We start from the raw sequence: 57,091 nt of genomic DNA on the forward strand, positions 1-57,091 counted from the left end.
CGATCCTGGCTTGGTTTCCTTTCGCGTAGCCGTTCTATCCGCATTCCCCAGGTGGAAGAGGCCGCCGCCCCGGCCTGACACATTGGCACGCGCGCGCGCCCGCCGCCTCCAGCCGGACTCATAGGCCACGCGCTCCGCTGGAACGCATCAGAGTCAATGCCGTCGACAGACTGACCCCGTTGCCACCTCAAGGGTGTAGGCGCATATCCCTGCCGCCCCCCCTTTTTCGGCTTCCCTCTAGGACCACCGCCTACGACATTTCACCGTAGGTCCTGCGCCTGCACACTCAATGCTCCGTTGGCGCCCGCAGGCGAAGCCGGCGGAGTGAGCCGCCGCCTACTGGCAAGCCGCTACAGCCGCCTCCAACCTGATCTCATACGCCGCGCGCTGGCCTAGCTCCACCAGCGTCGCCCGCCCCTTCGTAAAAAAGTCTGCCGCCGGATCGACCTGGTCCAGCCTCGAGGCTTGGGCCCCATAACTCCCGCGTGTGCGAGAAGCCAAGCGATTCGTGGCCGACCTGCGCGATCCACGCGACACGCGCGGCGGCTGCAGGATGCCGAACTCAATCCCGAGGCAGGGCGCGGGCTCGAAATAGAAGCCGCTATTTCGCGTCATAGGTGGATTGCGCCTGCCTGACCCGTTCCCAGTTGGCCTTGGCCCAATCGACCAGTCCCTGCGTCGGGAGCAGCAGGCTCCGTCCGAGGTCTGTCATCTCGTATTCGACACGGGGCGGCACTTCGGGAAACACCTCGCGAATCACCAGCCCGTCGCGTTCGAGATTCTTCAGGGTCAGGGAAAGCATTCGCTGCGAGATACCAGGAACTGCACGTTCGAGTTGCGAAAAGCGGGCGCGCCCGCCGAGGAGGTCGAGCGACAGCACGACGAAGATCGTCCACTTGTCGCCGATCTTCGTCAGCAACTCCCGGACCGCCATCGGGTCCGAGCTTTTGCAGATGGCGGCGGGGTCCAGTTGGCCTGACTTGATCGGTTTCTTCATCACTTACCTCGGTGTTAGCGGCTGATCTTAAAGTGCCTTCTTCTTCGGAACAAGCTTCCTGTTTATAGTTAACTCTCATTTCGTAAGCAACTACGCAAAGCGCGAAAGGAGTCTGGAATGCCTATGCCGAAATACGCGGTCTACAAGACCGCCGCCCCTTACTTCGACTTGGTTCGAGGAGCACTGGGCGAGCTCGTCGACGGCGAGCACTTCTTCGACACCGTCACTGACAACACCATCTATGAGGTTCTCTATGACGTCGCAGGTTGGCCCCCCATCATTCGGGGCCGCACCGACCTGATGACTGCGTTCAGGGGCTATGTCGACAATATCGTTCTGCAATCCGCCGATCAACTGGTTGTCCACCAGACGGAGGGAGGTCGTGTCGTCATCATCGAATACGAGGTCCACGGAACCATCCTCGCGACGGACGTGAAGTACAACAATCGGTTCTGCTCCATCATCAGGATCGAGAATCGGAAGATCGTGCACTGGAGGGACTACATGGACTCTCTGGCGGCCTGGAACGCATTGACCGCGCCGGCCCGCTCGGCGGCCAGCACCAGGGAGGTGCGGTCATGAACACCATCCCTTCCATCGACGCCAGCCCGAGAGGAAAGGCTTCTGCAAGTCGGTCGGTCTCCGACACGCTGGCCGCGCGGCTTGCAGCCCTCTATCCGTCAGCCAAGGTGATGCAGCGCGATCTGGCCACCAAGCACCTTTCTCACCTGGGCGACATCACGCTGAGGGCCATCTCGACAAAGGATGCGGCCGAGGCGGAACGGCTGAAACAGGCGGCCCGTCAGTCGGATCAGCTGACCGATGAGCTTTTGGAGTCTGATCTCCTGGTGATCGCAGCGCATCCGCACTGCGGCGCCCTCTTGGCCCGGTTGGTCGCGTAGCGTCACCCCAACCGGAAATGCTCCGCCGACTGCCCCGCGTTGACGGCCCGCTGCAACCAGGCTGGCATCTCGCCCTGCCCGTCCCATTTCTGCCCTTCGGCGTTGCGGTAGGTGCGCGCAGGCTCGGGAGCCGGCGGTGGTGGTGCCACGACGGCAAAGCAACCGGCTGCCTGCAGGTCGGTCAAGGTCAGGCCGTGCCTGGCCATCTGCACACGGATCCACACCGTGGCTGCGGCGCGCTCAATCTCAAGAGACATAGGTATAACGTTTTGGGAGTCGGAAAGGTGCAACGATTTAGGGACGGACAATCAATCGGCCTCGCCGCGTCTTGCTGCACCACCTCGAGCGGCGCGCCGGCCGCCAGCGCATAGGTAATATGGGTATGGCGCAGCCAGTGCGTGCTGGCCCCCTCCAGCCGGGCCGCTCCGCGCGGGTCGGCGAGGCGCAGCGTGCCGGCGCAGGCTGCGAAGAATCCCTTGATCTGCTTGGCGAGCGTGACGGTACCGATGCCGGCGGCAACCTCGACGAGGCTAGCGAGCGTGCGCCGGCCCACGGCGCACGCTCGCCCAGGTCAGTGGCATGCCCGAGCAGCGCCACGCCGCCCGAGACCCGGTTGGCGCCCGGATCGGCCGGGTGGCCGCAAGCGGCCAGGTACCCCCCAGCCGCGCGATCACCGCCGGCGCCACCGCGCGCTCGGCCTCGCATTGCTCCTCGATCAACCGGGCTTCGTTAAAAGGGCAAGGCGCGCACCTACGCGCCCATGAGTGCACCCAGCCTAGCCGACTGGGAGCGCTTCGGTTGCAATCATGCGTGATGCCGCCACTGCGGCGGCAAGGAAGGAACTGGCCGGGCCACTCGCCCAACGCCGACCGGGGGGCGGACTGCTTGATGCGGTATGCTTGCTCTCACCCATGACTCAGGGACCGCCAGATGCTGATCCGCGAACAAGGCAATCTCGTCAAGCTGATACGCATCGGACGTGATCTCAGCTCGCGCCGGGCACAGCAAACCGTCGTCGGGACGTTCCGGCACAGCGACGGTCCCACCAAGGCGCTGCTTGCCCTGCTCGACGAGGACGAGCGGTCTGCCTTGACGCGTTGGCTCTCCGCCCAGCACGATCGGCAAGAACAAGCGCAGCACCACCTCGTGCTCGACTCCGCGCATCGCCGTTTGGCCGAGCTCGTCCAGGCCATCGATGCTGCCGCCGAGCGGCTCTCTCCAGACGAGGCGACCGCGATCTGGCACAACCTGAACGAAGTCTCCCGTGCCCTGAACCGGGCAGGCTTTCCTGAACCCAAGCGCAAACGCAAGCCCGCGGCCAACGCTTCCGGGCAAGGCGACCTGCTTGCGCCCCTGTTCTAAACCGGCACGACGACGCCCCCCCTCAGCGGTAGATCTCACGCCGGTTCCTGAGCCACACCACTGTGATCGAAATGCGGGCGGGATCCCCGTACCATCGGCGAGGCACTCAAAGGCAGAGCCTTTCCGTTCAATACTCAACGGAGGACTTGCGCGGGAGCCGAAGCCCGACCTCGCCAACGGTATCTGCCTCGTCAGCAATATGCACGAGCTGCGCCGCCAACCTGCGCAGCGCTTCCGGATGTAGCTCTTGTCCGTTGCCCAATGGGGACTCCAGAACTGCCAACGGCTTTTCGTGGCGGTCCCGGCGAAGGGTGTACGAGAGTATGCGCGTCGTCATCGTAGCTTTTCCTATTCATTAACCTTCAGCTTTGTCTTCGCCTTCGCGAGCGCTTCCTTCAATGTAGGCGCCTTCGCAATCCGGACACGTTTCGAGTATCCCGCCCCTGGCACCTCACACCACTGAAAGACATCGGCTTGCACGACCTGGCGGCCAATCATCTTCAACGACCATTCCAGTCCCAAACGTCGGTGCCATGGTGTGCGAGACATGTGCGCGGTTCCGTTACTTCGGTTGTTCACCAACCAGCTCGCAGCAATGCATAGCTAGTGCCTCCATCTCGCGCTGCAAATCGGTCCGTTGGGCGTCATACGCCTGCTGGCCGTGGTCGATGGCGTTGAGCCGGCCGCGCGCGGCAAGCCACGCGCCATAGATCCGATCCGCCTCGCTAAACAGTTCTTGCTTTCCCATCGCGGCTTTTCCCAGGCCTTCATCGGAAGTGGTAGTCCAAGGCTACGCCGAGCCCATAGTCGGCTCGAAGCACATTGAATCCGCTGAGGTCCTGTTCCACGTCATCATGCGGATGATGTGGAGAGTTGTCCGGCACACAATGCACAAACCAGTCGGGAGCAAAGGCGGACGCGTTGCCTGTTTCCCAGGAGTGTCGAGACCCATGATGTGGAACCTGAACGACAGAGAGCACATCCCAGCGATCCTTCCCGAAGTGCGTCTTCATCGCCGCGATCATGTCACTGTCGACTCGAAGATCCCCCAAGCACAGCAGACCAGCCCGTTGTCCTGGGAACGCTTGCAGGATATCGCACCTATAGAAAATAGAGCAGGGCTTAACGCCGACGGCAGTTGGACGGACCAGCAGGCATAGCGAGATGTTGTTGCGAGCTTGGCTAGAGCGACCGAAGTGTCGTTCGTAAATTCGCCGCAGTGCCTCTCGCCAGCCGCGCCGAGGTAGTTTTGACAAATCTGCAAGACCGTATCGACGCATGACTGTGCTGACTTCCACCCGCAAAGTTTCCTCGGATGCCCCCGATCTCCTGGCAACTCGATCACCAGATTTCGTTTGGTGAAATAGATCAGGCTGCTCCGAGTTGAAGAACATGAGTTCAACGGGAAACTGCGGGGCAACTGAAGGCCACGCATGTTGCCAAGACAGGAGGCGAGGACCAGACTCTCCGCCCTGCTCTAGCCCCGCCAAATAGTCGCGTCGAAGTTCCTCATCCGCCCTGTCCCCAGAGGAACGCTGAAATCCTTCCTCTAGCCGCGACGGGCTAGGAAGGGGCCGCGGATCAACGTCCACAGGAGGATCGCTCTCACCTCTTGGACCGCCTCGGACAAACAAGATGGAGTCGACCTGTTCTGATAGCCCGCGACTACTCAGCCATTGAACTGGATTGAGCTGAAAGAGTGCCGTGGAGACCGAACAAGGGTCACTGCCAACCGAGGCTGCCTGCCCCAACCGCTGGGCGGCATCCATGTACGGTAGCGCAAGGCAGCGTACGGACCGCGTGCGAAGAAACCGCTCTACGCCGTTGACATGGTCATCATCAAAGTGCGAGAGCACGAAGAGATCGATCTTCGCAGGCCAATAAATCCAGCGTTCGATCTCATCAATTACTCTGTTAATTCGTGTCGTTCGTTTGGAGCCGCAGTCATAGACCCAGGTAAACTCCGGAATCTGCTCATCCCTGGCAGTGACGAGGCCAGTGAAGAACGTCCCGTGTCCCACGGGGTGAAAACACTGATGTACATGAATCAAGTCAGCCCCCTCTTTCCGACTAGTGATGAGCGGAAGCACCGTTCCGCAGAATACTCATCTCGACGGGCATGCTGAAGCCAGCCTCAAGGTTCATCCTGGCAAGCTCGATGCAAGCCACCTCGGTCCCGGCCTCCACCTTTGCTACAGCAACCGCTAGTGCTTTCGCCGCTAGCCCAAAGGCTCCCACAGCCTCATCCCACGAAACTCCAAATCGACGGGCGGCCTCAATGGTTTGCTCAACCAAGGCGGGAACCGTCGCGTCAGGTTCATTCATCCTCTCTTCCGAGTTGTTTACGGGTGCGTTCAGGCAGACTTCGCAAACTGTGAGAGGCGTGTCATGCCATTTTGCACGTCCGCCCAACAAGTCTGCACCAATTCGGCCGACGCACCAATCGCCTCTTGCACCGCCGTGTCGGTTGCGTGGCCGAGCAGGGCCACCGGCTCGCGCTGGTCGCGCGGATCGGCCGCGAAGCCCCGCGCGACCAGGTACCGGCCCAGCGCCACCACCACCCCGTCCGGAACCGGCAAGCGCCGCACCTTGCTGCGCTTGCCCAGCACCGTCAGCCACCACCCCTCCTCACGCTCGCGCGTGCCCGGACGCGGCAGGCTCACCCACTCTAGATCCGCCGAGGTCAGCGACACCACCTCGGACAGGCGCAGGCCGGTGCGGTACAGCAGCGGCAGCGCCACCTGCAGGCGCTGGTTGGCGAACGTGGGCGGCTGCTCGGCCAGCCAGCCGACGACGAAGGCCCACCGGGCCTCAGTTAGGCTGAGTCCGACGTCCATCGCGGGCACCTCTCAATGGCGATTCGCTGATCGCCGGTCACCATTAATTCGCGGACACCGCTCCGGCAGGCGCGGCGGCTGGTGTGTTGCCGTTCTTGCCGGCCTTATCCCGTGCATCGGGCTTTGGCAACTCGAACTCCGCCCAGTTCGGATCCTGCTCCGTCGCGGCGGAAATAGCCACGATCTTGCGGTCGAAAATGTTCACGCCCGAAAAGACGACTACGTCGCCGATATGCGGTGTAAACGCGATGTAGTCAGGCTCGTCGACTAGAGGATTGCCCTTGAGCTTCATCGGTTCCTTGACGAATGCATACTGGCCGCCCACATACATCCACTTGGACGAATCGCGCAGCGTCTTGCCGCTGACATCCCGCAGCATGATGTCGACGCTACGCTTCAGCGATTGCTCCAGCGCTAGCTTAAGCGGTCCGGCGTCGTCTCTGAACCAGCCATTGTCGCCGGCAAGTGGCCGGGCGTCCGCTGTGGCAGAAATGTAGCGACTGCTCCATAGCTCCTTTCCATATGCGTCCTGTAACGTGGTCCGCACGACCACATAGGGCCGCACATCGGTATCGTTGACGTAGCTGAGCACCGCGAAAGGTAGGAGCGACAACTGCGGCGTGCCCGCACGCGTGCCGCCGAACTTGAGATTGGTACCCGCATCGGCGGCAATACCATTTTTCACAAGCTGTTCGGTTGCAGAAAGAAGATCATGCTTGCCCAATGCTCTGTCGTTACCAACCAATGATTTTCCACGCTCCGCATTGATGGCACTTCCGACCAGCACCCCGAGCGCCCCGAACAAAATGGACACGCCCTGCCCCGATTGATGGCCGCTGACGAACAGTCGCGTGTTCGGCACGGCATAAACTCCGGGAGGAAATTCGGACCAACTGGAAGGAAGTTCTTTGTTGATGCTGACGGATATGTCTTCTTGCGCCTTTGGAAACGGCTCCGCGTTGCGGTAGGTGGCACAACCCGCAATGGTGGCGATGCATGCGAAGACTGGGATGTATTTGAGAATTGCGACCCTGAGCATCTTTGACCTGAGTGAGAGGATGAATCGCTGCCAACTGAGGGCAAGCTAGCTTAGCATTGCTCTTCCCAGCCATGATTCCGCCTGAAGTGGGGTACGCTGCGCAATGCAAGCGCGGTCGCTTTGCTTCGCGACGGCCGAATTGGATGGCCCCCCGCACGATTGATGGCGGGGATAGCGCCGGCTCGTAGAGCCGGTCCGTTGGCTTGCTGCTGGTTGTCTGTTTGCGCTCGGTCATGACCCTAGTCGAAGCCTTTGCCCTAGTCGAGAAATTGCCTCAAGAAGAGCGGCTCGTGATCGGCATTCTACTGAACGATCCGCCGCGCTGGAGCGCCGGCAGTATCAACGATCCCAGTGTCTGGCTCGGGTTCGAATCATCCGTCGTGAGAGTTATTGAGGAGTATCGCGCCGGGGATAAGGACCCTACAGTCTCCATCACGCGGTTCGGCCGTGGCCACGTCCTCGTGGCGCTCGGGCAGGAGAATGCGCGGAGCGTGGCTGATGCCCTGGACGAAGCTGTGAGGTTGCTTCGCAGGCAAGCCAGCAATACATGAGGCGCGCAAGCAAGGTTGGCCCATCTCGATGGCGCAGCGTCTGTCGAAAATGCGCAGCCCTTTGCCCTGAGCCCCTACAGTCGGCGGCCGGTATGCAGATATGGAGTACAGCCGCAGCCGGATCCCGCTGTTCTGACTGTGGCTTGGGCTCGCCTCGGCGGGCTTCTTTTTTGGCGCAGATGAAGACACAGCGCGTATTGCATGCCCGAAGCTACATCTGGCTAGCGCACATGTTGTCCCATCTGCGCATTCTTTCACATCATTGTCACAATGGCTGGCACTGCATGCGGGCTCGGTAGCCTAGTCTGCAAGTGCTGCGGAGCCATGCGGCATCCTCTATGTCCATCGTAGCGTCTGGGTGAGTCGGTAGCCAGGAGCCATCCGTTGGTGGTACCCGACGCTCCCTTAACGTCTCGTAGCACCACCACGGCCCGCTTCGGCGGGCCGTGTTATTTTGGGCCACTGTGCCAAGCGCTGTTCGTTGACAACCACTTGGCAGGCCTGTAAAAAATCGCCCTTGCAGGATCCTCAGGCACTAACCACGAAGTACTAGGCGCAACACCCCCGCAGCCGATGTCTCCATGTTTCTTGCTGGATCGTCATGCCTCGCCCGCATTTCCGCGCACGGCGAGAACTCGCTTTGGAATCCACACATGGAAACCGGTACTGTTAAGTGGTTCAACGACGCTAAAGGCTTTGGCTTCATCACGCCTGATGCGGGCGGCAATGAGCTGTTCGCACACTTCTCCGAAGTCCAGAGCAGCGGCTTCAAGTCGCTCAAGGAAGGCCAGAAGGTGCGCTACGTCGCCGGCGTAGGCAAGAAGGGACCGGCGGCCACCAAGATCGAGGCGATCTAGGCCGCTGCGGGCTTAGCATCCTTCGTGGCGCCTTGGTTGCGTCGCTCGTTCCGACTTGGCGGTTGGTTGCTTACGACGCAGTGAAGTCCTTTGTCATGTAGGTCCCAGGCCCGCTTCGGCGGGCCTGTTTTCCAGGAGTGCCAGAGCAATGCGTCTTGCGGCCATCAGCTCTCGCTCAACTCTTCGTCCGTGGCAGCGCACGCACAGCATTCAAGATTCTCTTGATGAAGCGTTCGAGGAAATCGAAGATCTGCCTACTAGGGAGCGACTCCTAGTCGCCTACTTCCGCGAGCATGAGATCGAGTGGTCAGCCGGCCATATTGACCAGCCTGAGATCGTTGGCGATGCCGGCAGTCATGTCATCGAGGAGATTGAGCGGTACCGCGGCGGGGACGTGAATAGCTCCCCGATAGTCAGCCAGTCCCGCGATGGTCGATTGTGTTCGTGATCGTGGGGCCGGAGTCCCCGCATGCGGTAGTCGCCCACCTGGGCATGGGCATCAGCGAAATGATCAAGCGGCTCGGACATTGATGGCGCTGCCCGCGCGGCAGCCTTCGTGGCCCATTGGCGAAATGTGCAGCTAGGGGCCTTGCCCAGGGTGCGGGTTTTGTTATCCCTGACGCGCTGCTTCCAATTCGTCCACGCGCTGCTGTGCCCGGGAAAGGCCGTGCGACTGGTCATCGCCGTTTCGGTCGTAGCGGCCCAAATCTTCAGACTCGTCGACCGTGCGATCGCCTATTCGGACCCGCCCCACAGCAGCGTAGGGCCCGTCCCCGACCGGCCTCGCAAAGCCTTCAATGATGTAGGTGCGGTACATGAGGATGGACATGGGTTCGACTCCCGCTATCTATGCCTGCACCTTCCCCGACATCCAACAAAGATATCAAAAAAGCGCGCGATCTGTATATACGGCGCATAGTTTTAATAGAATATGGCTTTTTAGGCATAATGTTATCGTAGTATCTCGTCCGGAGCTGCGGTGGCTGGATCGCGGACGGCGAGGCTGCCGTGGCTTCATTCCTTCCCATGCGATAGGCTCTAATTCCCGCAGCGAATTCTTGGGGATCGATCGAAGCCAAAGGCAAAGGGACGAGCGGCTGCGCGTGCTCGTCAGACTCCACACCCCGGGGGCTAACGGCCCTGCACTACGCCCTGTGCGCGTGGCGACAGCGGTTCGTCCGTGAGGCGCAGGCTGAGCATAGGTCGTGTTCGTCGTTTGATGGCCCGATGGGCCTGCTCGATGATGTTGTTCAGGTACTTGCGCTGACGGACCCTGATGGGCGCCTCGCGCTGCGCATTCACGGCGCGCATTGCGGCCAGGTTGGCACCGCTTTTGTCGATGGTCACGGTATCAGGCGCGCCGTTCTGGCCGATGGCTCGCTCGAAGTAGCGCCGGGCGGCAGCCTTGTCGTGGCGAGCCCGCAACAGAAAGTCGATGGTGTTGCCGGCCTTGTCCACAGCGTGATAGGGGTACGTCCACTTGCCCCGCGCCTTAGGGTAGGTCTCGTCCATCCGCCAACTCTTGCCAACCGGGCGCTTGTGGCGGCGAAACGCCTTCTCGAACAGCGGCAGCAGCTTGAGCGGTGCACGGTCGAGTGATCGACCGCAAGACCACGCTCGGCCATCATTTCCTCGAGATCGCACAGGCTCGGCGAATAGGCTACGTACCACCGTGCGCACGGCAGGATTTCGTCCAGCGGATAGTACAGGCGCTTGAGCGCCTTCGCTACGCCAGCAGGCAGCGCTCTTTTCGCAGATGCCTTCTTCATTACGCACTTCCGTCCAGGCCAATGTCGGCTCCAATCTTACCCCGGCGTCCTTATCGCGACAAAACCCCGGCCAGGGGCTACCGTTGATTCCAAAATATCGCGTTAACGCTGCCTGCTATCTATTAAGCGATCTTCTTGCTCGACTTCAAGCTTTGCTTTAAAAGTCCTTCTTGCGGTTTGAGCCATTTTTGACTACACAGAAACCCTGTCCGATCAGCAAAAATCATGACCTATGGCTTGAGGAGGCGATGATGTTGTAGAACACGCGAGGAACAGCGGCTTCCCGCAAGGCGCCCATCCTGTGCACATGGCCCTTTGTGTTCTTGCCCCACTTGCCCAGGCGCAGCTAGACGCCCTCACTAGCGTCGTGGACCAGCATGCGGGAACTGCGGCCTGTGCGGCACAGGGAAAGCAACACCCAGTCTGGCGCCTTGGGGCCTGCCACCCGTTCGTACAAGCGATCACGAAAAAGAAGAGAGGATGGCATGGCTCCAGTCAGCTTGCGGATTACGGCTGCCACGCTAGCAATGCTTGCCGTTGCTGCGGTCGCGCACGCCGCCGGGCCCCGGTGCGAGCGCACCATCGTCGCAGATGTCGTCGCTCTTGAACAAGCCATCGTCCTTAACCGCTACGGCGCATTCAATCCAGCCGGCATGCTCTACGCCCTGCGGCGCGACGTGGTGTTCTCTGGGCACCCCACGATCGCCGACGGCACTCCGGTCACCGAAGCCAACTTGGCCGAGGCCCCGGGTAAGGTTCGGCTGCGCGGCGACAAGCGTCCGCGCCCCATCATCTTGCGCGCCAACGAAGGGGATTGCCTGGAGGTACGCTTTCACAACCTGCTGATGCGGGCGGCGCCCGACGAGCTCCAGGGCAGCCCTGAGCAGTACCAGGGCCGGGTACCGGCGCACCTGGAGGCGCCGCCGGGCGTGACCTACAACCAAGGCCCCCAATCCGCCACGGGCCGCAACCTGGTCAAGGCCGAAGCTGTGAGCAACGACAGGCCGTGGACGCGTGCGGCCTCATTTCATGTCAATGGCCTGGACGTGCTGCCGATGTCCGGCAAGCAATGTCCCGCGTCCACGCCGCAGCGTGCCTGGCTGTGCGGCACCGACGGCGACAACGTGGGGGTCAACCGCGCCGTGGTGAACCCAGCCACGCCAGAGCCCCTGCGCAGTCAGCTCGAACGCCAGGGGGGCCAGGTGCTGCCCGGCCAAAGTGCCATCTACCGGCTCTACGCCTTCCGGGAGGGCACCTACTTCGCCTACTCCACCGCGGCGAGCGTCGGCGGCGAGGGCGACGGCGGCCAACTGGGTGCCGGGCTCTTCGGCGCCGTCAACGTGCAACCGCGCGACGCCAAGTGGTACCGCTCCCAAGTTGCGCACGCCGATTTGCGCGCGGCCACAGGAGCCTCGCAAGCCGGTGCCAGCCACCCCTGGAGCAATCTCGACTATGACGGTGCCCGCTACACCAGCGGCCCCCAGCGCGGGGTTCCCATCCTGGCCATGTTGAATCCGCGCGGGGCTAATACCTATGAACTGGTGCATACCGACCTCAACGCCATCGTTGCCCTGCGCGGCCCGGCACCGGATCATCACGACACCACCGGCGCGAATCGCCGCTGCCGCGACTACGCCTTCGGCAATAGCTGCGGCCAGGCCTACCGGGAGTTCACGGTCGTAATGCACGACGAAGTCAAAGCCGTGCAGGCGTTCGCCGAGTTGGACGATCCCGGTAATCCGCTGCACGCCATCAAGGACAACATGGGCATCAACTACGGCGTGGGAGGCATGGGGGCGATGGTCGTGGCCCGACAACGCCGCACCGGTCCGGCCAAGGACTGTCCCGAGTGCCGCGCCGAGGAGTTCTTCCTGAGTTCATGGGCCAACGGCGATCCGGCGCTGGTACTCAAGTGGGATGCTGAGGGCAAGAAACCGATCGGCGCCCTGTATCCGGACGATCCTTCCAACGTGCACCACTCCTACCTGAACGACCCGGTGCGCTTTCGGAATCTGCACGCAGGGCCGAAGGAGACTCACGTCTTCCACCTGCATGCCCACCAATGGGTGCAGGACGCCAGCGCGCCCGGCTCCAGCTACCTCGATTCGCAAACCATCTCGCCCGGTGCGACGTTCAGCTACGAAATCGAGTTCGGCGGGTCGGGCAATCAGAACCTCTCACCCGGCGATTCAATCTTTCACTGCCACCTCTATCCCCACTTCGCCCAGGGCATGTGGGAATTGTGGCGCGTGCATGACGTGTTCGAGGATGGTTCGAACGCGCGCAAGCTGCCGGACGCCGAGGTGGCCGGCGGCACCGAAAGCCCGGCAATCGTGCCGCTGCCGGGCAGTGTGCTGCCGCTGATGCCTACCGCACAGTTCGCCGGCTATCCCTTCTACATTCCGGGCGAGGCCGGGCACCGCCCGCCGCAGCCACCCATGGACATGGACCTAGCCGTCAATGGCGAGCCGGTGGACGGCGGTCTGCCGCGCCATGTGCTGACCGGCTGGGAAGGCATGGGGAATCGCACAGAGCGTGCGCTGACCAATCAATCGGTACTGGAAGCGGCGCTGCGCAAAGGCTCGACCACCGCGCAAATCAATGCCCGACGGGTCTACCAACAGAATCCCAATGCCCTGACAGCATTGGCCGAGGAGTGGGTGGAACTGGGCGGCCTCAAGCTGTTGGACCCGGACGGCGTGCCGAGCGAGCGCCAGGCCATGCAGTTCCATGCCGGCACGCTGGAGGGGCCCGGAATCGCACCCACCGCCATGGCTGCGGGCGACCAGCGCCACCCAGAGTGGGAGCAGGAGCGCAAGGGCTACGTCTCCGAGTACGCGCGCACGGTGCCCGGCCAGACAGCCCTCACTGGCCCCGCAGTCTTTCGCGTCAATGGCCGAGCACCGGCACGCGGCGCGCCTTACGCCGACCCCTGCCCGATCACCGCTCCGCGCCGCGAGTACCGCGCCAGCGTGATCCAGACCGAGCTCACGGTGAACAAGCACGGCTGGTTCGACCCGCAGGCGCGCATTCTGTCCCTCGAGAACGACATCGCCGAAATCATCGATCCGAACACCCGCACGAGGCTGCCGGAGCCACTGTTCTTCCGGGCCAATTCGGGCGACTGCATCGATTTCAAGCACAGCAATTTCGTACCCAACGCGCTGGCACTGGATGACTTCCAGATCTACACGCCCACCGACACCATTGGCCAGCACATCCACCTGGTCAAATTCGACGTCACCTCCTCCGACGGTTCGGGCAACGGCTGGAACTATGAAGACGGCACCTTCTCGCCCGATGAGGTCCGCGAGCGCGTGCATGCCTACAACGTCGCGGCAGCACGGCAAGGCAAGCCCCCACTCAAGCTAAAGACGCACCCCTTGTTCCAACAAAACTGCGCGGGCAACACGAACTGTAAGGCCTTGCAAAGCAAAGGGGCCTGCCCTCCCGACGCCGAACGGCTGCCGCTGGCCAAACTGGCAGAGGACTACCCCTTCTGCGGCGCCCAACGCACCGTGCAGCGCTGGTATGCCGACCCGATCTTCGACACGGCCAAGAACGGCAAGGACTACACCTTGCGGACCGTGTTCAGCCATGACCATTTCGGCCCCAGCTCACACCAGCAGCACGGCCTCTATGCGGCCTTGATCGTCGAGCCGACGAACTCGGTTTGGCTCGACTTGAATGCCAACACCCTCAACTGGGAAGGGCTGTGCAGCAGCGTGCCGGCCGAGCGCGATGCCGCACGCGCCAAAGTGCTAGGTGGCGCCAATCTGAGCGACCGCTTCGATGAACGGTGCAGCGCACGCCTGGCCAAGGTGGCACCGGACGAGACCCGCCCGCCGTTGAAACTGCGCGAAGATGGTGGCCCCACAGCTGCACGCGCCAACATTGTTTCGCCCAAGTGTCTGCACGGTACGGGGGACGGCTCACCGGCGCAACGCTTCCGCGGCTCGCGTAAGGACACCAATCCGCTGGACCCACAGAACGCCACGCGGTCGCTGGACTGCGGGAACGAAGAGCTGGAAGCGCGTGATACGCGTCGCGAATACGCCCTGGCCTTCGCCGACTTCTCGGTGCTTTACAACACCGCGCTGGAGCCGATCAATCCCGAGCAGCGCGATCTGTCGCAGTTGCGCCTAGGGCACCGCCAGGTCGGGATCAACCGTCCCGCACCACTGGCCATTTCATCGGAAGACCCCGGAACGCAGCTCATCAACTATCGCAATGAGCCGGTGCCGTTGCGCGTGGTCGAATTCCCGATCAAGCCCAACCCGGAGTTGGGCGGCTTCGACTACCGCCAGCAACCTTGCCAGCCGCGGGAAGCGGATTGCACGGGCGAGATGGCCAACGTCTTCAGCACGCGGGCCCACGCGAAGCGCGATCTGGCACTGGCGCGCACCGACTACGGCGCAGTACTCACGCCGGCCACGCGCAGCCTGTTGACGGGAACGCCGGTGGCCGACAAGCTCGATGGCGCGCTGACGGCTGTCGAGGATTGGCGCAAGCAGTTCAACTGTGCGCTATACGTCGACGCCGGCCTGGGCCCCTGCCGGATCACCGCGCGCGAGCCCTGGCGCCTACCGGGCGACCCGGCCACGCCGATCCTGCCGGCCTACGAAGGCGACCCTCTCTACGTACGGCTGATTCAGGGCGCACAGGAGGCCCAGCACGTGTTTGCCATGACCGGGTACAAATGGCTGCGCGAACCCGACAATCCGCGCTCGGGCTATGTCAATGCCCAGCCCCTGGGCATCTCGGAGCATTTCGAGTTCAATATCAAGGTCAGTCCTCTGGCCGTGCCGCGTGCCGATAGTTTGTACCTCGGCTCCTCCATCGATCAGCTGTGGGACGGGATGTGGGGTCTGGTGCGCAGCTATGGCGTTCACCAGGACCCGCAGACAAATCGCTTCACGCCACACGAACAGCCCGGCCTCGCCAGGCTCGACGGCCTACCCGGCAGCCCGGTCAAGCGGCCGGCTCTACCCATGGCGCTGGACCAAAGCACACGGGTCTGCATGCCCGGTATCGGCGCGGACGAGGCGGCTGGAGCCGCAGGCATGAAGCAGCTGTTCTTCGACATCAGCGTGCTACGGGCCTGCGAGCTCACGGGGCGCTGCAATGTTGCGGGTCAGCGTGGCATTCCGTACAACGAGCGTATGGGGCTTGATGACCCCAACGGCATCGTCTTCGTGCGCAACAACCACCGGCCTGGCGAGCCCGAGCCGGCAGACATGAACCCCCTGGACAACCGCCAGGTGCTGGACGCCCTGCACAAGGAGGTCCGTCGCGGCGAGCGTCGCATCGAACCCATGGTGCTTCGCGCTGCCGCAGGTCAGTGCATGAAAGTGAGGTTGCGCAACCACCTGCCGCCTGTCATGGCCGAAAACCCGGATTCGAGCCAGGCCAATGGCCAGGCCCGCTATAGCGACAACTTCCTGTCGATGATTCTCGACGGCTTCAACTATAACCAACTGCGCATGTCCACGAGCGTTGGACTGTCGGCTGCGAAGGTCGCCACCTTTGGCCCCCTGGCCGACGGTGCCAACTTCGGTATCACGGGGCTGGAACGCGACCGCATCGAGGCCGAAGAACGCGAGGAGGCAGACCGAGCCGCCAACAGCGCGCAAGCAGGCCCCCGGCCACGGCGCCCCACGCCCTTGGGTGCCGACGCACCTCAGGCATCGCCTCGCTCCGCGCCGCCGCTGAATCAGGGCAACCTGGTGCGCGCCTGCGCAGACGGTGAGGCGTTGCATCTGTGCAAGTCGGGCGTCGTGGCCTGGTACGCCGGCGACTACCAGTTGGATGCGGCCGGCGTGCAACAGGCGAAGGCCATCGAGTTTGGCGCGGTGCCGCTCACGAGCTTCGGCGACGTGATCAAGCACCCGGCGCATGGCGCGATCGGCGCCCTGGTCGTCGGCCCGCCCGGCAGCCAGGTGTGCCCGGCCAGGGATGCGCGCGAGCGCGCGTCCGACCGCGGAACCTACACCAGCGCCACGGTGTGCGACGCGCAGGGCAGGCCGCTGTACCGCGACCTGGTGCTGGTTCTGCAGGATGCAGTCGACGCCAAGATCAAAGGCCACGCGGTCGCGAACCTGAAGGGCGCCGAAGAGCCGGACGACTATGGCATCAAGGCCGTCAACTACCGCAGCGAGCCGATCTGGGCGCGGCGCGGCGGCGATCCGTCCGTGCCCTTCGAGGAACGCAACACATTCGACTATGCCGGCGTGCTCAGCTCCAAGAAAACTCCGGACGGCCGCTGTCAGGCCGGCATTGCACCGCTGAAGCATACCGGCTTGCAGGACTGCGACCCCGAAACGCCGGCCTTCGTCGCCAAGGCGGGCTCCGAAGTGCGCCTGCGCATCGTGCATCCCGGCGGACATACGCGTCAGCAAGCCATTGCGCTGCATGGGCACGATTGGAACCCGCACCCCTTCAACCGCGACTCGACGCGCCTGCTGGGCAGTCACGCAAGTGCCACGCGCGACGCCTGGACCGTGCAAGGCGCCTACAACGCCGTGGGCCCGCTGATGGGAGCGGACCTGCTGGTCCGTGCCGGCGGGCGTTGGGCCGTGGATCGAGACTACCTGTGGCGCAGTCAGGCCTCTTTCGTTTTCGACGGAGGAATCTGGGGCCTGCTGCGAGTCGTGCCCTGACCTTGACCGGAAGGATCTGCATCATGGACATCATCCCCGCCCTCGACCCGCAGGACTTTCAGGATGCCTTCCTGCTGGACTGGACCGACCATCCGCAGCAAGGCGCGCTGACCAACTTACCCCAGGCAGTCGGTCGCGCGCTGGCTCAGTTTCGCTTCAACGAAGCTTCAGTGGAGATCGACATCGCCGGTCCGCCCTTGGTTATTTCGCGCTGTTCCCAACTGTTGTTCAATGGCAACTTCGCGACGCGCGACAGCGTGTTGCTCGGCGACAACCTGGCCGGCCGGCTACCGGTGCACCTGCACTTTCCGATCCCGCTGCGCAGCGTCGGCGCCGCCGTCTCCGCCACAGGACCGGCAGGCCGCGACTATCTGGCCCAATGCTCGCTGCAACTCGACGACGGCCAGTGGCATTCGGTGCAGCCTCGCCTGGCTACGTTGAACCGCAAGCGCGGCACGGCGCCGTTTTTGGGCGGCACGGCAGCCCCTGGGCGCAGCATTGTCGGGGTCTGGTTCGACGTGGTCGATCCGCGCAACCGGTCGGATTTCCCGCAGGTCGCAATCAACGACCTGCATTTCCTGCCTGCCTGATGTCCACGGGAAATCCTCGATGAGAACGCTACTGCCGAAGTCACTGCTTCTGGCGTCGCTAGCAACCATCGGCGTACCGCCGGTGCTGGCGCAAATGGCGGCAGGACAGCGCATCGAGCAAGGGGGCATCACGGTCAGCTTCGACTATCAGGCGGTCGGGGACGGCAGCGGCGTGGCGCATCTGGCCCTGAGCGACGCGCATACCGGTCGCGCCATCGAACGCGCGCGCCCGGCCGCCTGGATCGTCGCTCGCCGTTCCGAGCAGGTCGCCGAAGAAGCCAGCTGCGAAGACAAGGCGCGCGCCCTGGTGGCAGGATCCTTGGGCCAGCGAGCCGATGTGGACCTGAACGGCTACCGGCTGCTCACGTTGAACCACGACCGCACGGTGGCCTTCATCAATCCGTTGGTACGGCTGGGCAACACCCAGTTGGAATCCATCGTGGAACTGCCAGCCGAGGGCCACGACTGGCTGTTGGCGCCGCGTGCGCAGAGGCTGGCCGTGAGCCTGCGCGACGCAGGCGTGGTGGCGCTGATTGATACGGTGGCGCGCAAACTGGTGGCCACCGTCCCCACAGGGACCAGTAGTCTGCCGACTCGGCTTGCCTTGGATCCCGACGGCCGGCGGCTGTGGGTCGGATTGGACGGCCGTACCGAGGTGCTGGCAATCGACCTCCAAACCTCGCGCGTTGAAGGCCGCGCGTCCGTCGGCCGCGGGGTGCACACGCTGGTCGCGCCCGAGCAAAGCCCCCAGCTCTTCGTCACCAACGGCGACTCGAACACCGTCTCGCTGGTGGACCGCACCACCCTGCAAACCGTCGCCGAGGTGCCCGTCGGCGCCACCCCAGTGGCGAGCGCCTGGAGCTCGGCGGCGCGGCAACTGGCCGTGCTGTCGCTCAACGGGGGCTCGCTGGCGCTGATCGATGGCGAGGCCAGGACTGTGCAGGCCACGATACCGCTCGCGCGAGGCGCCATGGTGCTGGGACTCTTCGACGAAGGGCGACGCGCCCTGGTCCTCAACCGTCTGGACGACACGCTGTCGCTGCTCGATCTCGCGCGCGCGCGCAAGACCGCCGAGCGCAAGCTACCAGCGCGGCCCGACCAGCTCACCTTTTCCCGCGAGTTCGCCTTCGTGCGCTCGCAAAGCACCAGCGCCATGCAGGTGATCGCGCTCGCGCAGGCTCGCGAAGACCGTCTGGACAGTGTGGCGGTGCCTATGGGCCAGAACGCGCCGCAGGACGCACCCGATGCCCTGAATGAAGCCGCCAGCGTGTTGGTGCCGGCCCCTGAAGGCAACGGAGTGTTGGTGGCCAATGCGGGCGATGGCCGCGTCTACCGCTACGCGCAAGGACTGATGGTGCCCGTCAACAGTCACAGCAACTACCGCCGGCACGCGCGCGGCCTGCTTGTGCTTGACTCGAGCCTCGCCGAGCGCGCACCTGGCCAATTCGAGGCCCCGGCGCACTTCGCCCACAACGGGCGCTACGACGTGGTGGTACGCAATCTGCGGCCCGCGATCACGGCTTGCTTCACCCTCGCGGTGCAAGGCGTGCCCGCGGCGATAACGGCCGCTGTCCCCCCCAAGCCCCGGCTGCTGGCGGCGCGCCGCCTCGATCACAGCACCGTGGAACTCGACTTCGCCCTGAGCGAAGTGGCTGCGGGTACACCGGTTGCGTTGCTGCTGGTGCAACACGCGGGCACCTGGCAAGGGCGCACCTGGGCCGCGCCACTGGAAAGCGGCCGATACCGCGCTCGGTTGCGAGGCCTACCGCATGGCACCTTCGAGGCCATGGTCGAGGCCTTGTCCGGTCAGTTGGCCTTTTTCGACGGCCGTCTCGGACGCGTGAAGTGGCCGCTGCCGCAAGAGACATCACCATGAATGCCAAAGTACCCTCACCGACCCGGCGAACCTTGTGCTTGATCACAGCGGCGCTCGGTTTGGCGGGATGGCGACCCGATGCCATGACCGCGGACATTCCCGTGTGGATGCCCGCCCCAACCCTGCCCGATGTTCCCCTGCTCGACCAGGATGGTTGCAGCGTGCACCTCGAGCGCGACCTGATCGCGGGACGAACCGTTATCGTCAGCTTCATGTTCGCGGGGTGTCAGACGGTCTGTCCGCCGCAGACGGCGTTGCTGCGCGAAGCCAGCCGGCGCCTGCGCGCCCGCGATGCGACACGTGACGTGCGGGTGATCTCCATCACGGTCGACCCGTTGGCCGACGGCCCCACACAGTTGCGTGCCTTCGGTCAACGACACCAACTGCCCATGGGGCCTTCCCGGGAATGGACGCTGCTGACCGGGCGTCCGGCCGATATCGCCCGCCTACTCAAGGCCTTCGACGTTCCCGCTGGAGCGCCAGGCGACCACCCAGGTCTGCTATGGGTCGGCGATGCGAGACGGGGACGCTGGACACGAAGCTCATCATTGAACCCACCCGACGTGGTGATGGCACTGGTAGAGGCCTTGCAGCGATGAGGGCATCGCGCCACCCCACACGCTGGCTCGCCGTCCTCGGGCGCCGAGGCGCTCTGGCCATGACAATCTGGGCCGCGATGCTCGGCATGGCGATGGCCGAGGGCGCAGCGACGTGGATTCGGGAAGGTCGCGCGTTGTATCGCGGGGAGACTCCTTGGCACCAGCCCCCTACCCTGCATGGCGTACCGCTGACGGCAGGCGCCGGCGCCTGCCTCGCTTGCCACGGACCGCGCGGCGAGGGCCGCAGCGAAGCCGGTGTGCTGGTGCCATCGCTCCAATGGCAGCGCCTCATGCAAGCCACTCCCAGGCGCCCGCCCTACACCAACGCCGCGCAGGTCCTGCGTGCGATCGCCGAAGGACGCACCAGCGACGGCCGGGCGCTCGACGCTCCGATGCCGCGCTTCGCGCTCGACACCAACGAGCAGCACGCTCTGCTCGCCTACTTGCAAGTGCTCGGTACTGAGGCCGACCCGGTAGCCGGGGTCAATGGGCAGCACATCGCGCTCGGAACCGTCCTGCCCCTGAGCGGAACACAGGCCGCTATAGGCAATGCGATCCGCCAGGCCATGCAGCATCGCATCGAGCGGATCAACGCCGAGGGTGGCATCTTCGGGCGACGTCTCGAACTGTTTGTGGCGGATTCCGGCAAGGATGCGGCTGCCGCCGCAGCAGCGCTGGTGCGCCAGGGCCGAGTCTTCGCCCTCGTCGCCAGCCTGGTGCCAGCACCCGATAGCGATCTGCTGCGAACCCTCGCCACGCACGAAACCCCGATGGTCGCCACGCTTGGCCTGCCCGTCGCACCACCGCGCGATGTACGCCTGACCTGGCTACTGCCAGGGATCGCGCAGCAGGTGCGCGAGCTGGTTGCGGAGATGCAGCGCGGCTGCCCTCCACACCGTACCGACGTCGTTTCCACGCGGGTGTTGTACCCCAGCGGCAGCGATCTCGCGGTGCTGACGACCGAGATTCCGGAGCTCCGGTGGCAAGCGGTCGCTCCAACAGATGACCTGGCTGCCTTGCTGCAGAGAGACGTGGCCGCACGCACGGTGCTTCTACTGCCACCGCGGCATGCGGACATCGCACGTCTTGCTTTGGTGCGGCAGCGAGACCCGGACGCATGCGTCGGGGTGTTGGCGGCCCTATCGGGTCAGTCTGACCGCCCCATGCCGCTGCGCGAGCTGTTGCTCTTGCCGATGCCGCCAGTCCCCATGGCCAACGACAGTGATGCGCGCGCCGTTCTCTGGCCGTTCTTGGCCGACAGTGCGATCGCGGTCATCGCCGAGGCGCTGGCGCGCGCCGGGCGGCAACTCGACACTGCCCGCTTCATGACCGCACTTCACACACTGCATGGATTCGCGCCTCGTCCCGGCCTTGCGCTCACCTTCAGTGCGCAACAGCGCCATGGCTTCGATGTGTCGTATGTCTGGAAGGAGGGTCCCGATGAAACTCATTCGTCTCGCCGCTAGCGCAGCGGTGCTCATGCTGGCGCCGCTGGCCGCCCTGGCGCAAGCACCCTCTGCGTCCTTCACGTTGCTGGGCCACCTGGAGGCGCTCGACGTCGCGGATCTCGGCGATCCCCTCTCATCGGGCTCCATGGTGGTCAACGGCATCACCGTGGTGCTGCCGCGCCACCTTTACATCACGATGCCCGGTCAGTACCTAACGCAGAACGACCTGTTCCGCGGCAAACACCCCGGCCATGCCACCGCAGGCCTGGCACCCGCGGTACGTCCCAGTGGTCTCGCGCTCCGGGATGCGAACCGCCCGCCAGTTCCCTTCGAGGTCAATGTGATCGGCAACATTGTCGGCGGCCAGTACGTAGCGGGCGTGGTAAGGCTCACCCAGCAGGGGCTCAATGCCGGTGCGGGGTTCATCCGGGCCATCGATTATGCCAAGGGCGAACTCCTGGTCGGCCCCGAGACCGGCCCTGCCACCGCACGTGTGCGCATCAACGACCCGCGGGGCCTCTATGGCAGGGCCAATGCAGCCAAGACCGGCGGCAGCGCATTCGACGATCGTTTCGGGGCCGACCCCGGCAATGCAGCGATCGTGGCCAACACCGGCTTCCCGATGTGCATCCCGCGCGTGACGCCACCCGCGAACGACCCGCTGTGCCCGCTCGCCAACCGCGCGCCGGCGACCGGACCAAGCCTCGGGCGGCGCTTTACCTGCGGGCACGAGGCGGCCGAGCCCACCGCGCCAGCGCTTGCCCCCTGCCAGCCGTCGCGCCCGGCTCCGCTGGTGGTCGGCGATTACATCGTGTTCAACGGGATGTTGACCGAGGACGCCCCAGGAAGCAGCAGCTTCTTCGTAGCCGCGCATGCCATCCAGGCGCTCGCGGGCATCTACACCTCACCGAGGGCGAACCCGGCCTACCTGTTCATCGAGGAGGCGCTCAGCGGCACGCTCGGCGACCCATGGCCCGACATCGACCAGGAGCAGACCTCGCGTTTCCGGATCGTCGCATTCTCGACTGATCCCGCTCGTCGCGTAGACGTCTTCGTGATCGACAGCGATGGCGGGGAGCGGCGCCTCACCACGCTCGAGCCCAGCAGAGTGGCCCAGATCGGTCGCGTGCGCATCACGCTGCCCGCGAAGGCCAACTTCCTGCCCATGACCCGCGACGTCCGCATCCGCATTGAAGGCCAGCCAGAGTTCACTGGCAACGGTCTCGCCCAGGGCCAGTACACGGCGCCCGTGTCCGAGTACATCTACCCCGAGAATACGCGCTTCGGCCACCCCAAGTCGCCCGTCGGCATACCCTTCGAGGCGTTCTGCTTCCTTAAGAATGGAGGCGAGCGGCTCGCCACGCTAGGCCGCGATGCATTGCCTGCGGCCGCCAGACCCATGCTGGGGCCCCTCACCCCATTCCCGCACTCGGGACACGCGAATGCCCAAGTGCGAGCCGACGGCACGTCATCCTGTCCTTGACGTTACCGAAGCGCAAGGTGCCCAAGAGTCGGGAGGGAACTCCCTCGGCCTGGGCGTTGCTTGCATGGAATGAACTGCCATGTCCGCGGATTTCCTACGGCAAGCGTCGAATCAAGCGGCCGCGTGTGTCAAACGAACTAAACATGGGATCCCCAGATGCGCTGGAAACTGGCGTAAATCAAGGATTGACGACGAAGCAGGTAACCAACTTTAAGTGAATCAAATTTGACTTAAAGTTGGTACTTTGCAAGAACTTGAACTAAAGTTGGAACATTTTGGACGCCGCGACTTTCTGTAATGAAAGAGCCTGTTCCCGTGCCTGTTCGGCGTCTTCCCCAGCAGCCCTACATCACGTCTGAGCACCGAAACTACGCCGCCCCGTGATGTTTGCCTCGGTGACGCAAGTTCGTCTGTGGGTCATTCTCGAGGCCAATCCCGAGAGGCGTCCTCCATGTCAGCCGTTGGTCTGACGGAGTGGCTTGCCCATGTCCCCACCGTCGGGCAACGTGCTACCGCCTGGCTGGCGGGACCCGATGCTCGCCTGGCTATCCGAAGACCTCGCGAGATCGGCTTGGGCATGGTTGCGCATGGTGCTATTCATGCGCGCCAGAGGGAAATATCTGCCGCACGGCCCGCTGCACTGGCGGAACGGCACCGGCATTCTGGCCAACGCGCCGGGACGTAGCTGGCGCGGGTTTCCCGTGGCTAGCCGCCATGATGACTGCCTTGCAGAGCAAGCCATTAAGGTAAGTCTCAACTTTACGTCAATTGCCTGTATGTCATTGTTACTAAATGAGAAAATTCTCCACTGACGCTCAAAATCGAGAATGTCTCAACTTTAGTAGCGAATTCGTACCAACTTTAGTTCGTTTGACATCTGCCAGCCGTGAGATTACTGGCCCATCAAAATCCCCTCGCCCAATGACAAGGAGAAACCACCGTGAACTCGGACCTTTGTCCGCGCCTCCCGGCGGCCGCTGTGCTTCGGCAAACGATTGGGATCGAACAAACTAGGCCGAGGTCCGGTCGGTCACGCAACATCACTCCACCCGGAAATGCTCCGCCGACTGCCCCGCGTTGACGGCCCGCTGCAGCCATGCTGGCATCTCGCCCTGCCCGTCCCATTTCTGCCCTTCGGCGTTGCGGTAGGTGCGCGCCGGCTCGGGAACCGGCGGCGGTGGCGCCACGACGGCAAAGCAGCCGGCTGCCTGCAGGTCGGTTAAGGTCAGGCCGTGCCTGGCCATCTGCACACGGATCCACACGTGGCCGCGGCGCGCTCGGTCTCAAGAGACATAGGTATAACGTTTTGGGAGTCGGAAAGGTGCAACGATCTGGGGGTGGGCGATCAGTCGCCCTTGCCGGCATCCAACACCGCCTTCATCGCCTCCATGCGCGGCGGCCCCGGACCGCTGGCGGCCACGCCTCGCTCGACACCACCACGCGCAATGCCTCTTGGGCTTCGCCGGGTATCCAGACCGCTGTCAGCTCGTCGGCCCGATGCAGGCGGGCCAGGCTCAGGCTGTCGCGACGGTCGGTCTTGACGCGTTCGCCAGGCTTCCTCGGAATCAGCGAGGGAGCCACCATCTGACAGTCCTGCTTCAGGTCATGCAGTTGCCGATACAGCACATAGCCACCTGGTCCGGCTTCGTAGCAAAACGACAGCCGAGCCCCGTCTCGTTTGAGCTATGTGACCAGCTTCTTGACGCCCCTCTGGGGTATTCACGATCTCCCCCACGTACCGGACTTCGCCGCCTGCCCGCGCCACCGCAACGCCGATAGTCTCCTGGTGCACATCCAGGCCCACGTACTTGCTAAACTTGTCCATGGCCTGTCCCCTCATTGTGGCTCTGGGCCTCTCGTTTAACCCACCTCAAGCTTAATCCACGCCGCTTGAGGTGCGGCAGGTCAATACACTCTGTCTAGCAGGGCGGCGGGCGCTCGAATCGCCCGCAAGGTCGCCCGTTTAGGCAGGAAGCCATCGGTCAGTTTAGAAGCAAATAGCCGTAGTTCTTCCAACGACATACTTTCCTGCTCGTCGGGCTGCGGCATGTTCAATCCCCTTCTTTGCCGACTGATCGAAATCCGCAATCAGCGGCCCTCCAGCGGTTCGTTATCGCAACCTGGGTTTTCAGGACGGGAGCGATGATATTGCTGGATAAACTCACGCAACTGCGGGTAGATATCCTCGCGCCAGCGCCGACCCGAAAAGATACCATAGTGGCCGCAATCGCTGGCAATGATATGCAGCTTGCGCGGCTTGTCGATTCCCGCGCACAGTTCATGGGCTGCCGCGGTCTGGCCGGCGCCGGAGATGTCATCCAGCTCACCTTCGATGGTCAGCAGCGCGGTGCTCTGGATGTCCTGTGGGCGCACGGGCTTGCCGTCGATTTCCCAAGTTCCGTTGGCCAGACGGAATTCCTGGAAGACCTCGCGGATGGTGTCCAAGTAGTACTCAGCCGCCATGTCGAGCACGGCGTTGTATTCATCGTAGAAGCGCACATGGGATTCTGCGTTCTCGGCATTGCCCTGCACCAAGCTGAGGTAGTAGTCGTAATGCGAGGACAGGTGACGGTCCGGGTTCATCGCAACGAAGCCGACGCGTTGCAGGAAGCCGGGGTAGACGCGCCGGCCGTGGCCGGGATAGTTGGCCGGCACGGTGTAGATCACATTGTTCTCGAACCACTCGATCGGCTTGTCGACGGCAAGGGAAGTGACCGCTGTCGGGCTCTTGCGCGCATCGATGGGGCCGCCCATCATGGTCATCGTCTTCGGCGTGCGCACACCTGCGGAAGCCATCAGCGAGATCGCAGCCAGCACGGGGACAGTGGGCTGGCAGACCGAGATCACGTGCAGATCGGCGACGCCGATATGCCGGATGAATTCCTGGATGTAACGGATGTAGTCGGACAGGTGGAAGGCACCTTCCTCCAGCGGCACCATGCGCGCATCGATCCAGTCGGTGACGTAGACCTTGTGGTCCTGCAAAAGGGTGCGCACGGTGTCGCGCAGCAGGGTGGCGTGGTGGCCCGACAGCGGCGCGCACACCAGCACCACCGGTTCGTCCTTGAGCAGCTTGATGGTCTCGGGGTCATCCGCATAACGCTTGAAGCGGACCAGCTTGCAGAAGGGCTTGTCCAGCACGGTCTGCTCGACGATGGGAATGTCGCGCCCATGGCACCGCACCGATCGGATTCCGAAGGCCGGTTTCTCATAGTCCTTGCCAAAACGATAGAGCAACTCACATCCGGCTGCCAGGCGGCTCACACCAGGCGCCAGCGCAAGTGGATTCGATGGATTCGAGAACGTCCCTGCAGTCGCCCGCGCCAATGCGGTCAGGGGATGAAGCAGCAAACAGCGCAACTCGTGCAGTTGATAGAGCATTCTGGTCTCCAGACAGCGTTATAGGTTCTTTGATGGCAATCAACGGCCTCCGCCACGCTGCTGCACCAAGGCCATGGCAGATAGGCCATGGCCCACAGACCAGTCCGAGTAATCGTTCTCATGCAAAAAGATAAAGACGTCAGCGGGCGCGACTTCGGCCTTCTCCTTGAGGTTCTGCGCGATCCGCTCGTATAGTGCACGTTTCATTGCATCGCTGCGACCGCGTCGCATCGTGATCTCTACAACGACCAGCTTGTCCGATCGCGAGACGCCATTGAAGGTCCGATCGTAGAAGAAATGTTCCGGTGCGTAGGGCGTCAACAGGTTGAAAAGCTCGTCTTGCGGCATGCCGATGCTGCTGACCAACGCTTCATGGATGCCGTCGACGATGGCCTTTCGTTGCTCGGCGGACGTGGTATCGGGAACGGCAGTTTTGACAAATGGCATGGGGATTGGCGTAAATATGAAGTGTTTGCAATGGCCCGTTCGGCAGCAGCGCGCAGGCCCACTCGAAGCCAGGCCTCGCTCTTATGCGCCCAGAAGATCGCGCAGTGACAGTGCGACCACCTCGGTCGCCTTGTACAGATCGTCGAGCTTGAGCTTCTCGTCGGCGCGATGGCCGTTGGCCTCCAGCAAGCTGCGCGGTCCGGCGCCGTAGAGCACAGTCGGAATGCCGGCGGACGAATAGAGCCGGGCATCGGCGTACAGCGGCGTACCGTGCGGCCGGACCTCGTCGCCCATGATGCGCGTCGCATGGCCCGTGATGATCGAAACCAGCTTTTCCTGCCCTGGAATCGGCACGAACGGCATCGCAAGCAGGATGCGCCGCACCGTGCAACTGATGCCCTTGCTCTTCGCCGCTGAAGCCTCGATGTATGCCCTGAGCTCGGCTTCCACCGCCTGCGGGTTCTCCTCCGGAATGATGCGCCGATCGAGCCTCAGGCTCACTTTGTCCGGGACCACGTTGGTGTTGATGCCACCGTGGATCAGGCCAACGGTGAGCTGCGGAGCGCCGATGCCTTCGAGCTTAGAGGTCTGCGTGGCGAGGCCCTTGCGCAGTGCGTACAGATCGGCGAGTACCGTGGCGGCCGCCTCCAAGGCGTCGCAGCCGGTATCCGGCATCGCGGCGTGGGCCGACTTGCCAACAATCTCGACCTCCAGATGCAGGCAGCCATTGTGCGCGGTGGTGACGCCATATGAGAAGCCGGCGCAAATCGCGTAGTCGGGCCTGGACAGCCCCTGATCGAGGATGTAGCCCGGCCCGATCAGGCCACCGGCTTCCTCATCATAGGTGAAATGCAACTCCACCGTGCCATTCAACTTCGCGCCCGCCGCCTTCAGCGCGAGCAGCGCATAGGCGAACGTCGCGAAGTCCGATTTGGACACCGCCACGCCCCGGCCATACATCACCCCATCCTCGATGACCGCGCCAAACGGATCCTTGGTCCAGCCAAGGCCGGGCGGCACCACATCGCCATGCGCGTTCAGCGCGACCGTGGGGCCGGGACCGAACCGTTCGCGGATGATCAGATTGCTGGCGCTGACCATGCCATTGGCCTCGACCAGGTCGGCTGGCACGGCATGCTTTTCGACCTCGAAGCCCAGGCCTTCCAACAGCTCCGCGGCGCGGTCAGCGTTGCGCTGGCAATCGCCGGGGGGATTGTCGGATGGCACCATGACCAGTTCTGCGAGGAAGCGCGTCTGCGCCTCCCGATGCCTAGCCAGGAAGTCGTGGATGGCGAGGGAAGTCGTATCGCTCATGTCAGGTCCTTTTGGGCTGGAAATTTTCGATGAAACGCAGGAACACGCGTGCCGAGATATCGGCATCCTCGACCGTAATCGACTCCAGCGGGTTGTGGCTGATGCCACCTTTGCAGCGCACGAACAGCATGCAGATATCCGTCGGCAGATCGATGATCGCCATGCCGTCATGACCGGCACCCGAGGGCAGATCGCGCACGGGAATACCCTCGGCGGCAATCGCCGCGCGGATCTGCGCCTGCAGCCATTCCGCGCTATGGGCAACGTGGCCCTCATGCACCTTGCTGATGGTGACGCCGACATTGCGCAAGGCGCAAATGCCTTCAATCGCCGACAGGATGTCGGCTACGGCGGTCACGCGCTCATCGTCGCGCGGGCTGCGCACGTCGATCGTGAACTGCACGTCGCCCGGTATCACGTTTGTCGCGCCAGGCTTGCACTCTAGCGCGCCGACCGTCGCCACCAGTTCCGGCGTCGCGCGGCCACGCTGCTCGATCGCCAGCACGCATTCGGCAGCAGCCGTCAGCGCGTCCTGGCGTAGGACCATTGGCACCGTGCCGGCGTGACCGGCCATGCCCTTGAGATCGATCACGAAGCGGTTAGCGCCATTGATCGCGGTCACGTTGCCCACCGGCATTCCCTCGGCTTCGAGCACCGGGCCTTGCTCGATATGCAACTCGGCGTAGGCGAGCACGTCCGCGGGCTTGAACGCGGCCCGGTCGATCTTCTCCGGGTCGAGCCCGAAGTCGATCATCGCCTGGCGCATCGTGATGTGCTGGTGGTCCTGCTTGTCGAGCAAAGCCTTGTTGAAGGTGCCGGCAATCGCGCGCGAGCCGAGCAAGGTCGCGCCGAAGCGCACGCCTTCCTCATCCGAGAAGCCGACGACCACCAGCGCGAACGGCAGCCGCTTGCCGCGCCGATGCAAGGTGCGCACGCATTCGATGGCGGCGATCACGCCCTGCATGCCGTCGTACTTTCCGCCGTTGCGCACGGTATCCAGGTGCGATCCCATCAGCAGGCACGGCAGCTCAGGCGCATTGCCTTCATAACGGCCGATGACGTTGCCGATCGGATCCAGATAACAGGAGTCCATACCGGCCTCGCGCATCCACCCGAGCACCAGTTCGTTGGCCTGCGCCTGCTCCTTGCTCAGGAACACCCGGGTCAGGGCGCCCTCCTCTTCGGACAACCCTCCCAGAATCTGACATTGGTCGTAAATGCGTTGCCCGGAGGGCATGATGTTCTCGTCCACGGTGTCTCCTCAGCTAATCCGTTCTTCCTGCGTCGATTCAGAGCGCAGCGCGGAAAGCCAATCTGCCGGCGTAGGCGGCGGCCGGGCCCACCTCGGCTTCAATCAGCAACAGGCGGTTGTACTTCGCTACACGGTCGGAGCGGCACAACGAACCGGTCTTGATCTGCGTCGCAGCCGTGCACACCGAGAGGTCGGCGATGGTCGTGTCCTCGGTCTCGCCCGAGCGGTGCGACACGACCGAGCTATAGCCCGCTGCGTCCGCCATCGCAATCGCTGCCAGCGTTTCGGTGAGCGTGCCGATCTGATTGAGCTTGATCAGGATTGAATTCGCAACGCCTTTGTCGATCCCTTCCTGCAGAATCGCCGTATTGGTGACAAACAGGTCATCGCCCACCAACTGCACGCGCTGGCCGAGCTTGTCAGTCAACATCTTCCAGCCGGCCCAGTCGTCTTCGGCCATGCCATCCTCGATGGTGATGATCGGATAATCGTCGACCCAGCGCGCCAGGTAGTCGACGAACTGAGCAGAATCAAAGTGTTTCCCTTCCGACTTGAGCTCGTATCGGCCGTTCCTGTAGAACTCGGAACTGGCCGCATCGAGCCCGAGAAAGATGTCCCGTCCCGCTTTGTAGCCTGCCTTCTCGATAGCCAGCAAGATGGTCTCGAGCGCCACCTCATTCGAGGACAGGTCAGGCGCGAAGCCTCCCTCGTCACCAACAGCGGTGGACAGACCACGATCTTTGAGCACGCCTTTGAGCGCGTGGAACACCTCGGTTCCCCAGCGCAAGGCCTCGGCGAACGAGGGTGCGCCTACCGGCAGGATCATGAACTCCTGCATGTCCACGCTGTTGTCGGCGTGCGCGCCGCCGTTGACGATGTTCATCATCGGCACCGGCATGCGGATCGGCCCGGAACCAGCGAGCCGCCTGTACAAGGGCACCGAGGCCGAAGCTGCGGCAGCCTTGGCCACGGCAAGCGAGACCGCCAGTATGGCGTTCGCCCCGAGGCGTGATTTGGTCGGCGTCGCGTCGAGTTCGATCATGCGCCGGTCTAGGCCCTTCTGGTCCCCGGCGTCGCTGCCGAGCAGCGCCTGGCGCAGCTCGCCGTTGACGTTGCCGACCGCTTTCAACACCCCTTTACCGAGATAGCGGCGTGTGTCGCCATCGCGCAGCTCGAGCGCCTCGCGAGCGCCGGTGGAGGCGCCTGACGGCGCAGCAGCGAAGCCACGCGCGCCGTCGGCGAGCAGCACCTCCGCCGCCACGGTCGGATTACCGCGCGAGTCCAGGATTTCGAAGCCGCGCACTTCCACGATCTTTGTCATATGCCCCTCCTCTAATTCGTTCGATACTCAGGCGACCTGCGCAATGCGCAGCAGATTGGTCGTACCGGCGTTACCGAAAGGCATGCCGGCCGAGATGACGATAAACTTGCCAACGTCGGCGAAACCCTCTTTGCGTGCCGTCTGGCATGCCAGCTCGGTCATCTCCGGCACGTCCGCTACGTCGTTGCAGAGCACGGCATGCACGCCCCAGACCAGCGCCAGCTGGCGCGCTGTCGCCAGGCGCGGCGTCATGCCGATGATGGGTGCCTCGGGCCGCTCGCGCGCCATGCGCAACGCGGAATAACCCGAACTGGTGTAGGCAACGGTGGCCGCGACATGCAGCAACCCCGCCACGCGACGCATCGCGCAGCCGATGGCGTCGGCCACCTCGGCGCGCGGCGGGCTGTGCGAGGCGTCGAGTGCTTCGCGATGGTGGGGATCCGCTTCGGTCTGGGTAATGATGCTGTTCATCATGCCCACGGCTTCGACCGGGTACTTGCCCGAGGCCGACTCGGCCGAGAGCATGACCGCATCGGCGCCGTCGTAGATTGCGGTCGCGACGTCGGAGGCCTCGGCGCGGGTGGGCACCGGCGCGGCCACCATCGATTCGAGCATCTGGGTGGCGACGATCACCGGCTTGCCGGCGCTGCGGCAGACGCGCACGATGCGTTTCTGGATAGCGGGCACTTGCTCGGCCGGCATCTCGACGCCAAGGTCGCCGCGCGCGACCATCACTGCATCCGTTTCCGCCACGATGGCCTCCAGGGAGCCGATCGCTGCCGGCTTCTCAAGCTTGGCGCAGATACCCGCGCGGCCCTTGACGATCTCCTTGATCTCACGGATATCCTCCGGCCGCTGCACGAACGAAAGCGCGATCCAGTCGATGCCCAGCGTCAAGCCATAGTCCAGGTCCTTGCGATCCTTCTCGGTCAACGCCGACATCGGCAGCACCACGCCGGGAACATTGACACCTTTGCGTTCCGACAACGGACCGCCAGCGATCACCCGCGTTTCGGCGAAGTCGGGGCCGCAGCGTTCGACACGCAGGCGTACCCGCCCGTCATCGAGCAGCAGTTCCGTACCTTCCGTCAACGCCGCGAAGATCTCCGGATGCGGCAGTGGCACGCGGCTCTGATCCCCCGGCTTGTCACGTTCGAGGTCGAGGCGGAACGGGGCGCCGGCTTCAAGCCGAATCGGGCCGTTGGCAAAGGTACCCACGCGCAACTTGGGCCCCTGGAGGTCGAGCAGTACGGCAACCGGGCGCTCCAGGTCGCGCTCGACGGCGCGAATGATGTCCAGGCGCTCTTTGTGGTCCGCGTGCGTGCCGTGGCTGAAGTTGAGTCGGAAGACATCGGCGCCAGCGCGAAACAGGGCTTCGATGGTGGCGCGATCGGCGCTCGCCGGCCCCAGGGTGGCAATGATCTTCGCGTTACGGTTGCGGCGCATGTTCAGTATCTCCTGGTCCTGCGCGCGTCCTCGGTGATGAGGATGGCGCGGAAGTCGTTTACGTTGGTTAAGGTTGGCCCGGTCACGACCGAATCACCGAGCGCTTCAAAGAAGCCGTGGCCGTCGTTGTCAGCCAGGCGGTCTTTGGGATTGATGCCCTGGGCCCAGGCCCGCGCGAGCGTGTCCGGAGCGAGGTAGGCGCCAGCGATCTCCTCCTGGCCATCGACACCGTCCGTGTCGCCCGCAAGGGCATGGATGCCCGACTGCCCGTTGAGCGCCACGCCGAGCGACAGCAGGAATTCCACGTTGCGTCCGCCACGGCCCACGCCGCGCACAGTGACCGTGGCCTCACCGCCCGAGAGCAGCACACACGGCAATTCGAACGGCTGGCCGTGGAGGGCGCACTGTTGTGCGATGCCTGCTATGACCTTGCCGACGTCGCGCGCTTCGCCCTCGATGCTGTCGCCGAGGATGTGGGCGGCAATGCCGGCCTCCCGGGCGACGGCTGCGGCCGCTTCGAGCGCCATCTGCGGTGTGGCAATCATGCACGTCTCAACGGCGGCGAGGCGCGGGTCGCCAGGTTTGACAGTCTCCCCTTCACCGCTTTCCAGCAGGGCCCGGACCTTGGCCGGCAAGGCGATGCCATAGCGCTTGACGATCGCCAGCGCGTCGGCGCAGGTAGTCGGATCGGCCACGGTCGGACCTGAGGCAATGTCGATCGGATTGTCGCCGGGTACGTCGGAGATGAGCAGGGTCGCGACCTTGGCCGGATGACAGGCTGCCGCGAGCCGCCCTCCCTTGAGTGCCGAGAGATGGCGGCGCACGCAGTTCATCTCCGAGATGGTGGCACCACTCTTGAGCAGCGCCTGGTTCACCGCCTGTTTGTCTGCCAGCGTCAGCCCGGGACCGGGCGCGGCGAGCAGTGAAGAGCCGCCACCGGAGATCAGCGCCAGCACCACGTCGTCGGCGGTGAGGCCACTCACCCGCTCGCGGATGCGCTGCGCGGCGGCGATGCCGGCGACATCAGGCACCGGATGCGCTGCCTCGACGATCTCGATCCGCTCGCACGGCACCTTGTAGCCGTAGCGAGTGACAACCAGCCCCTCCAGAGGCCCAGGCCAGTTTTCTTCCACCGCACGCGCCATCGCCGCCGACGCCTTACCGGCACCGATGACGATCAGCCGGCCCCTGGGCGGCTGTGGTAGGTATCGCGGCAGGCACAGCGACGGCTGCGCCGCCGCTACCGCCGCCTCGAACATCCTGCGCAACAGGTCACGCTCTTGACTCATGAGATCTGTCTCCACATGCTGTGCTGTCAAGTTCCGGCCAGTGGCTCATTTCTCCTCGGCACCGATCTCGTGATTGGCCATGATCTCGAGCGCACGAACCATGCCCGAGTGGTCCCAGGCCGCACCGCCATGTGCGACGCAAGTGTTGAACAGCTCTTGGCACGCCGCGGTATTGGGTAAAGACATCCCCATTGCACGCGCGCTCTGCAGCGCCAGGTTCAGGTCCTTCTGGTGCAGTGCAATGCGGAAGCCGGGGTCGAAGGTGCGCTTGATCATGCGCTCGCCCAGGATATCCAGAATGCGCGAGGTGCCTAGCCCACCCATCAGCGCCTGGCGCACCTTCGCTGGGTCGGCGCCGGCCCTGGAGGCGAACAGCAGGCCCTCGGACACCGCGCCGATGGTCAGCGCCACCACGATCTGGTTGGCGACCTTGCATGTCTGTCCGTCCCCGTTACCGCCGACCAGGATGATGTTCTTGCCCATCAGTTCGAAGATCGGCTTGACCTTGTCGAAGATCTCCTGCGTGCCACCGACCATGATCGACAGCGCAGCATTCTTGGCACCGACATCGCCTCCAGAGACCGGCGCGTCCAGGTATTCGCAGCCGAGCTGATTGATGCGCTTGGCAAACTCCTTTGTCTGGACCGGTGAAATCGAGCTCATGTCGACCACCGTCTTGCCCTTGGAAAGGCCCAGCGCGACCCCGTCCTCGCCGAACAGGGCGCGCTCCACGTCAGGCGTATCGGGCACCATCGTGATGACGATGTCCGCGTTCAGTGCGACCTCCTTGCCGCTGGCGCACGCCTTGCCGCCTGCATCGATCAGTGCCTGTGGCACGCTCGGCAGGCTGTACAGATATACCTCGTGGCCGCCTTTGATCAGGTGTCCTGCCATCGGGCTGCCCATGATGCCCAAGCCAATGAATCCTACTTTCATGTCTCTCTCCTTATATATGGGTGCAGGCCTACTGTTTGAACGGCGCGAACCAACCCAAGCCTTCACTGGTCGTCGAGGCCGGCTTGTACTCGCAGCCAATCCAGCCGTCGTAACCGATCTCGTCGAGGTAGCCGAACAGGAAGGGATAGTTGATCTCCCCGGTTCCGGGCTCGTTGCGTCCGGGGTTGTCGGCAAGCTGCAGATGCGCGATGCTGGTTAAGTTTGTCTTCACCGTGCTGGCAAGCTCCCCCTCCATGCGCTGCATGTGATAGATGTCGTACTGCAGGAACAGGTTGTCCGAGCCAACCTCGTCGATCAACTCAAGCGCCTGCTGCGTGCGGTTCAAATAAAAGCCAGGGATGTCAAAGGTATTGACCGGCTCAATCAGAAGCCTGATTCCGGCGCGCTTCAGCTCTGCAGCGGCGAACCTGAGATTGCTCACAAACGTTTCCCGTAGCTTTTCGGGTGCGACGCCCGCGGGGGCAATGCCGGCCAGACAGTTGACCTGCTTGCACCCAAGCGCGCTGGCATACGCAATGGCGCTGCCGACCCCGTCCTGGAATTCGCCGACGCGATTCGGCAGCACCGCGATGCCGCGCTCGCCACTAGCCCAGTCTCCGGCCGGTAAGTTATGCAACACCTGCACCAGCTTGTGAGTCTGCAGTTGTTCGACCAGCAACTCCTTTTGAACCGGGTACGGAAACAGGTACTCGACCCCCGTGAAACCGTCTCGTGCCGCGGCGCCGAAGCGCTGCAGGAAGTCGACTTCGTTGTAGAGCATCGTCAGGTTGGCGGCAAATCTTGGCATCGTATGAACTCCTAGGGATTGGAAAGCGGGTCAGTCCAGCAGACCGATCGCCGTCGGTGCGTCCTGCATGCCCTGCGCCAGGGCTTCGAACTCGACAACGTTATCGATTTCAGTGCCCATTGCGATATTGGTCACCCGCTCCAGAATCACCTCGACCACCACCGGGACCCGGTACTCGGCCATCCACGCCTCAGCCTGCTTGATCGCTGGGGCAATTTCCTCCGGCTTGTGGACACGAATCGCCTTGCAGCCCAGGCCCTCGACGACTTTGACGTGATCGACGCCATAGCCCCGAATCTCGGGGGCGTTGATGTTCTCGAAGGCGAGTTGCACGCAGTAGTCCATCTCGAAGCCCCGCTGGCTCTGCCGGATCAGGCCGAGGTAGGAATTGTTCACGACAATGTGGATGTACGGCAGCTTGAACTGGGCACCGACGGCCAGCTCCTCGATCATGAACTGGAAATCGTAGTCACCCGACAAGGCAACGACCTTGCGCTGCGGATCGGCAGCGCAGACGCCCAGCGCGGCGGGAATCGTCCAGCCCAGCGGGCCAGCTTGGCCGCAGTTGATCCATTGACGCGGCTCGTAGACGTGCAGAAACTGCGCCCCGGCGATCTGCGACAGTCCGATCGTGGACACGTAGGTGGTGTCGCGGCCGAACGCGTTGTTCATGCATTGGTAGACGCGCTGCGGCTTCATCGGCACTTCGTCAAAATTGGTCTTGCGCAGCAGGGCACGCTTGCGCTCGCGGCACGCCTCGGCCCAGTCGCAGCGATCGCGCAGCTTGCCCGCAGCCTTGGCCTCTTTCGCCGCGTGCACGAATAGTTCGAGTGCGGCCTTCGCGTCGGAGACGATGCCATAGTCGGGCGAAAATACTCGGCCAATCTGGGTCGGCTCGATGTCCACGTGCACGAACTTACGCCCCTTGCAATAGACTTCCGGCGAGCCGGTGTGGCGATTGGCCCAGCGGTTTCCGATGCCGAGCACGAAATCGCTTGCCAGCATAGTCGCGTTGCCGTAGCGATGACTGGTCTGCAATCCAACCATGCCAGCCATCAGCGGGTGATCGTCCGGGATGGTGCCCCAACCCATCAAGGTCGGGATCACGGGGATGCCAGTCAGCTCTGCGAACTCGACCAGCAGGTCCGCGGCGTCGGCGTTGATGATCCCGCCGCCCGCGACAATCAGCGGCCGTTCCGCTTCATTGAGCATCGCTAGCGCCTTCTGGATCTGGGCGGCGGTCGCAGCCGGCTTGTAGACCGGCAAGGACGAGTAGGTCTCCGGGTCGAAATCGATCTCGGCCATCTGCACGTCAAACGGCAGGTCAATCAGCACTGGGCCAGGACGCCCAGAACGCATCAGATGGAACGCCTGCTGGAATGCGCGCGGGACCTGAGCCGGTTCCATCACCGTGATGGCCATCTTGGTCAGAGGCTTCGCAATGGCGGCGATGTCGACCGCCTGGAAGTCTTCCTTATGCAGACGGGCACGCGGCGCCTGGCCGGTGATGCACAGAATCGGAATCGAGTCGGCCGAGGCCGAGTAGAGCCCGGTAATCATGTCGGTGCCAGCCGGGCCCGAAGTGCCGATGCAGACCCCGATGTTACCGGCCTTGGCCCGCGTATAGCCCTCGGCCATGTGGGAAGCGCCCTCGACGTGCCGCCCCAGGACATGCTCGATGCTACCGACGTCCTTCATTGCTGCGTAGAGCGGATTGATGGCCGCCCCCGGCACGCCGAAGGCGATCTCCACGCCTTCCTTCGCCATTACATGTACGGCTGCCTCGATTGCTCTCATTTTTGCCATTGCTGATTCTCCTGGTGTCGCTAAATAGATTGTGGAAGCGATGACAGCGTCAACGCCGTCCGGCCTATGCGCGCGCAGCGCTGCTGTCGGCGTCGAAGTCCTTGGCCGTCTCGTCGAGCGTGACCTCAACCTCGCCGTTCAGCACGCGACGCGCCCGCTCCTTGTCGATATCCCCTTCCCAGGCGGCGACGACTACGGTCGCGACGCAATTGCCGATCAGGTTGCCGACGGCACGAGCCATACCCATGAACCAGTCGACCGACAGCACCAGCACCAAACCGATCACCGGCACCGCGGGTACGGCCGAAAGCGTTGCCGCCAGAATCACGATCGCAGAGCCTGGCACGCCGTGGGCACCCTTGGAGGTGACCAGCGAGACGCCGAGAATCACCAGCAGGTCACCAAGCGATAAGGGCGTGTTTGTGGCCTGAGCAATGAACACCGCGGCCAACGTCAGGTAGATCGAGAACGCATCAAGGTTGAACGAGTAGCCGGTTGGAATCACCAGGCCGACCGTTGAATCCTTGATCCCCATTCGTTCGAGCTTGCGCATGACCTGTGGCAACACGCTGTCAGATGAAGCCGTTCCGAGCACGATCATCAGTTCGTCCTTGAGGTAGCCAAGGAACTTGAAAATGTTGAAGCCCGCAAGGCGCAGTACAGTCCCCAGAATCACGACGACGAAGAAGGCAACTGTCCCGTAGAACAAGGCCACCAGGTAGCCAAGTTGCTTCAGCGAGCCGACACCGTATTTGCCCACCGTAAATGCGATGGCGCCGAGCACACCGAGCGGCGCCAGTTTGACGATGAGAGACATCATCTTGAACAGCATGTGCGAAGCCTGCTCTATGAAACCGAGCAGCGGTCTTGCGGGCGCACCGAGCAGAGACAGCGCACAGCCTGCCATGACCGCGATCACCAACACCTGCAACACGTCGCCGTTGGCAAACGCTCCCACGAAGGTGGTCGGAATCAGCTTGAGCAAGAATTCGACCGTGCCCGAGCTCTGGACCTTGTGGGCGGTATCCACATAGCTGCTCAACGCGGAGGCATCGAGCGCCTTGGGGTCGATGTGCATGCCCACCCCCGGCTCGAAGATGTAAGCGAGCGCGATGCCGAGAGCCAGCGCCAGCGTGGTCAAGATCTCAAAGTAGATCACCGCCTTGACGCCAACCCGCCCCACTTTCTTCAGGTCACCCGCGCCGGCGATGCCGTGAACAACGACGCAGAAGACGATCGGCGCGATCAACATCTTGATCAGCTTGATGAAACCATCGCCAAGCGGCTTCAGCTTCGCAGCAAACTCGGGCGCCATCATGCCCAGTGTCACCCCGACAATGACGGCAAGTATCACCTGACCAAACAGGGATTTGAAGAACCTCATTTTGAATGTCTCCGACGTTGTTTTCTATGCCGCCCCTGGACAGCTGTGCCTCAGGACGGGCTAGCCTAGCGAACTATCTCTCGCGTTCGGCGCGTCCTTGTCACTTCACAATAGGGCGCCGGTGCGGCAGATTGATTGAATCTGCGTTCCAGCTGCATGTGCCTCAATAGCCACCCAGCCATTCACCGAAGCTTGTATGCAATCGTAGTGAGCGCCATCGGCGGGCACAACGGCTGCGGCGGCATAGAAACTATTCGCGGGGGGAATGCCTACTCGCAAGCCAACTGCGGGACACTCTAAAAAAAAGGAGACACAAGATGGACCGCCTAGCCGGACTTCTGCTCTTCGTCCGTATCGTCGAGACAGGAAGCTTCTCCAAAGCAGCGCGCGAGCTCAATGTGACCCAGCCTACCGCTACCAAGCATGTCGCTGCGATCGAGCGGCGCTTCCAGGTGAGGCTGCTCAATCGAAATGCACGCGCGATCAGCGTCACTGAACCGGGAGAGTTGTATTACGACAAATGCAAAGTCGTGCTGCGTCACTTCGAAGAAGCCGAAGCCTTCCTGAGCCTGCGGGAGGAGGCGATCCAGGGTTCGCTACGTATCGGCACTTCGCTGACCTTTGGTCGCCAGATCGTCTCACCTCTATTGATCGAATTCATGCGCCTCCACCCCAAACTGCGGGTCGACGTGAGCCACGACGACCGGTATGTCGACCTGATCGCACAGGGCATCGACGTCGCCATACGTCTAGGCAACCTCGCTGATTCGTCGCTGGGTGGGCGCTACCTGGGTGTGAACCCGTGGGTCATGGTGGCATCACCAGCGTATCTCGCGCAGCGAGGTATCCCAACCAGGCACACCGATCTGCCTAGCCACGATTGCCTGATCTACACCAGCGTTCAGGGCGACGACTCCTGGCACATGCGCACACCTTCGGGTGAGCGGGTCTCGGTGTTGTTGAACGGTCGCTTACACTCGAATAGCCTCGCCACTCTGCTGGAGGCCGCGCGTGCGGACATGGGTATCACCATCTTGCCGTACTACGTCGCGGCAGAGTCCATTGCGATGGACCAGTTGCGGGATTTGATGCCGGACCACTCCCTGCCCGACCAGGAGATCCACGCGGTCTACGCCTCACCCAAGCTGGTCCCCCCAAAAGTCGCTGCGCTGATCGCCTTCTTGCGGGAGCGGTTCCAGCCGGACTGGTGGCTCGCACAGAACCGCGGCGGCGCCTCAACAGTTTCAGAGCTGTCGACAACAGACAGCCAAAAGCGCAGGCCCAGTGTAGCCGGCAAGAGCCGCTCCCCTAGAACTTAGACCGCACATCACAAGGAGAGAAGTCATGAACACGATGCCCGACAAGGACCCTCAGGAGACCCGGGAATGGCTTGACGCGCTCACCAGCGTGCTCGCCAGCGGCGGGCAGGAGCGAGCAGATTTTCTGATTGAACAGTTGATCGACCAGGCGCGGCTAGCGGGCTCCAATCTGCCGTTCTCCGCCACCACGCAATACGTCAATACGATCCCTGTCGCCCAGCAAGCCAGGATCCCGGGCGACCAAGGTATTGAGCATACCATCCGCTCCTACACGCGCTGGAATGCGGCGGCGGTGGTGCTGCGTGCGGGCAAGGAAACCAATGTCGGCGGCCATATCTCCAGCTTCGCGTCGGCTGCGACGCTCTACGATGTGGGCTACAACCACTTCTGGCATGCACCATCCGGGACGCATGGCGGCGACCTGGTCTTCGTGCAGGGCCACTCGGCCCCGGGCATTTATGCCCGCGCCTTCATGCTCGGCCGATTGAGCAAGGACCAGATGGACAACTTCCGCCAGGAGGCGGACGGCAAGGGCATCTCCTCATACCCGCACCCGTGGTTGATGCCAGATTTCTGGCAGTTTCCAACCGTCTCGATGGGCCTTGGCCCGCTGATGGCGATCTACCAGGCGCGCTTCATGAAGTACATGCATTCGCGCGGCTTCATCGACGCCGGCAACCGCAAGGTCTGGGCCTTCCTTGGCGATGGCGAGACCGACGAGCCGGAAAGCCTGGGCGCGATCGGCATGGCCGGGCGCGAGAAGCTGGACAACCTGATCTTCGTCATCAACTGTAACCTGCAGCGGCTGGATGGCCCCGTGCGCGGCAACGGCAAGATCATCCAGGAACTTGAAGGCGAATTCCGCGGAGCGGGCTGGAACGTGATCAAGGTGATCTGGGGCACGCACTGGGATGCGCTGCTCGCGCGCGACAAGGACGGCATCCTGATGCAACGGATGATGCAATGCTGCGATGGCGAGTACCAGACCTACAAGGCCAAGGACGGCGCCTATGTGCGCGAGCACTTCTTCAACACGCCCGAACTCAAGGCCCTGGTCGCCGACTACTCCGACGATGACATCTGGAAGCTGAACCGCGGCGGCCACGATCCGCACAAGGTCTATGCCGCGTACCACGCGGCGGTCAACCACAAGGGACAGCCGACCCTGATCCTGGCCAAAACAATCAAGGGCTACGGCATGGGCGAGTCCGGCGAGGCAATGAACATCTCCCACCAGGCCAAGAAGATGACCGTGCAAGCGCTCAAGGGCATGCGCGAGCGATTCAAGCTTCCCCTGAGCGATCAGCAGATCGAAGACGTCGACTACCTCAATTTCGCCGAAGGCTCGAAGGAACTGGAGTACATGCGCGCGCGTCGAACCGAGCTCGGCGGCTATCTGCCGGCACGGCGCACCAAGGCCGAGCCGCTGAAGGTGCCGGAATTGTCCGCCTTCGATGCCCAGCTCAAGGCCTCGGGCGAGGGCCGCGAGTATTCCACCACGATGGCCTTTGTGCGCATCCTGAACACGCTGCTGCGCGACAAGAACATCGGCCGGCATGTGGTGCCCATCGTGCCCGACGAATCGCGGACCTTCGGCATGGAAGGCATGTTCCGCCAGGTCGGCATCTGGAACCAGGAAGGCCAGCGGTACGTGCCGCAAGACCACGACCAACTGATGTTCTACAAGGAAACCAAGGACGGCCAGATCCTGCAGGAGGGCATCAACGAAGCGGGTGCGATGTGCGACTGGATTGCCGCCGCTACCGCGTACTCGACGCACGGCGTGCAGATGATCCCCTTCTACATCTACTACTCGATGTTCGGGCTGCAGCGCACCGGCGACCTGTGCTGGGCCGCTGGCGACATGCGCTCGCGCGGCTTCCAGCTCGGTGGCACGGCAGGGCGTACCACTTTGAACGGCGAGGGCCTGCAGCACGAGGACGGAAATAGCCACATTCACTCCTCGGTGATACCGAACTGCATCTCCTACGACCCGACCTTCGGCTACGAGCTGGCGGTGATCATCCAGGACGGCCTGCGCCGCATGTACGCAGAGCAAGAAGACGTCTGGTACTACATCACGGTGATGAACGAGAACTACGAGCATCCGGCGATGCCGGAGGGCTCCGAGGCCGACATCCTCAAGGGCATGTACGCCTTGCGCAAGAGCGCCGCGAGCAGCGGCCCCCGCGTGCAGCTGCTCGGCAGCGGGACGATCCTCAATGAGGTCATTGCCGCCGCAGCCCTGCTCAAGCAGGACTGGGGCGTCGCATCGGACCTGTGGGGCTGCCCCTCCTTCAACGAGCTGTCGCGCGACGGCCAGGACGCGGCGCGCTGGAACCTGCTGCACCCGACGGAAAAGGCCAGGCAGTCGCACGTCGAGCGATGCCTACAGGACAGCAAGGGCCCGGTGATTGCAGCCACTGATTACGTCAAGCTGTTCGCCGAACAGATCCGGGCATTCGTGCCCCGACGCTATGTCACGTTGGGTACCGACGGCTTCGGCCGTTCGGACACGCGCGAGAAGTTGCGCAACCATTTCGAGGTGAACCGCCATTGGGTGACGGTCGCCGCGCTCAAGGCGCTGGCCGACGACGGCGAGATCGACGCCAGCAAGGTCGCCGAGGCTATCGCCAGGTACGGCATCGATGTCGACAAGATCAATCCGCTGTATGCCTGATCGCAATAATACGGAGACAAACCATGGCATTGCTTGAAGTGAAGGTGCCCGACATCGGCGATTTCGACGAGGTCTCGGTCATCGAGGTGATGGTGCAGGTGGGCAACGCGATCCTGGCCGATCAATCGGTGATCACGGTGGAGTCGGACAAGGCGTCAATGGAAATCCCGTCGAGCGGCGCGGGCGTGGTCAAGGAACTGAAGGTCGACGTCGGTAGCAAGGTCAAGCAGGGCGCCGTCATCCTGGTGCTTGAGGCCAATGGCGTGGCGGTGGCATCGGCCACGCCGACGACGCCGCAGGCGTCCGAAGCCAAAGCTGCCGCGCTCGCTGCACCGGTACAGGCCGCCGCAAGCGCGGGTGCCCCGGCTGGTCCGGTCGAGGTCCGGGTGCCGGACATCGGCGATTTCAAGGATGTGACGGTGATCGAACTGCTGGCGGCACCAGGTGACGCCATTACGGCCGAGCAGTCGCTGATCACAGTCGAGTCCGACAAGGCCTCGATGGAAATACCGTCGTCCGGTGCGGGCGTGCTCAAGATACTCAAGGTCAAGGTGGGCGACACGGTCAACGTCGGCGACTTGATCGCCGTGCTGGAAGGCGCCGCGACCTCAGCGCTGCCGGCCGTTCCGGCAATGGCGCCCGAAGTGGCGACGGTTGCAGCACCAGCTCCACCAGCGGCCGCGAGCAGCGCTTCCGTGCCGGCGCAGCTCGCGGTGCCGGCTCACGCTCCCACCGGATTGACCGGTGCCCTTCCCCATGCCTCGCCCTCGGTACGAAGATTTGCGCGGGACCTCGGCGTGCCCCTGGAAGAACTCAGGGGCAGCGGTCCCAAGGGCCGCATCACGCAAGAAGACGTTCGCAACTTCACCAAGGCCGTGATGAGCGGCACGGCCACTACCAAGGCCTCGGCGGCCAAGCCGCCTGCGGCCGGCGGCGAAGCACTCGGCCTGCTGCCATGGCCCAAGGTCGACTTCAGCAAGTTCGGCGCTGTCGAGCGCAAAGAGCGCTCGCGCATCAAGAAGATCAGCGCCGCCAACCTGCACCGAAACTGGGTAATGATCCCGCACGTCACCAACCATGATGAGGCCGACATCACCGAGCTCGAAGCCTTCCGCGTTCAGACCAACAAGGAGAACGAGAAGTCAGGCGTCAAGGTAACGATGCTGGCCTTCCTGATCAAGGCATCGGTTGCGGCGCTGAAGAAGTTCCCTGAGTTCAACAGTTCGCTCGATGGCGACCAACTGGTGCTCAAGCAGTATTTCCACATCGGCTTCGCCGCCGATACGCCCAATGGCCTCGTGGTGCCAGTCGTTCGGGACTGCGACAAGAAGGGCGTCATGCAGATCTCGCAGGAGATGGGAGAACTCGCCAAGAAGGCGCGCGACGGCAAGCTGGGCCCGGCGGAGATGTCAGGTGCCAGCTTCACGATCTCGTCGCTGGGTGGCATTGGCGGGCGCTATTTCACGCCGATCATCAATGCCCCCGAAGTCGCGATCCTCGGTGTCTGCAAGAGCACGACGGAACCGGTGTGGGACGGCAAGACCTTCCAGCCGCGCCTGATGTTGCCGCTGTCGCTGAGCTGGGACCATCGTGTGATCGACGGCGCCGCGGCGGCACGCTTCAACGCCTACTTCGCTCAACTCATGGCGGACTTCCGCCGAATCCTGCTGTAAGGAGGCCAAGCATGCCAGTGATCGAAGTCAAGGTTCCCGATATCGGCGATTTCAAGGAGGTCACCGTCATCGAAGTACTTGTCAAGCCGGGAGACGCTGTCAGCATCGAGCAATCGCTGATCACGGTCGAGAGCGACAAGGCGTCGATGGAGATTCCATCGACGCACGCAGGCATTGTCCAGGCACTGCGAATCCAGGTCGGCGATACGGTCAGCGAAGGCTCAGTGATCCTTGCGCTGGAAGCCGACGCCGCCACGGCCGCCGTGACGGTACCGGCGCCGCCGCCTGCCGCCGCCGCGCCAGCGGTTGCGCTCGTCCCAAGCCCGTCGGGCTACGCCGGTGGCGTGGACCTGGAATGCGACATGCTTGTCCTCGGCGCCGGACCGGGGGGCTATTCGGCGGCGTTCCGCAGCGCCGACCTCGGCATGAATACCGTGCTCGTGGAGCGCTACCCGACGCTGGGCGGCGTGTGCCTCAACGTAGGCTGCATTCCGAGCAAGGCGCTTCTGCATGTCGCCGCCGTGATGGACGAGGCCGCTCACTTCGCAGACCTGGGCGTCGAGTTCGCCGCCCCGACAATCCATCTCGACAAGTTGCTCGCGCACAAGAACAAGGTCACCGGCAAGCTGACCGGCGGCCTGGCCGCGATGGCGAAGATGCGCAAGGTCACCATCGCGCGCGGCGTGGGCACCTTCCTCGACCCGCACCATCTGCGAGTCGATGAAACCACCGGCAGCGGCCAGCAGACAACTGGCCAGACGCAGACGATTCGCTTCAAGCAGTGCATCATCGCCGCGGGTTCCCAGGCGGTCCACCTGCCGTTCCTGCCCAAGGACCCCCGCATCGTCGATTCGACCGGTGCGCTCGAACTGCGTGACAGGCCCCGGCGCATGCTCATCGTCGGGGGGGGCATCATCGGCTTGGAGATGGGGACGGTCTACTCGACGCTCGGCGCCCGGCTCGACGTCGTCGAAATGCTCGACAACCTCATGCCCGGCGCCGACGGCGATCTGGTGAAGGTATGGCAAAAGCTCAACGCACCGCGCTTCGACAACATCATGTTGAATACCAAAACAGTGAACGCCGAGGCCACCAGCGACGGCATCCTCGTCAACTTCCAGGGCGAGCAGGCTCCCAAGGAGCCGCAACTCTACGATCTGGTGCTGCAGGCGGTGGGACGCAGCCCCAACGGCAACAAGATCGGTGCCGATAAAGCCGGTGTCATCGTCGGTGAGCGCGGCTTCATTCCGGTGGACGTACAGATGCGTACCAACGTGCCGCACATCTTCGCGATCGGCGACATCGTCGGCCAACCGATGCTGGCGCACAAGGCGGTGCACGAGGCGCACGTGGCGGCCGAGGTGGCATCGGGCGACACGAAGGCACGGTTTGATGCCCGCGTGATCCCGAGCGTGGCCTACACCGACCCCGAGATCGCCTGGGTCGGCCTGACGGAAGACGAGGCCAAGGCACGTGGCATCAAGATCAAGAAGGGGCACTTCCCTTGGAACGCCTCAGGCCGCGCCATCGCGAACGGCCGCGATGAGGGCTTCACCAAGCTGATCTTCGACGAGGCCACGCACCGTGTGGTCGGAGGCGGCATCGTCGGCACCCATGCCGGCGACTTGATCAGCGAAGTGGCGCTCGCGATCGAAATGGGCGCCGACGAGGTGGATATCGGCAAGACGATCCATCCGCATCCGACCTTGGGCGAGAGCATCGGCATGGCGGCCGAGGTGGCGCACGGCTCTTGCACTGACCTCCCGCCGATGAAGAAGACCTAGCCAACGACTGTTCCAGGAGACAACCATGGCAGACGACCTGCGCGAAGCCGCGCTTGACTACCACCGCCACCCCACGCCCGGCAAGATTTCCGTCATGCCTACCAAGGCCATGGCAACGCAGCGCGACCTGGCGCTCGCCTACTCGCCGGGCGTAGCAGAGGCCTGCCTGGCCATCGTCGAGGACCCGCGCGAAGCCGACCGCCTCACGGCACGCAGCAACCTGGTCGCCGTGGTGACCAACGGCACCGCGGTGCTGGGCCTCGGCAACATCGGCCCGCTGGCCGGCAAGCCAGTAATGGAGGGCAAGGGCTGCCTGTTCAAGAAATTCGCCGGCATCGACGTGTTCGATATCGAACTGGCCGAGAACGACCCTGACGCGCTAATCGACACCATCGCCCGCATGGAACCGACCTTCGGCGGCATCAACCTCGAAGACATCAAGGCGCCCGAGTGCTTCTACATTGAGCAGAAACTGCGAGAGCGCATGAAGATCCCGGTCTTCCACGATGACCAGCACGGCACCGCCATCGTGGCAGCCGCAGCGCTGCTCAATGCGCTCAAGCACGTGGGCAAGGAGATCGGCAAGGTCAAGCTAGTGGCCTCGGGCGCCGGCGCCGCGGCGCTGGCTTGCCTGGACCTGATGGTGAGCCTGGGGCTCACCCGCGAGAACATCACGGTGAGCGATGGCAAGGGCGTGATCTACTCGGGCCGCGCGAACGTCGATGCCAGCAAGGCCCGCTATGCACGCGACACCGGTGCCCGGACGCTGGCCGATGCACTCCCCGGTGCCGACATCTTCCTGGGTCTGTCGGCGCCGGGCGTCCTGAAGCCCGAGATGGTCAAGACCATGGCGCGTGACCCCGTCATTCTTGCGATGGCCAATCCGACGCCCGAAATCATGCCTGAGGAGGCGCTCGCGGTGCGGCCCGACGCCATCCTCGGCACTGGCCGCTCGGACTATCCGAACCAGGTCAACAATGTCCTGTGCTTCCCCTTCATTTTTCGCGGTGCGCTCGACGTGGGTGCGACTACCATCAACGAGGAGATGAAACTGGCCACCGTGCGCGCCATCGCCGAGCTCGCGCATGCCGAGATCCCTGAGACGGTGGCGCAGGCCTACGGCGCTGCGGGCCTGCGCTTTGGCGCGCAGTACCTGATCCCCAAGCCCTTCGATCCGCGGCTGATAGAGGTCGTGGCACCGGCCGTGGCCCAGGCGGCGATGGACAGCGGCGTAGCGACACGGCCGATCGACGATCTGCGAGCCTATCGCCAGCGCTTGAGCCAGTTCGTCTATCGGTCGGGCAGCGCGATGCAGCCGGTGTTTGCCGCCGCCAAGCGCGCACCGAAGCGCGTGGCCTACGCCGAAGGCGAGGACGAGCGCGTACTGCGCGCGGCGCAGATCGTGGTCGACGAAGGCATCGCGCAGCCGCTGCTGGTGGGCCGACCCGAGGTGATCGGCGAGCGCATCGAGCAGTTCGGCTTGCGCCTGAGGCCGGGGCAGGACTGCGAGTGCGTCGACCTGACCAGGGCAGCCCACAATCTCGCATGTCGCGGCACCTTGGTGAGCGCGATGTTGGTGCGTCAGGGCCGTGCCGATGCGATGCTGTGCGGTACGGCCGAGCCTTTCGACGATCACCTTGCCCATGTGCGCGAGATAATCGGCCTGACACCCGGCAGCGATGTTTTTGCAGCCATGCAGATGCTGATCCTGCCGGGTCGCCAGCTCTTCCTTTGCGACACGCACGTAAATCCAGACCCGACCGCGCACCAGATCGCGGAGATCGCGCTCATGGCAGCCGAGACGGTGCGCCGCTTCGGCGTCACGCCCAGCGTGGCGCTCTTGTCCCATTCGAGCTTCGGCAGTTCCGGGATTCCGGCGGCTGTGAAGATGCGCGAGGCGCTGGCGCTCGTGAAGGCGCGCGCCCCGAAGCTGGCCGTCGACGGCGAGATGCGCGGTGACGCCGCGCTGTCCAAGACCATCCTCGACCGAGAGTTCCCCGACACCGGCCTCACCACGGAGGCCAACGTGCTGGTGATGCCCAGCGTCGATGCGGCCAACATCGCCTACAACCTGCTGCGCATCGCGGCCGCCAATGGCATCACCGTCGGCGGCATCCTGCTCGGCGCCGACCGACCGGTTCATATTCTCACGCCCTCTTCGACCGTGCGCCGCATCGTCAACATGACGGCCGTGGCTGTGGCCGAGGCCGGTGCCGAACGGACCGGGAGTTGAGCGCACATGTGCTGGCCGACACGTCGTCGGCACCGAAACCAGCTGGCACCTCGCCCCCCTCTTTTCCACAGACCCTTCACTCCCTCAGGAAAATTACATGGAAGATGTCGTTATCGTCGCAGCGGCCCGGAGCGCAGTAGGCAAGTTCGGAGGCGCTTTGGCTAACGTCCCGGCCCCGGAACTCGGCGCCACAGTCATCAAGGCGCTGCTCGAACGCAGCGGCCTGCAGCCGGAGCTCATCGATGAGGTGCTGCTCGGTCAGGTGCTGACCGCGGGCAGCGGGCAGAATCCAGCCCGCCAGGCGGGCATCAAGGCCGGACTTCCCGTTGGCGTGCCCGCCATGACCATAGGAAAGGTTTGCGGCTCGGGTCTGAAAGCCGTGCACTTGGCAGCCCAGGCCATCAAATGCGGCGATGCCGACATCGTCATAGCCGGTGGCCAGGAAAACATGAGTGCTTCATCCCACGTGCTGCTGGGTTCGCGCGACGGACGGCGCATGGGCGACTGGAAGGTGATCGACACCATGATCACCGACGGCCTGTGGGACGTATACAACCAGTATCACATGGGCATCACGGCCGAGAACGTGGCAAGGAAGTACGACATCTCGCGCACCCAGCAAGACGAGTTCGCCGCCGCTTCGCAGCAGAAGGCAGAGGCCGCGCAGAAGGCTGGCCGGTTCCGCGACGAGATCGTCCCGGTCTCCATCGTCTCGAAGAAGGGAACCTTGATCTTCGACAGCGACGAGTTCATCAAGCACGGCACCACCGTTGAATCCCTAGGCAGCCTGAAGCCGGCCTTCGACAAAGCCGGCACGGTGACCGCCGGCAACGCTTCGGGCCTGAACGACGGCTCGGCCGCGGTACTAATGATGTCGGTGGCCAAAGCGCGCGAGTTGGGGCTGAAGCCCCTGGCTCGCATTGCCGCGTATGCTTCGGCTGGCCTCGACCCCAGCATCATGGGCATGGGGCCGGTGCCGGCCTCGCAGCGGTGCCTGCAGAAGGCCGGTTGGAAAGCCTCCGACCTGGACCTGATGGAGATCAACGAAGCCTTTGCCGCACAAGCCTGCGCCGTCAACCAGGCAATGGGCTGGGACACCCAAAAGATCAACGTCAACGGTGGCGCCATCGCCATCGGCCACCCCATCGGCGCCTCAGGCTGCCGCATCCTGGTGACCCTCATTCACGAAATGACCCGTCGTGACGCCAAGCGCGGCCTGGCTTCGCTGTGCATTGGCGGTGGCATGGGCGTGGCGCTGGCCGTTGAGCGCTGATATCTAGTTCATCCACAAACACAAACAAAGGAGATAGATATGAGCAAGCAACGCGTAGTTCTGGTCACTGGCGGCATGGGCGGTCTTGGCGAAACGATTTCGACCAAGATGGCGGACGCCGGCTACAAGGTGGCGGTGACCTACTCCCCCGGCAACACCAAACATGCGGAATGGATTGGCACCATGGAAGCCCGTGGCTACCGCATGCTGGCGGTGCCCTGCGACGTGGGCGACCTCGATTCGTGCGCCAAGGCCGTGGCCGAGGTGCAACGCGCACTCGGTCCCGTGGAAGTGCTGGTCAACAACGCCGGCATCACGCGCGACATGACCTTCAAGAAGATGGATAAGCTCAACTGGGATGCCGTGTTGCGCACCAACCTCGACAGCCTGTTCAACATGACCAAGCAGGTCGCCGATGACATGGTCGAGCGCGGCTGGGGACGCATCATCAACATCTCATCGGTCAACGGCTCGAAGGGTGCCTTCGGCCAGACCAATTACTCGGCCGCCAAGGCCGGCGTCCACGGCTTCACCAAGGCGCTGGCGCTCGAAGTGGCAAGAAAGGGCGTGACCGTGAATACCATCTCGCCGGGCTACATCGGCACGAAAATGGTCACGGCGATCCCGAAGGAGGTTCTCGACTCCAAGATCCTTCCGCAGATTCCGGTCGGGCGCCTTGGCAAGCCCGAGGAAGTTGCCGGCCTCGTGATCTACCTGGCCTCGGAAGAGGCGGCGTTCGTCACCGGCGCCAACATCGCGATCAACGGTGGTCAGCACATGCAGTGATGCATGACAGCATAAGGAAACAGCTATGACGAAATCCGACATCGACCAGGCAGTCCTGATCGAGAAGCTCGCGCAGGCCTCCGCTCAGCAAGGTGCATTGCTGCGGCAGACGGTTCAGCAGCTCACGATGCAGGTTTTGCAAAGCCGGGAATTGACCGTGAAGAGTATCAGGGATGTGCTGAAGACCATGACGCAAGCGACATCCAGTAGCTTGGCCATGGGCGGCACGGTTGGCTCCGACACCGAATCCCTGCTGACCAAGGCGATTGAGGGGATGGACGCCGCTCTGGTACAGGCCGTGGAGGCCAATCGACGCGCACTGCAACAGCTCGTAGACCGGGGCGTGGCATTAGGCGAGCCCAGCGTCAGACAGGCCATGGACGAGATCAAGCAGATGGAGGACGTGCTGTTCGACACCATCAGCAGAACCGTCCGCGGCGGGGCGCAATCGATCCAGGGGCCATGGTCCTCCGTGCTGGAAGCGGTGCAATTGAAAGGCACCGCAACGGGTGCCAGCGCCACCGCCGCCATCGAGCAGCTCACCGACAAGGCCCAGGGCACCCTCCGTGACGGCCAGGCGCTCCGGCAGCGCAGCGTCGAGCTGTGGATGGAGCACTACGCCACGCTGGTGAGCGGCGTGTTCATCGGCATGTCCGAGGCCCTGCGTGAGCAACCGGAAACCGCGCGGCCGCTTGCCGCAAGCACTGTAACTCGACGATGAGCCTTGACACTACGACAGCCATCAGTCTGCTGGCCACGGCGGTCGGTGCGCTGAGCGGCGCGCTGTTCGCGGCCGAACGCCGCTTCGGCTTGAGCGGCGTTCTCGCCCTGGCGTTTGCCGCGGGCTGCAGCGGAAGCATCATGCGCGACGTATTGCTGCAAGGCGCTGGCCCATCAGTTGTGCTCACGGATGTCCGTATCCTGCTGACCGTGGTCATCTGTGCCGTGGCCGTTTTCTTCTTTGCCTCCGCCGTCAGGCGGCTGCACCGGCTGCTGCTGGCCCTGGATGCACTTTCGATAGGCTTCTTCGCGGCCGTTGGCGCTGGCAAAGCGATCGGCATCGGGCTCGACCCGCCCGGCGCCGTCCTCATCGGCAGCATTAACGCGGTGGGCGGATGGGTATTGCGTGATCTGCTGGCAGGCGAACAACCCCAGCTGGTACTTCCAGGCCCCATCTACGCCATCGCCGCAGGTCTCGCGAGCGCGTGCTATGCAGCCTTGGTGACCAGTGGAGGGGTCTCCGACTCGCTTGCTGCCATTGCAACCATCATTGTCGGATTCGCGATCCGTATGCTCGCACTGCGCTACGGCTGGACAGCGCCGACGCCAGTCGATCTGTCGCCAGGCACTCGCCGTGCCGGCCGTGAATGACGAGCCGACCAGCGCACCCGTAGCTGCTCGCTGCCATTGTCTTCAAAGGAGCACGATCGCAAGCCCCGCGCCAACCACCCTTACCTCACGCCCTATGCCCGCAACACCAAAACACCGGGCCGGCCCCTGGGCCATCGCAGTCTCTTGCCGCCTCGTTTTGCTGAGGCGGCATCCTTGGGCTCTTCGCCGATGATGTTGGCTGCCCGTGGCAGCAGCGTACACCACGAAACCCATACCTTGTGCACTCCGGAAGGTGCACCGTGTCATTGGCACGCCTGTGCCTCGCTCACCGAGACCGTCCGCGCCACCAACCCCGCGCCTGGAGAATTCATTCAATACTGCACTATACAAATGATCAAGGCGTGATATTTTTTTTGCCAGCTGATATCGCCAGGATCAACGTCTAGTTGTGCGGAGCGCCATGCATGGGCCTACGTCGGCCCCATCCCTACGCCAACGCATATGCTGCGACGCACCGCACCCTTAAGAATGCGCCTGAGCAGCCGGTACAGCGTGCTGATCGCCTGCCGCGCCCGGGCGCCTGCGCGGTTGGCCTTGGTTCACGGCGACCGCTCGGCCCGGTCTGGCTCGCACTCAACCCGCCCGGAAATGCTCCGCCGACTGCCCCGCGTTGACGGCCCGGCACTCGCCCTGCCCGTCCCACTTCTGCCCTTCGGCATTGCGGTAGATGTGCGTCGGCTCGGGTGCCGGCGGCGCCTTCTCGGCGAAGCAGCCCGCGGCGTGCAGGTCGGCCAAGGTCAGGCCGTGCCTTGCCATCTGCACACGGATCCACACCGTGGCTACGGCGTGCCCGATCTCAAGGGACATAGGCATAACATTTTGGGAGCCGGAAAGGTGCAGCGATTTGGGCCGCACAATCACCCTTTCCGGGGGAGGTGGGCGGCAGCGCGTCGAGCTGGGCCAGCACGAACGCCCATTGGTCCTCGGTCAGGCTGCGCCCCACATCCAGCGCCGGCCGCGCCTCGCGCGGCACGTGGATGCCGTGCCAGGGATTGCCCATCAGGTAGTTCTGGTCGACCAGGAAGCGGTAGAGATTGTTGAGCACGCCGAGCGCGTAGCCCTGGGCGCGCGGCGACAGCGGTCCCTCGAAGGAGCGCCACACCGGACTCCAGCGCTCGCGCGAGCACGGGGCGCACCAGTCCGCTGGCGGCGCCGCGAGTAACTCGCGGTAGGCCACGCAATCCTCGTTGGCCATCGACTACAGCCGCTTGCGGCGCACCAGGATCGCCCATAGCAGGAAGCGCTCGGCCTCCTTGCGGCAGGCGCGTTGCGTGTGCGAGAAGGTCTGCAGCCAGTCGAGCGGGCGCGCGCAAGCCAGGCGCAAAGCCCAAGAGGATCTCTATTTTCCGAATCCGTATGCCCCCTCCGAAGGCCGAGTAACCATCGGAATGGAATCATGGTCGTATTGGTTGGTGCATCTGCAGCATCTGCCACTAGCCCCGATACCAGCAAAGCACTGTGCCGGGCTGGGCCGGGCATTGACTACTAGTAGCCGGTCAGCCTTTGAGCTTGCGCATTTCTTCGGCCAGGACCGCACAGTTGACCTTGATGCTCTGGTCGATGCCCTGCACGGGTCGCGTCGACATACGCTTGCCCGCTGCATTGCGCCCACGCAGGTCGCCGCGAACCATGTTCTCCTGCGGCTTGCTGAAGGTGCGCCAGAGATCCCCAACCACGTCGGACGTGCCACCCGGTGCCAGGGGCTGGATTTCGGCGATCGGTGCCGACACGCCGCTGTCTTTCTTTTCCTCGTAGCGCAGCGCCTGCGGGCGATTTTGCTTGGTTTAGTCGTGAAGACGGGAACGTTCATATTGCGTGGCTGGGAGGGTTACTACCGGAGCCTTCGGCACCCGCGCTGCGGGTACGCCGGCATTCAGACGGTGGGCCGGTCTGCGGGGACAGGGCCGTATTCGATGGCGGCCCGCAGGTCATCGGGCACCGGAATCGCCAGATGCGTGTCCAGCGAGGTCATCACGATGGTCTGCGTGGCCACCATGCGCAGTTCCCCATCTTCGCCGGCGCAGCGCCAGGCCAGCGTGATCGACTTGCCCCCAAGGCGCACCACGACCAGCTCCAGCCAGACCTGGTCGCCAAAGCGGCTGATTGCCTTGAAGTCCACCTCCAGGTGCACGGTCGGCATGCCCAGCCGGCGCGCGCCGATCACGCCGTGGTAGCCGTCCGGCAACAGGGTGTCGACCCAGCGTTCGATGAGGTCGTTGAAAAGCACGAAGTACTGCGGGTAGAAGACGATGCCGGCCGGGTCGCATTCCGAGAAATGGATCTTGTGCTGGCGCCGGAAGGTATGCGTAGTGGTCATGGTCCGCGGTTCCTGGTATGGGTTGGCCCGTGAAGGTCACGCCAGCGCGTGGCGAGCGAGGGCTTCCTTCAGCTTCTTGCCGTGCTCGTCGGCCAGCGCCGCCTCGCGCAACTCGCGCAGCGTGGCCGGGGCCAGGCGGGTACCCGCCCGCATCACGGCGTTCATCAGGGTCTGGTAGTTGGTCAGGCCGCGCACATGGGTGTCGCTGTAGCCTTTCACCAGCTGCTGGCACTGCACCACTTCCAGCGCCAGCGCGGGATTGAGGCGGGCGGCGGCCAGCACCTGGGCCAGCCAACCTTCGATACGCTCGGTTTCCAGTGCATAGCGTAGCGTGCTGCGGCGGATGCCGCGCAGCCGCGACACCGCCCACAGCATCAGGTAGCCGCGCAGCGAACTGGTGGTGACCACGCGGCCGGAGGTGGTGAAGCGGCGCACCAGGCGGTGCACGAAATGCGGCTGCATCAGCCAGCGGCCGAGTCCGGCTGGCAATGTCTCGCAGATTTCTTCCAGGCGCGGGTGCATGAACTCGTTGATCGCCAGCAATTGCTTGTCGCCGGCGTGCACTTCGCCCCGCACACGCGCGAAGCGCGAGTCGCGGGTCTTGAGGTCTGCCACGCGAATGGTGTCTTCGTACGACATCCACAGCGCCAGGTGGCGCGCGGTTTCGCGCAGCAGGGCGCTGTTGTCGTTGCCGACTGCCTGGCGCACGGCAGCCAGTCGATCCAGGTACAGGCCGGCGTAGGCCACGTCCTGGTAGTCGATCATGCGGCGCACGCCTTCCACCACGACTTGCCGGACTTCGGTCGGCTGCTCTGCGCGGGCGCGTTGCAGCAACTGCGCAACCCTGGGATCCTGCGGCTTGAGTTCGCCCAGCGGCATTGCAGCCTCTGCGGCGGGCGTCTCTGCGGCCTCGGCCTTGGAGAACGCCGCGCCAAAAGCGCGCAGGCTGGGCTTCACCCCAACGCCGCCGCGCTCGATGGTGGCTTCGAACTGGGCGCGGCTGAACGGCAGCACGCCGGTGCCTGCCAGCGCGCCGAACAGCACGGCGCTGATGACGCTGCCGCTGGCTTCGGCGGCCTGCGCCATGTCAAAGCGTACAAAGCGTTTGGCGGCCTTGCCGGCATGGGCAATCAGCTCATTGCTGTCGACGCGGCCATCGCCCATCGCGGACTTCTCGGCAATGGAGTAGACGCGGTGGGTGGAAGACACCAGCGTGGTGCGATCCGGCGTCACTAGTCCGCGCTGCACGGCGCGGCCGGCTTCCATCAGTTCGGAGGCGAGTACCACATCGACATCGCCAGGGGTGGGCATCAGCGCCAGCACCGGCTGGCGGCTAGCCTGCTCGGCCAGGTCGCGCGGGAACAGCTCGACGTAATAGATGGTGGCGCCGGTGCGCTGCGCCACGCCGGGTACCGACGTAGTCTGCGCGATATAGCCGTTGTGCTCGCCCAGATCCACGATCCAGTCGGCCAGCACGCCGCCGCCTTCGCCGCCCATGGCGAGGATGGCGACCTTGATCGGCTTGGCGCTGAGGTTGTTGGGTGCGTTCACGATGGAACCTCTCGAAACTTGGTGTTCAGAATGCAAGGCGGGTGCGACGGGCGGCATCGCGGCGCTGAAGGAAGCCGATCACGCCGTTGCGCAGGCGCTGGCGCAGCTTGTCGATGCGGGTCGGGTTGGTAACGATCTGCGCGCGGTAGAACGACGGGCACAGCACCGCTGCGTGCGAGACCTCGCCGCACAGGCCACAGCCCACGCAGCTGTCCAGCACGGAGGCGACCGGATCGGTGCGCAGGGGGTCCGGGTTGGGCTTGATCGTCAGCGAAGGGCAGCCGGACAGGCGGATGCACGAGTGATCACCGGTGCAGGTGTCCGAATCCACGCCAAAGCGCTCGCGTACCACGCGCTGTCCGTCGGCGATTGCCTTGCGCGTCTTCGGCTTCTCGCGGCGCTGCTTGTTCAACATGCATTCGCTCTGCGCGATCAGCACCTTGGGGCCCTTGACGCCGGTGGTCAGCGCTTCCTTGAGGGTGGCCTTCATCGCCTTCAGGTCATAGGTGCGGCGGATGGTGCGCACCCACTTGACACCTACGCCCTTGACCGCGTCCTCGATGGCGTGGCCGGTACTGCGGGTATCGTTCAACGCGGTCGAGGACAGGATGTCCTGCCCGCCAGTGGCCGACGTGTAGCTGTTGTCGACCACGATGGTCAGGTTGTCGCTCTTGTTGAAGACCGCGTTGGCGATGCCGCTGGTCAGGCCGTTGTGCCAGAAGCCGCCGTCGCCCATCACGGAAATGGCGCGCTTGCCGGCGGGCGCGTTGAGCGCCGCGGCGCTGGCGCTGCCCAGGCCGTAGCCCATGGTGGTGTTGCCCAGGTTGAACGGCGGCAGGATCGAGAACAGGTGGCAGCCGATGTCGGCGCTCACGTGATGCTCGCCGATCTCGCGCTCGACCAGCTTCATCGCGGTGAAGATCGGGCGCTCCGGGCAGCCAGTGCAGAAGCCTGGCGGGCGCGCATGCACGCTCTCGTCGACCAGCTTTTGCGGTTCCAGCACTTCTGCGGCCACGGTATCGACGGTGGTGGCCGGAGCCTGCACCAGCGGGATCACTTTGCGGGTGACAGGCTTCGGCTCCGGCTCAGGCAGCGGTTCAATCTTGCCGTACTGCTCCAGGAAGGCGCGCAGGCCCTTGAGCACGGTCGCGGTATTGTACTCGCCAGCCAGCGGCAGCAGGTCCTTGCCATGTAGCGTCGCCGTGGCACGGGTCATGCGTAGGATGTTGGCGGCGTTCTGCTCGATAAAGTTGGGCTGGCCTTCCTCCAGTACCAGCACCGCGCGCTTGCCCGCGCAGAAGCGTTCCCACTCCGAATCGATCAGCGGGTAGGCTACGTTCATCACGTACAGCGGGATCTTCGACTGGCCGAACACATCGGCCAGGCCGAGCTGCTCCAGCGCGCGAATCAGCGTGTTATAGCTGCCGCCTTGCACGGCGATGCCGACGTCATCCATCTCGCCTTGGAAGAACTCATTGAGCTGGCGGTCCTCGATGAACTTCACGGCGGCCGGCCAGCGCTGCTTGATCTTCTCGTGCTCGTGCATGAAACTCGCCGGGGGCAGCACGATGCGGCTGAGGTCGCGCGTGGGATGGTCCAGCGCGTCCTGGATCGAGAAACGGCTGCGGCGGTTGTCGGAGGCGGCGAACTGGCCATGTACGTGGCACGAGCGCACCCGCAGCTGGAGCATCACCGGCGTATTGGACGCTTCCGACAAGTCGAAACCGTCC

Annotated in this window: 50 protein-coding genes and 3 pseudogenes (2 of these 53 only partly in view); 24 read left to right on the plus strand and 29 right to left on the minus strand. The window is 63.8% G+C overall.

From position 1 onward, the window contains the following. Nucleotides 1-29, plus strand: partial view of a hypothetical protein gene (locus AC3FOF_RS12075; protein ID WP_488726701.1) — the end only. Its footprint begins 202 nt before the window's first position; 29 of the gene's 231 nt are visible here — the last part of the coding sequence; the start codon falls outside the window, past its left edge; the stop codon is at nt 27-29. A 572-nt stretch (nt 30-601) separates the two neighbouring features. Here the strand turns inward: AC3FOF_RS12075 and AC3FOF_RS12080 are convergent. Beyond that, complete coding sequence (locus tag AC3FOF_RS12080; RefSeq protein WP_488726702.1) at nt 602-997, minus strand: winged helix-turn-helix transcriptional regulator; 396 nt, start codon at nt 995-997, stop codon at nt 602-604. 117 nt (nt 998-1,114) lie between these two features. Between AC3FOF_RS12080 and AC3FOF_RS12085 the strand changes: the two genes are divergently transcribed. Next, on the plus strand, nt 1,115-1,579 hold the full coding sequence (locus AC3FOF_RS12085) for a nuclear transport factor 2 family protein (protein ID WP_488726703.1): 465 nt from the start codon (nt 1,115-1,117) through the stop codon (nt 1,577-1,579). Continuing rightward, on the plus strand, nt 1,576-1,899 hold the full coding sequence (locus tag AC3FOF_RS12090; RefSeq protein ID WP_488726704.1) for an NAD(P)H-dependent oxidoreductase: 324 nt from the start codon (nt 1,576-1,578) through the stop codon (nt 1,897-1,899). The genes AC3FOF_RS12085 and AC3FOF_RS12090 overlap by 4 nt, the downstream gene beginning before the upstream one ends. Nucleotides 1,900-1,901: 2 nt before the next feature. On the opposite strand, the gene AC3FOF_RS12095 is transcribed toward AC3FOF_RS12090, so the two are convergent. Further along, a complete protein-coding gene (locus AC3FOF_RS12095) occupies nt 1,902-2,156 on the minus strand; it encodes an H-NS family nucleoid-associated regulatory protein (protein WP_488726705.1) in 255 nt (84 codons plus the stop codon). A gap of 673 nt (nt 2,157-2,829) precedes the next feature. Between AC3FOF_RS12095 and AC3FOF_RS12100 the strand changes: the two genes are divergently transcribed. Further along, nucleotides 2,830-3,261, plus strand: coding sequence for a hypothetical protein (locus AC3FOF_RS12100; RefSeq protein ID WP_488726706.1), 432 nt, complete (start codon nt 2,830-2,832; stop codon nt 3,259-3,261). Between the two features lie 127 nt (nt 3,262-3,388). On the opposite strand, the gene AC3FOF_RS12105 is transcribed toward AC3FOF_RS12100, so the two are convergent. Continuing rightward, on the minus strand, nt 3,389-3,598 hold the full coding sequence (locus AC3FOF_RS12105; RefSeq protein WP_488726707.1) for a hypothetical protein: 210 nt from the start codon (nt 3,596-3,598) through the stop codon (nt 3,389-3,391). Between the two features lie 225 nt (nt 3,599-3,823). After that, nucleotides 3,824-4,009 carry a hypothetical protein gene (locus tag AC3FOF_RS12110; RefSeq protein WP_488726708.1) on the minus strand — a complete coding sequence of 62 codons (186 nt, stop codon included), beginning with the start codon at nt 4,007-4,009 and terminating at the stop codon, nt 3,824-3,826. Nucleotides 4,010-4,211: 202 nt separating this feature from the next. Between AC3FOF_RS12110 and AC3FOF_RS12115 the strand changes: the two genes are divergently transcribed. Next, entirely contained in the window at nt 4,212-4,421 is a 210-nt protein-coding gene (locus AC3FOF_RS12115) for a hypothetical protein (RefSeq protein ID WP_488726709.1), read from the plus strand. A gap of 910 nt (nt 4,422-5,331) precedes the next feature. Here AC3FOF_RS12115 and AC3FOF_RS12120 read toward each other — a convergent pair. Genes AC3FOF_RS12120 through AC3FOF_RS12130 form a run of 3 tightly spaced genes read right to left on the minus strand, consistent with a single transcriptional unit; the run spans nt 5,332 to nt 7,137 of the window. Continuing rightward, nucleotides 5,332-5,586, minus strand: a complete 255-nt coding sequence (locus tag AC3FOF_RS12120) for a hypothetical protein (protein WP_488726710.1) — start codon at nt 5,584-5,586, stop codon at nt 5,332-5,334. 29 nt (nt 5,587-5,615) lie between these two features. Then, complete coding sequence (locus AC3FOF_RS12125) at nt 5,616-6,098, minus strand: hypothetical protein (protein WP_488726711.1); 483 nt, start codon at nt 6,096-6,098, stop codon at nt 5,616-5,618. A 43-nt stretch (nt 6,099-6,141) separates the two neighbouring features. Next, nucleotides 6,142-7,137, minus strand: coding sequence for a hypothetical protein (locus AC3FOF_RS12130; protein ID WP_488726712.1), 996 nt, complete (start codon nt 7,135-7,137; stop codon nt 6,142-6,144). 233 nt (nt 7,138-7,370) lie between these two features. Between AC3FOF_RS12130 and AC3FOF_RS12135 the strand changes: the two genes are divergently transcribed. The 3 genes from AC3FOF_RS12135 to AC3FOF_RS12145 all read left to right on the plus strand — a co-directional run bounded on the left by AC3FOF_RS12135 (nt 7,371) and on the right by AC3FOF_RS12145 (nt 8,993). Continuing rightward, entirely contained in the window at nt 7,371-7,688 is a 318-nt protein-coding gene (locus AC3FOF_RS12135; protein ID WP_488726713.1) for a hypothetical protein, read from the plus strand. 653 nt (nt 7,689-8,341) lie between these two features. Beyond that, entirely contained in the window at nt 8,342-8,545 is a 204-nt protein-coding gene (locus tag AC3FOF_RS12140) for a cold-shock protein (RefSeq protein ID WP_488726714.1), read from the plus strand. Between the two features lie 148 nt (nt 8,546-8,693). Then, nucleotides 8,694-8,993 (plus strand): hypothetical protein, encoded by a 300-nt coding sequence (locus AC3FOF_RS12145; RefSeq protein WP_488726715.1) that lies wholly within the window; start codon nt 8,694-8,696, stop codon nt 8,991-8,993. A gap of 162 nt (nt 8,994-9,155) precedes the next feature. Here the strand turns inward: AC3FOF_RS12145 and AC3FOF_RS12150 are convergent, their stop codons facing one another. Together AC3FOF_RS12150 and AC3FOF_RS12155 are read right to left on the minus strand one after the other, a co-directional pair. After that, on the minus strand, nt 9,156-9,374 hold the full coding sequence (locus tag AC3FOF_RS12150) for a hypothetical protein (protein WP_488726716.1): 219 nt from the start codon (nt 9,372-9,374) through the stop codon (nt 9,156-9,158). Between the two features lie 356 nt (nt 9,375-9,730). Then, nucleotides 9,731-10,314: pseudogene (locus AC3FOF_RS12155) on the minus strand (IS6 family transposase); the annotation flags it as partial. A gap of 485 nt (nt 10,315-10,799) precedes the next feature. Here AC3FOF_RS12155 and AC3FOF_RS12160 point away from each other — a divergent pair. The 7 genes from AC3FOF_RS12160 (at nt 10,800) to AC3FOF_RS12190 (ending at nt 23,781) form a co-directional block, all read left to right on the plus strand. Beyond that, nucleotides 10,800-16,973 carry a hypothetical protein gene (locus AC3FOF_RS12160; protein WP_488726717.1) on the plus strand — a complete coding sequence of 2,058 codons (6,174 nt, stop codon included), beginning with the start codon at nt 10,800-10,802 and terminating at the stop codon, nt 16,971-16,973. A gap of 23 nt (nt 16,974-16,996) precedes the next feature. Then, a complete protein-coding gene (locus AC3FOF_RS12165; RefSeq protein ID WP_488726718.1) occupies nt 16,997-17,563 on the plus strand; it encodes a hypothetical protein in 567 nt (188 codons plus the stop codon). Between the two features lie 19 nt (nt 17,564-17,582). Beyond that, nucleotides 17,583-19,439: a YncE family protein gene (locus tag AC3FOF_RS12170; protein WP_488726719.1), complete on the plus strand. Its 1,857-nt coding sequence runs from the start codon at nt 17,583-17,585 to the stop codon at nt 19,437-19,439. Beyond that, complete coding sequence (locus AC3FOF_RS12175) at nt 19,436-20,038, plus strand: SCO family protein (RefSeq protein WP_488726720.1); 603 nt, start codon at nt 19,436-19,438, stop codon at nt 20,036-20,038. The genes AC3FOF_RS12170 and AC3FOF_RS12175 overlap by 4 nt, the downstream gene beginning before the upstream one ends. Before the next feature lie 59 nt (nt 20,039-20,097). After that, a complete protein-coding gene (locus tag AC3FOF_RS12180) occupies nt 20,098-21,504 on the plus strand; it encodes a cytochrome c/ABC transporter substrate-binding protein (protein WP_488726721.1) in 1,407 nt (468 codons plus the stop codon). Next, nucleotides 21,479-22,969, plus strand: coding sequence for a hypothetical protein (locus AC3FOF_RS12185; RefSeq protein ID WP_488726722.1), 1,491 nt, complete (start codon nt 21,479-21,481; stop codon nt 22,967-22,969). Before AC3FOF_RS12180 ends, AC3FOF_RS12185 begins: the two co-directional genes overlap by 26 nt. A gap of 533 nt (nt 22,970-23,502) precedes the next feature. Then, nucleotides 23,503-23,781 (plus strand): hypothetical protein, encoded by a 279-nt coding sequence (locus tag AC3FOF_RS12190; RefSeq protein ID WP_488726723.1) that lies wholly within the window; start codon nt 23,503-23,505, stop codon nt 23,779-23,781. 228 nt (nt 23,782-24,009) lie between these two features. Here the strand turns inward: AC3FOF_RS12190 and AC3FOF_RS12195 are convergent. The 13 genes and pseudogenes from AC3FOF_RS12195 to AC3FOF_RS12255 form a co-directional block, all read right to left on the minus strand. Beyond that, nucleotides 24,010-24,263: pseudogene (locus tag AC3FOF_RS12195) on the minus strand (H-NS family nucleoid-associated regulatory protein). A 146-nt stretch (nt 24,264-24,409) separates the two neighbouring features. Next, nucleotides 24,410-24,794: pseudogene (locus tag AC3FOF_RS12200) on the minus strand (IS110 family transposase); the annotation flags it as partial. A 263-nt stretch (nt 24,795-25,057) separates the two neighbouring features. After that, nucleotides 25,058-26,350, minus strand: coding sequence for a polyhydroxyalkanoate depolymerase (locus AC3FOF_RS12205; protein WP_488726724.1), 1,293 nt, complete (start codon nt 26,348-26,350; stop codon nt 25,058-25,060). A 39-nt stretch (nt 26,351-26,389) separates the two neighbouring features. Then, entirely contained in the window at nt 26,390-26,797 is a 408-nt protein-coding gene (locus tag AC3FOF_RS12210) for a tautomerase family protein (RefSeq protein ID WP_488726725.1), read from the minus strand. 81 nt (nt 26,798-26,878) lie between these two features. Beyond that, nucleotides 26,879-28,111, minus strand: a complete 1,233-nt coding sequence (locus AC3FOF_RS12215) for an ArgE/DapE family deacylase (RefSeq protein WP_488726726.1) — start codon at nt 28,109-28,111, stop codon at nt 26,879-26,881. A gap of 1 nt (nt 28,112) precedes the next feature. Then, the gene (locus tag AC3FOF_RS12220) at nt 28,113-29,348 is read right to left on the minus strand and encodes an allantoate amidohydrolase (protein ID WP_488726808.1); all 1,236 of its coding nucleotides are present in this window, start codon (nt 29,346-29,348) and stop codon (nt 28,113-28,115) included. Between the two features lie 52 nt (nt 29,349-29,400). Further along, nucleotides 29,401-30,684 carry a phosphopyruvate hydratase gene (gene eno / locus AC3FOF_RS12225; protein WP_488726727.1) on the minus strand — a complete coding sequence of 428 codons (1,284 nt, stop codon included), beginning with the start codon at nt 30,682-30,684 and terminating at the stop codon, nt 29,401-29,403. A gap of 27 nt (nt 30,685-30,711) precedes the next feature. Continuing rightward, nucleotides 30,712-32,130, minus strand: coding sequence for a pyruvate kinase (gene pyk / locus AC3FOF_RS12230; protein WP_488726728.1), 1,419 nt, complete (start codon nt 32,128-32,130; stop codon nt 30,712-30,714). Between the two features lie 2 nt (nt 32,131-32,132). Next, on the minus strand, nt 32,133-33,419 hold the full coding sequence (locus AC3FOF_RS12235; protein WP_488726729.1) for a glycerate kinase type-2 family protein: 1,287 nt from the start codon (nt 33,417-33,419) through the stop codon (nt 32,133-32,135). Between the two features lie 45 nt (nt 33,420-33,464). Next, nucleotides 33,465-34,355, minus strand: a complete 891-nt coding sequence (gene glxR / locus AC3FOF_RS12240; protein WP_488726730.1) for a 2-hydroxy-3-oxopropionate reductase — start codon at nt 34,353-34,355, stop codon at nt 33,465-33,467. Nucleotides 34,356-34,383: 28 nt separating this feature from the next. Next, on the minus strand, nt 34,384-35,163 hold the full coding sequence (hyi, locus tag AC3FOF_RS12245; RefSeq protein WP_488726731.1) for a hydroxypyruvate isomerase: 780 nt from the start codon (nt 35,161-35,163) through the stop codon (nt 34,384-34,386). Nucleotides 35,164-35,193: 30 nt separating this feature from the next. Further along, nucleotides 35,194-36,969: a glyoxylate carboligase gene (gene gcl / locus AC3FOF_RS12250; RefSeq protein WP_488726732.1), complete on the minus strand. Its 1,776-nt coding sequence runs from the start codon at nt 36,967-36,969 to the stop codon at nt 35,194-35,196. A gap of 64 nt (nt 36,970-37,033) precedes the next feature. Then, nucleotides 37,034-38,353: a C4-dicarboxylate transporter DctA gene (locus tag AC3FOF_RS12255; RefSeq protein WP_488726733.1), complete on the minus strand. Its 1,320-nt coding sequence runs from the start codon at nt 38,351-38,353 to the stop codon at nt 37,034-37,036. 317 nt (nt 38,354-38,670) lie between these two features. Here AC3FOF_RS12255 and AC3FOF_RS12260 point away from each other — a divergent pair, with 317 nt between their 5' ends. The 9 genes from AC3FOF_RS12260 to AC3FOF_RS12300 all read left to right on the plus strand — a co-directional run bounded on the left by AC3FOF_RS12260 (nt 38,671) and on the right by AC3FOF_RS12300 (nt 51,472). Beyond that, nucleotides 38,671-39,672, plus strand: coding sequence for a LysR family transcriptional regulator (locus AC3FOF_RS12260; RefSeq protein ID WP_488726734.1), 1,002 nt, complete (start codon nt 38,671-38,673; stop codon nt 39,670-39,672). Between the two features lie 25 nt (nt 39,673-39,697). Next, nucleotides 39,698-42,352, plus strand: a complete 2,655-nt coding sequence (aceE, locus tag AC3FOF_RS12265; protein ID WP_488726735.1) for a pyruvate dehydrogenase (acetyl-transferring), homodimeric type — start codon at nt 39,698-39,700, stop codon at nt 42,350-42,352. A 23-nt stretch (nt 42,353-42,375) separates the two neighbouring features. Next, nucleotides 42,376-44,025 carry a dihydrolipoyllysine-residue acetyltransferase gene (gene aceF, locus AC3FOF_RS12270; RefSeq protein ID WP_488726736.1) on the plus strand — a complete coding sequence of 550 codons (1,650 nt, stop codon included), beginning with the start codon at nt 42,376-42,378 and terminating at the stop codon, nt 44,023-44,025. An 11-nt stretch (nt 44,026-44,036) separates the two neighbouring features. Beyond that, nucleotides 44,037-45,809 carry a dihydrolipoyl dehydrogenase gene (lpdA, locus tag AC3FOF_RS12275; RefSeq protein ID WP_488726737.1) on the plus strand — a complete coding sequence of 591 codons (1,773 nt, stop codon included), beginning with the start codon at nt 44,037-44,039 and terminating at the stop codon, nt 45,807-45,809. Between the two features lie 25 nt (nt 45,810-45,834). Further along, a complete protein-coding gene (locus AC3FOF_RS12280) occupies nt 45,835-48,042 on the plus strand; it encodes an NADP-dependent malic enzyme (protein WP_488726738.1) in 2,208 nt (735 codons plus the stop codon). Between the two features lie 97 nt (nt 48,043-48,139). Further along, complete coding sequence (locus AC3FOF_RS12285; protein ID WP_488726809.1) at nt 48,140-49,315, plus strand: acetyl-CoA C-acetyltransferase; 1,176 nt, start codon at nt 48,140-48,142, stop codon at nt 49,313-49,315. Nucleotides 49,316-49,354: 39 nt separating this feature from the next. Continuing rightward, nucleotides 49,355-50,101 carry an acetoacetyl-CoA reductase gene (gene phbB / locus AC3FOF_RS12290; RefSeq protein WP_488726739.1) on the plus strand — a complete coding sequence of 249 codons (747 nt, stop codon included), beginning with the start codon at nt 49,355-49,357 and terminating at the stop codon, nt 50,099-50,101. A 25-nt stretch (nt 50,102-50,126) separates the two neighbouring features. Beyond that, a complete protein-coding gene (locus AC3FOF_RS12295) occupies nt 50,127-50,822 on the plus strand; it encodes a DUF6781 family protein (RefSeq protein WP_488726740.1) in 696 nt (231 codons plus the stop codon). Next, entirely contained in the window at nt 50,819-51,472 is a 654-nt protein-coding gene (locus tag AC3FOF_RS12300) for a trimeric intracellular cation channel family protein (RefSeq protein ID WP_488726741.1), read from the plus strand. The genes AC3FOF_RS12295 and AC3FOF_RS12300 overlap by 4 nt, the downstream gene beginning before the upstream one ends. Nucleotides 51,473-52,066: 594 nt before the next feature. Here AC3FOF_RS12300 and AC3FOF_RS12305 read toward each other — a convergent pair. The 7 genes from AC3FOF_RS12305 to AC3FOF_RS12335 form a co-directional block, all read right to left on the minus strand. Next, nucleotides 52,067-52,300 carry an H-NS histone family protein gene (locus AC3FOF_RS12305; protein ID WP_488726742.1) on the minus strand — a complete coding sequence of 78 codons (234 nt, stop codon included), beginning with the start codon at nt 52,298-52,300 and terminating at the stop codon, nt 52,067-52,069. Next, nucleotides 52,290-52,688, minus strand: a complete 399-nt coding sequence (locus AC3FOF_RS12310) for a hypothetical protein (protein ID WP_488726743.1) — start codon at nt 52,686-52,688, stop codon at nt 52,290-52,292. The genes AC3FOF_RS12305 and AC3FOF_RS12310 overlap by 11 nt, the downstream gene beginning before the upstream one ends. Before the next feature lie 3 nt (nt 52,689-52,691). Beyond that, nucleotides 52,692-52,817, minus strand: coding sequence for a hypothetical protein (locus AC3FOF_RS12315; protein ID WP_488726744.1), 126 nt, complete (start codon nt 52,815-52,817; stop codon nt 52,692-52,694). 172 nt (nt 52,818-52,989) lie between these two features. Then, on the minus strand, nt 52,990-53,223 hold the full coding sequence (locus AC3FOF_RS12320; protein ID WP_488726745.1) for a hypothetical protein: 234 nt from the start codon (nt 53,221-53,223) through the stop codon (nt 52,990-52,992). Between the two features lie 143 nt (nt 53,224-53,366). Next, nucleotides 53,367-53,810 carry an acyl-CoA thioesterase gene (locus AC3FOF_RS12325; protein WP_488726746.1) on the minus strand — a complete coding sequence of 148 codons (444 nt, stop codon included), beginning with the start codon at nt 53,808-53,810 and terminating at the stop codon, nt 53,367-53,369. A gap of 36 nt (nt 53,811-53,846) precedes the next feature. Then, nucleotides 53,847-55,307 (minus strand): indolepyruvate oxidoreductase subunit beta family protein, encoded by a 1,461-nt coding sequence (locus AC3FOF_RS12330; protein WP_488726810.1) that lies wholly within the window; start codon nt 55,305-55,307, stop codon nt 53,847-53,849. A gap of 79 nt (nt 55,308-55,386) precedes the next feature. Next, nucleotides 55,387-57,091: the 3' portion of a thiamine pyrophosphate-dependent enzyme gene (locus tag AC3FOF_RS12335; RefSeq protein WP_488726747.1), read on the minus strand. The gene runs 500 nt beyond the window's last position; 1,705 of the gene's 2,205 nt are visible here — the last part of the coding sequence; its start codon lies off the right edge, out of view; the stop codon is at nt 55,387-55,389.

This window comes from Cupriavidus sp. 96C5-1, from assembly GCF_057798855.1.

Bases quoted from the DNA above. Each gene is read 5' to 3' on its own strand.
- AC3FOF_RS12185 (WP_488726722.1), top strand. From the start codon at position 21,479: ATGAAACTCATTCGTCTCGCCGCTAGCGCAGCGGTGCTCATGCTGGCG.
- AC3FOF_RS12130 (WP_488726712.1), bottom strand. From the start codon at position 7,137: ATGCTCAGGGTCGCAATTCTCAAATACATCCCAGTCTTCGCATGCATC.
- aceE (WP_488726735.1), top strand. From the start codon at position 39,698: ATGAACACGATGCCCGACAAGGACCCTCAGGAGACCCGGGAATGGCTT.
- AC3FOF_RS12215 (WP_488726726.1), bottom strand. From the start codon at position 28,111: ATGAGCGATACGACTTCCCTCGCCATCCACGACTTCCTGGCTAGGCAT.
- AC3FOF_RS12330 (WP_488726810.1), bottom strand. From the start codon at position 55,307: ATGGGCGGCGAAGGCGGCGGCGTGCTGGCCGACTGGATCGTGGATCTG.
- AC3FOF_RS12095 (WP_488726705.1), bottom strand. From the start codon at position 2,156: ATGTCTCTTGAGATTGAGCGCGCCGCAGCCACGGTGTGGATCCGTGTG.
- AC3FOF_RS12325 (WP_488726746.1), bottom strand. From the start codon at position 53,810: ATGACCACTACGCATACCTTCCGGCGCCAGCACAAGATCCATTTCTCG.
- AC3FOF_RS12260 (WP_488726734.1), top strand. From the start codon at position 38,671: ATGGACCGCCTAGCCGGACTTCTGCTCTTCGTCCGTATCGTCGAGACA.
- AC3FOF_RS12080 (WP_488726702.1), bottom strand. From the start codon at position 997: ATGAAGAAACCGATCAAGTCAGGCCAACTGGACCCCGCCGCCATCTGC.
- AC3FOF_RS12145 (WP_488726715.1), top strand. From the start codon at position 8,694: ATGCGTCTTGCGGCCATCAGCTCTCGCTCAACTCTTCGTCCGTGGCAG.
- AC3FOF_RS12170 (WP_488726719.1), top strand. From the start codon at position 17,583: ATGAGAACGCTACTGCCGAAGTCACTGCTTCTGGCGTCGCTAGCAACC.
- lpdA (WP_488726737.1), top strand. From the start codon at position 44,037: ATGCCAGTGATCGAAGTCAAGGTTCCCGATATCGGCGATTTCAAGGAG.
- AC3FOF_RS12175 (WP_488726720.1), top strand. From the start codon at position 19,436: ATGAATGCCAAAGTACCCTCACCGACCCGGCGAACCTTGTGCTTGATC.
- hyi (WP_488726731.1), bottom strand. From the start codon at position 35,163: ATGCCAAGATTTGCCGCCAACCTGACGATGCTCTACAACGAAGTCGAC.
- AC3FOF_RS12135 (WP_488726713.1), top strand. From the start codon at position 7,371: ATGACCCTAGTCGAAGCCTTTGCCCTAGTCGAGAAATTGCCTCAAGAA.
- AC3FOF_RS12120 (WP_488726710.1), bottom strand. From the start codon at position 5,586: ATGAATGAACCTGACGCGACGGTTCCCGCCTTGGTTGAGCAAACCATT.
- AC3FOF_RS12220 (WP_488726808.1), bottom strand. From the start codon at position 29,348: ATGCCCTCCGGGCAACGCATTTACGACCAATGTCAGATTCTGGGAGGG.
- glxR (WP_488726730.1), bottom strand. From the start codon at position 34,355: ATGAAAGTAGGATTCATTGGCTTGGGCATCATGGGCAGCCCGATGGCA.
- AC3FOF_RS12285 (WP_488726809.1), top strand. From the start codon at position 48,140: ATGGAAGATGTCGTTATCGTCGCAGCGGCCCGGAGCGCAGTAGGCAAG.
- AC3FOF_RS12190 (WP_488726723.1), top strand. From the start codon at position 23,503: ATGCTCGCCTGGCTATCCGAAGACCTCGCGAGATCGGCTTGGGCATGG.
- AC3FOF_RS12310 (WP_488726743.1), bottom strand. From the start codon at position 52,688: ATGGCCAACGAGGATTGCGTGGCCTACCGCGAGTTACTCGCGGCGCCG.
- AC3FOF_RS12305 (WP_488726742.1), bottom strand. From the start codon at position 52,300: ATGTCCCTTGAGATCGGGCACGCCGTAGCCACGGTGTGGATCCGTGTG.
- gcl (WP_488726732.1), bottom strand. From the start codon at position 36,969: ATGGCAAAAATGAGAGCAATCGAGGCAGCCGTACATGTAATGGCGAAG.
- AC3FOF_RS12160 (WP_488726717.1), top strand. From the start codon at position 10,800: ATGGCTCCAGTCAGCTTGCGGATTACGGCTGCCACGCTAGCAATGCTT.
- AC3FOF_RS12205 (WP_488726724.1), bottom strand. From the start codon at position 26,350: ATGCTCTATCAACTGCACGAGTTGCGCTGTTTGCTGCTTCATCCCCTG.
- eno (WP_488726727.1), bottom strand. From the start codon at position 30,684: ATGACAAAGATCGTGGAAGTGCGCGGCTTCGAAATCCTGGACTCGCGC.
- AC3FOF_RS12110 (WP_488726708.1), bottom strand. From the start codon at position 4,009: ATGGGAAAGCAAGAACTGTTTAGCGAGGCGGATCGGATCTATGGCGCG.
- AC3FOF_RS12165 (WP_488726718.1), top strand. From the start codon at position 16,997: ATGGACATCATCCCCGCCCTCGACCCGCAGGACTTTCAGGATGCCTTC.
- phbB (WP_488726739.1), top strand. From the start codon at position 49,355: ATGAGCAAGCAACGCGTAGTTCTGGTCACTGGCGGCATGGGCGGTCTT.
- AC3FOF_RS12105 (WP_488726707.1), bottom strand. From the start codon at position 3,598: ATGACGACGCGCATACTCTCGTACACCCTTCGCCGGGACCGCCACGAA.
- AC3FOF_RS12115 (WP_488726709.1), top strand. From the start codon at position 4,212: ATGATGTGGAACCTGAACGACAGAGAGCACATCCCAGCGATCCTTCCC.
- AC3FOF_RS12150 (WP_488726716.1), bottom strand. From the start codon at position 9,374: ATGTCCATCCTCATGTACCGCACCTACATCATTGAAGGCTTTGCGAGG.
- pyk (WP_488726728.1), bottom strand. From the start codon at position 32,130: ATGCGCCGCAACCGTAACGCGAAGATCATTGCCACCCTGGGGCCGGCG.
- AC3FOF_RS12180 (WP_488726721.1), top strand. From the start codon at position 20,098: ATGACAATCTGGGCCGCGATGCTCGGCATGGCGATGGCCGAGGGCGCA.
- AC3FOF_RS12295 (WP_488726740.1), top strand. From the start codon at position 50,127: ATGACGAAATCCGACATCGACCAGGCAGTCCTGATCGAGAAGCTCGCG.
- AC3FOF_RS12090 (WP_488726704.1), top strand. From the start codon at position 1,576: ATGAACACCATCCCTTCCATCGACGCCAGCCCGAGAGGAAAGGCTTCT.
- AC3FOF_RS12125 (WP_488726711.1), bottom strand. From the start codon at position 6,098: ATGGACGTCGGACTCAGCCTAACTGAGGCCCGGTGGGCCTTCGTCGTC.
- AC3FOF_RS12100 (WP_488726706.1), top strand. From the start codon at position 2,830: ATGCTGATCCGCGAACAAGGCAATCTCGTCAAGCTGATACGCATCGGA.
- AC3FOF_RS12255 (WP_488726733.1), bottom strand. From the start codon at position 38,353: ATGAGGTTCTTCAAATCCCTGTTTGGTCAGGTGATACTTGCCGTCATT.
- AC3FOF_RS12210 (WP_488726725.1), bottom strand. From the start codon at position 26,797: ATGCCATTTGTCAAAACTGCCGTTCCCGATACCACGTCCGCCGAGCAA.
- AC3FOF_RS12300 (WP_488726741.1), top strand. From the start codon at position 50,819: ATGAGCCTTGACACTACGACAGCCATCAGTCTGCTGGCCACGGCGGTC.
- AC3FOF_RS12280 (WP_488726738.1), top strand. From the start codon at position 45,835: ATGGCAGACGACCTGCGCGAAGCCGCGCTTGACTACCACCGCCACCCC.
- aceF (WP_488726736.1), top strand. From the start codon at position 42,376: ATGGCATTGCTTGAAGTGAAGGTGCCCGACATCGGCGATTTCGACGAG.
- AC3FOF_RS12085 (WP_488726703.1), top strand. From the start codon at position 1,115: ATGCCTATGCCGAAATACGCGGTCTACAAGACCGCCGCCCCTTACTTC.
- AC3FOF_RS12140 (WP_488726714.1), top strand. From the start codon at position 8,342: ATGGAAACCGGTACTGTTAAGTGGTTCAACGACGCTAAAGGCTTTGGC.
- AC3FOF_RS12235 (WP_488726729.1), bottom strand. From the start codon at position 33,419: ATGAGTCAAGAGCGTGACCTGTTGCGCAGGATGTTCGAGGCGGCGGTA.